This window comes from Hydrogenophaga sp. GW101-3F08 (assembly GCF_059424585.1).
In genome coordinates, this window is record NZ_JBWKZP010000004.1 from 333,983 (window position 1) to 389,051 (window position 55,069).

Genomic DNA, 55,069 nt, shown 5'->3' on the forward strand with positions numbered 1-55,069 from the left:
GCGATCCCGTGCCCGGGGTGCTGGTGCTCTCGGCGCACGACGACGCGGCCTACCCGCGCCGCGCCCTCAACGCCGGCGCGCTGGGTTTCCTGGGCAAGCGCAGCGCCCCCGAGGCCCTGCCCGAGGCGGTGCGCGCCGTGGCGCAGGGCCGGCGCTACCTGGACCCGCAGACCGCGCAGGCCCTGGCCCTGTCGCAGTTCGACGGCAGCACCAGCCCGTTCGACGCGCTGTCCGAGCGCGAGTTCGAGGTGTTCACCCGGCTCGCGCGCGGGCGCAGCGTCCAGGAGATCGCCCGGGCGCTGAGCCTCTCGCCCAGCACGGTGGGCACCCACCTGTACAACGTCAAGCAGAAGCTGGGGGCCGGCAACCAGGCCGAACTCACGTTGCTGGCGCTGCGCTGGGGCGTGATCGAGGCCTGAAAGGCCGAAGGCCGAGCGCCCGGCCGGCGCCAGCGCCGACGCCGCAGGCCCTCATGATTTTCTGGAGCCATTCCCATGAAAATCCCGAGGGGCGATTCGCGATCCCTCCGTGGCGCCTGGGCCCGGCGGTCTCCACAATGACCAGCAGGCGGGGTCGATGCCTCGCCGCTGTTTCCCTTCATCTCAACCTCAAGGAAATCACCATGCAATGGATTGATCCGGCTTTCTGCGACATCCGCCTGGGCTTCGAAGTCACGGCCTACGTTTACGTGCGTTGATCCGTCGGGGGCGGCGCAAGCCGCCCCCGGACACGAGGGGTACCCACCATGAACCACGCCGCCCGGCCCGATCCGCACAGAGACCCCCACGCTTCGCTGCCCCCCGAGGGGGCGTTCGCCGCCTTGGGGCGGCCCGGCGGCGACTCAGGCCGCCATGTCCTGCACCCGATGTACCTGTTTCGCTGGGAGCCCAGCCAGGCGGCCCACGTGCTGCTGTACCCGGAGGGCATCGTCAAGCTCAACGAGACCGCCGGCGAAATCCTCAAGCGCTGTGACGGCGTGCGAACAGACGCGCAACTGATCGCCGAGCTGCAGGCGCTGTATCCCGATGAACCGGCCCGCGTCGAAGCGGGCGTACTGACATTCCTGGAGGTGTTCCGTGCCAAAGGATGGATCCGTCGTCAGACTTGACGGCCAGGGCCTGCCGCTGTGGCTGGTGCTCGAACTGACCTACCGCTGCCCGTTGAAGTGCCCGTGGTGCAGCAACCCGGTGAACGCCGCGCCCGGGCACGGGCCGGAGCTGAGCACCGACGAATGGAAACGGGTGCTGCGCCAGGGCCGCGAACTCGGTGCGCTGCAGCTGGGCTTCACCGGCGGCGAGCCGATGCTGCGCGACGACCTGGAGGAACTGGTCGAAGAGGCCAACGGCCTGGGCTACTACACCAACCTGATCACCTCGGGCGTCGGGCTGAGCGAGGCGCGCCTGGTGGCGCTGAAACAGGCCGGTCTCAAGCAGATCCAGCTGTCGATCCAGTCGAGCGACCGCGAGCTGACCGACGCGCTGGTGGGGGCCAAGGTCTTCGACCTCAAGCTCAAGGTGGCGCGGATGATCAAGGCCCACGGCTTCCCGATGGTGCTCAACGTGCCGGTGTTCCGCCACAACGTCGACCAGACGGCGCAGGTCCTCGCGATGGCCGAGGACATCGGCGTGGACTACCTCGAGTTCGCCAACATCCAGTACTACAACTGGGCCCTGCTCAACCGCGACGAGCTGATGCCCACGCGCGAGCAGCTGGAGCGGGCCGAGCGCACGGTCAACGAGGCCCGGCAGCGGCTGGGCGACCGCATGACGATCTACTTCGTCATCCCCGATTACCACGAGTCGCGGCCCAAGGCCTGCATGAACGGCTGGGGATCGATCCACCTGACCATCGCCCCCGACGGCACCGCCATGCCCTGCCAGGAGGCGCGATCGATCGACGGCCTGAGCTTTCCGACGGTGCGCGAACACGGGCTGGACTGGCTCTGGAACGAATCGCCCACCTTCCGCCAGTTCCGCGGCCTGGACTGGATGCGCGAGCCCTGCAGCTCCTGCGACGAGCGGGAGACCGATTTCGGCGGCTGCCGCTGCCAGGCCTACCTGCTGACCGGCGACGCCTGCAACACCGACCCGGCCTGCGCCAAGTCCCCGCACCACGGGCTGATCACCCAGGCCGTGGCCCGCGCCACCGACCCGACCCGTGTGCGCATCCCGCTGATCATGCGCACAGCGCCGCAGGAGCCGTCGCGATGAGCTCCCCACCCCGGCGCCATCCCCTGGACTCGGCCCTGCTGACGGTGCTGCTGGGCGTGGCCCTGACCGCCGTGCTGGCGGCCCTACTGCGCCTGCTGGGCGGCGCCTGACGGAGCCTGGGCATGGACATCTTCCTGCTGGACCTGCTGCTGCGCTGGGCGCACTTCGCTGGCGCGCTGGTGTGGATCGGCCACAACTACGCCACCGCGATCACACGCCCGCGCTACCTGCCACTGGCGGCGTCCGACCTCGCCGACCCCGGCAGTCCGCGCCAGCGCGACCTGCTGGCGCGCGAGCACGGCACCTTTCGCTACGCCTCGCTGCTCACGCTGGGCACCGGGTTGGCCATGCTGGGGCTGCGCGGCACGCTGCCCGGCGCCCTGGGCCTGCAGGGCGGCCTGGCGCCCATCGGGGTGGGCCTGTGGCTGGGCGTGATCATGGTGTGCAACCTGTGGTTCGTGCTGTGGCCGAACCAGCAACGCGTGCTGGGCTTCGTGCCCGCCCCCATCGAGCAGCGCCTGCGCTGCTCGCGCATCACCTTCCTGTCGGCGCGCGTGAACACGATGCTGTCGGTCCCGCTGCTGTTCTTCATGGCCGCGGGGTCCCATGGCGGAGCCCTGCTGCCCTGACCCGGTGGCCGGACCATCGGCCGCTCCTGCGGATGGCCACCGCTTCTCGGCGGCGGCCGGCCCGCTGCCGCCCGAGGTGGTGGACGAGGTGGCCGAGGCCTGCCGGTCCTGGCGCGGCGGGGCCCCGGTGCTGAGCCTGCCGTTCACCTCGGAGGCGTTTCGCGAGCTGCAGCACGAGACCGAGGCCCGCCTGCGGCGGCTGCTGGGCATCCCGCCGGGCTACCGGGTGCTGTTCATGCAGGGCGGGGCCAGCGCGCAGTTCGCCCTGGTGCCGCTCAACCTGCTGTGCCCCGACGATGCCGCCGCCCACCTGGACACCGGGCACTGGTCGCGGCGGGCCGCGGCCGAGGCCGCCCGCCACGCCCGGGTCGTGAGCCTGCACCACGATGACCTGGACCCCAGCGCCCCACCCCGGGAAACCGTGCCGGTGGCCTACCTGCACCTCACCAGCAACGAGACCGCGGACGGCTGGCAGTGGCCCCGGCTGCCCGCCAGCCCCTGGCCGCTGGTGGTCGACATGAGCTCCGACCTGCTCACCCGCGAGATCGACTGGACCAACCTTGGCCTGCTCTACGCCAGCGCCCAGAAAGCGCTGGGGGTCCCGGGGCTGACGCTGGTGATCGTGCGCGACGACCTGTTGGGCCACGCCCGGCCCAGCGTCCCCAGCGTCATGAACTACACCGCCCTGGCCGCCGCCGACTCGCGCCTGAACACACCACCGGTGTTTGCCGTCTTCGTCGCCCACGCCATGCTGGGCTGGATCGAACGGCAGGGCGGCGTGTCGGCGATGGCCCACAGCGCCGCCCGGCGCAGCGAGGCGGTCTACCAGGCCCTGGACGCCAGCGGCGGTTTCTACCGGCCCCGGGTCGAGCCGGCCTGGCGCTCGCGCATCCACCCCTGCTTCGGCCTGGCCGAGCCGGCCCTGACGCCCCGCTTCCTCGAACAGGCGCGGGCCGCCGGCCTGTTCGATCTGCAGGGCCATCCGGACCTGGGGGGTCTGCGCGTGAGCCTGTACAACGGCACGCCCGAAGGGGCGGTGTGTGCCTTGATGTCGTTCCTGAGGGCGTTCCAGCGCAGCCATGGCTGAGCCCGCCACCGAGGTTGAAACGCCCCTGGCCCGCCGCACGCGCCTGGCACTGGCGCAGCTGCTCGACGCCGCCCGCGACGCGCCGCAGCGATACCCCTGGCCGGGCCCGGCGCTGCGCCGGATGGGCCTGGACTTTCCCGGCCCGGTCGGCCTGGCCGCGGGCTTCGACCCCCAGGGCGCGCTGCTCGGTGACGCCCACCGGCTGGGCCTCGGGCACGTGGAACTGGGCACCGTGGCCGGCCCCGCGCTGTGCGGCACCGGCCAGGGCCCCGCCCGACCGGGTCACCTCGGTCCACCGGCGCCCGCCGCGCCGCGCGCCGTCTGCGGCCTCAGCCTGGGCCGGCACCCGGCGACCCCCTGGGCCCGGGCCGAAGACGAGCTGCTCGCCGGCCTGCCGGCCCTTCCGCCCTGGGTGGACTACCTGACGCTCAACCCGGGCCGCGCGCCCCCGACGGCGGCGCGCTTCGCCCACCTGGTGGCCACCGTGGCCGCCGCGCTCGACACAACCCCCGCCCGGCCACGCCAGCCGATCGTCGTGAAGCTGCCCATGGCCTGGACCGAGGGCCCCTACGGCGCCCGTGTGGCCGCCGACTTCGTCACCCGCGGGGCGGCCGGGTTGCTGCTCAGCGCCGAGGGCGCAAGCGACGCCGGTGCCGCCCTCGAAGCGCTGCGCCGCGTGGCCCGCGCCGTGCCGCGCGAGACCTGCCTGATCAGCGTGGGCGGCATCCACAGCGCCCCGGAAGCCCTGGCCCGCCGGCACGCCGGCGCCGACCTGATCCAACTGCACCGGGGGCTGAGCGCCCTCGGCGTGGACCTGATCCGCACGATCAACCGCGCCCTGGCGGCGCCGCTCGACAGCCCAACACCCCGAAACGGTGCATGACCTGACCGGCGCGCACCGTTTCAGGGTTAGCCATGATGACAAGCGTCTTCGCATGGCCAAGTATCTGTATACACATTCTGTGTTCAATCATCCCCGGGGCCGCACGCGCTTGGCATTGTTTTTGCTCAATGCCCTGGATGCGGGCCGCCCGCGCCCGACGCCCTCGCCACGGAGACCCCCCATGAACAAGCGCCTCTTCCTCAAGACCACCGCCGCCCTGGCCGCCGCAGCCGCCTTTGGCAGTGCCCAGGCGCAGACGCCGATCAAGTTCCAGCTCGACTGGCGCTTTGAAGGCCCGGCCGCGCTGTTCCTGCAGCCCGTGGCCAAGGGGTATTTCAAGGCCGCCGGCCTGGACGTGAGCGTGGACTCGGGCAACGGCTCGGGCGGCACCGTCACCCGCGTGGCCTCGGGCACCTACGACATGGGCTTTGCCGACATGGCCGCGCTGATGGAGTTCCACGCCAACAACCCGGACGCGCCGAACAAACCCGTGGCCGTGATGATGGTCTACAACAACACGCCCGCCGCCGTGCTGGCGCTCAAGAAGAGCGGCATCACCAAGCCGGCCGACCTGAGCGGCAAGAAGCTCGGCGCCCCGGTGTTCGACGCCGGCCGCAAGGCCTTCCCGATCTTCCAGAAGGCCAACGGCGTGAGCAACGTCGCCTGGACCTCGATGGACCCGCCGCTGCGCGAGACCATGCTGGTGCGCGGCGACATCGACGCCATCACCGGTTTCTCGTTCACGTCGCTGCTCAACCTGGAAGCGCGTGGTGTGAAGGCCGCTGACGTGGTGATCCTGCCCTACGCCGACCACGGCGTGAAGGTCTACGGCAACGCCATCATCGCCAGCCCCAAGCTGATCAAGGAAAACCCGGCCGCCATCAAAGCCTTCCTGAGCGCCTTCACCAAGGGCGCCCGGGACGTCATGGCCAACCCAGCGGCCGGCATCGACACCGTGAAGGCGCGCGACGGCATCATCAACGTGGCGCTGGAAACGCGCCGCCTGCAGCTCGCGATCGACTCCGTGGTGGCCAGCCCCGACGCGCGCAAGGAAGGTTTTGGCCAGGTCAATGCCGGGCGGCTCTCGCTGATGGCGTCCCAGGTGTCCGACGCCTACGCCACCAAGACCCGCATCAACCCCGCCGCCATCTGGGACGGCTCCATGCTGCCCCCGGCCGCCGAGCTCAACGTGTTGCCGCCCGCCAAGAAATAACGCCCGCGAACAGCACCGGCGCGCGCCCGTCGCCTGCGGCGCGGGCGGGCGCCCTTTCGTGACCGCTGGCCTTTTTTCAAAACCACCCATGCCAGAAGCCACCCCCGCGCCCGCCGCCAGCGACAAGTCCTTCGTCGAATTCGACCAGGTCTGGCTGGCCTACAACGACGAACTGCTGGCCCAGAACGTCTTCGCGGTCGAAGACATCAACCTGCAGGTGAAGCAGGGCGAGTTCATCGCCATCGTCGGCCCCTCGGGCTGCGGCAAGTCCACCTTCATGAAGCTCACCACCGGGCTGAAGATGCCGAGCATGGGCCGGATCTGGATCGACGGCCAGCCCGTGACTGGCCCGCTCAAGATCTCGGGCATGGCCTTCCAGGCGCCTTCGCTGCTGCCCTGGCGCACCACGCTCGACAACGTGCTGCTGCCGCTGGAGATCGTCGAGCCGTATCGCAGCCAGTTCAAGGACCGGCGCAAGGAATACGAGGAGCGGGCGAAGAAGCTGCTGGCCAGCGTGGGCCTGGGCGGCATGGAGAAGAAGTTCCCGTGGGAGCTCTCGGGCGGCATGCAGCAGCGCGCCAGCATCTGCCGCGCCCTCATCCACGAGCCCAAGATGCTGCTGCTCGACGAGCCCTTCGGCGCGCTCGACGCCTTCACGCGCGAAGAGCTCTGGTGCACGCTGCGCGACCTGTGGGAAGCGCAGCGCTTCAACGTCATCCTGGTCACGCATGATCTGCGCGAGAGCGTGTTCCTGGCCGACACGGTGTATTGCATGAGCAAGAGCCCGGGGCGTTTCGTGGTGAAGCGCGACATCGAGATCCCGCGCACGCGCGACCTGGAGGTGACGTACACGCCGCAGTTCACGGACATCGTGCATGAACTGCGGGGGCATATTGGGGCCTTGCGGCGCCCTGTCAACCAATGAACGGTGCCACACCATGAACAAGAAACAGGTCGAACGCTGGTCGCCCTTTCTGCTGCTGATCGCCATCGTCGTGGTCTGGGAGGTGATCACCAGCGGTTTCGGTGTTTCGGAGTTCATCTTTCCCAGCCCCTCGCGCATCTGGGAGCAGACGCTGGAGCACAAGGCCACCATCCTCGGCCACGCCTGGCGCACCTACTGGGTGACGATGGCGGGCTTTGGCATCGCCATCGTGGTGGGCGTGCTGCTGGGCTTTCTCATCGGCAGCTCGCGCCTGGCCTATGCGTCGGTGTACCCGCTCATGACGGCGTTCAACGCCCTGCCCAAGGCAGCCTTCGTGCCCATCCTCGTGGTGTGGTTCGGCATCGGCGCCGGCCCGGCGATCCTGACCGCCTTCCTCATCAGCTTCTTCCCCATCATGGTCAACATCGCCACCGGCCTGGCCACGCTGGAGCCCGAGCTGGAAGACGTGTTGCGTGTGCTCGGCGCCAAGCGCTGGGACGTGCTCACCAAGGTCGGCCTGCCGCGCTCCATGCCTTACTTCTTCGGCTCGCTCAAGGTCGCGATCACACTGGCGTTTGTGGGCACCACGGTGTCGGAAATGACGGCCTCCAACGAGGGCATCGGCTACCTGCTGATCTCGGCCGGTTCGTCGATGCAGATGGGCCTGGCCTTCAGCGGCCTGCTGGTGGTGGGCGCCATGGCGATGGCGATGTACGAGCTGTTCAGCTTCATCGAGAAACACACCACCGGCTGGGCGCACAGGAGATGACCCCCCGCGCCGCCTGCGGCGTCACCCCCCAGGGGGCGACACTGGCGGCCCGGCTGAGCCGGTTCCGCGGTGTCCTGGGTGGGGCTGCCGCTCGCTCCCGCCCCCTACACTTCCTCCCATGCCCTGGCACGCCCACCTGAATCTCGACTACCGCCTGGCCGCCCAGCGCACGGTGCTGCGGCACGAACACGACGGCCCGCTGCGCATCTTCAAGAGCCTCTACCCCGAGGGCGATGCGGTCTGCCACAACGTGCTGATCCACCCGCCCGGTGGCCTGGTGGGGGGCGACGTGCTGGAGGTGGCGGTGCACGTGGGCAGTGGCGCCCATGGCCTGATCAGCACCCCGGGCGCGACCCGCTTCTACGCCTCCGACGGGCTGCCCGCCACGCAGCGGGTGGCGCTCACGCTGGACGCCGGCGCGCGGCTGGAATGGCTGCCGCTCGAAGCCCTGGCCTACCCCGGCTGCACGGCGCACAACACGCTGCGCGCCACGCTGACCGAGGGCGCCGAGCTGATGGCCTGGGACGTGACCGCGCTCGGCCTGCCCCTGGCCGGCCAGCCGTTCACCCAGGGCAGCTTCAGCCAGCGGCTGGAGATCCCCGGGCTGTGGCTGGAGCAGGCGCGCATCGACGCGGCCGACTCGCGCCTGCTGGACTCCCCGCTGGGGCTGGGCGGCCAGCGCTGCCTGGGCACGCTGCTGCTGGCCTGCGGCACGGCCTTCAGCCGGGAGCGCCGCGAACAGCTGCTGGAGGTGGCCCGCGCCGTGCTCGACGGCGGGGCCGACGGGGTGCTGGCCGGCGCCACCTGCCCCAACCCGCAGACGCTGGTGGTGCGCGCCGTGGCCCCGCTGGTGGAGCCCCTGATGGCCCGCCTGCAGCGGGTCTGGGCCGCGCTGCGCCCCGCCGCCTGGGGACTCGACGCCACCCCACCGCGCATCTGGCGGGTCTGATCCCGGGCCAGAAAAGCCCCCGCTTTGCGCCGCAGTTCCGGCGTTTGGCGCGCGCCAGGCTGTGCAGAATGAAAGATAAGCCCCCCTGCCCGTGCCCATTCCACCCACCCCAACACCATGCCCGTGACCTACAGCGATCTGCAAGACGCCCGCGCGCTGGTGGTGGACAGCAACCCGCTGTCGCGCTCCATCCTGGTGTCGCAGTTGCGCGAGTGCGGTGTGGGCACGGTGGTGCAGTGCCCCAGGCTGGCCGACGCGCGCCGCAAGCTGGAGATGGGCAGCTACGACGTGGTGATCTGCGACCAGTATTTCGAGCGCGAGGAAATCACCGGGCAGGACCTGCTCGACGACCTGCGGCGCAACCAGCTGCTGCCCTACTACACCGTGTTCGTGATGGTCACGTCCGAGTCGTCGTACAGCAAGGTGGCCGAAGCGGCCGAGTCGGCGCTGGACGCCTACATCCTCAAGCCCCACACCGCGGCCGGCCTGGTGGAGCGCATCCGCCAGGCGCGGGTGCGCAAACAGGCGCTCAAGGAGATATTCACCGCCATCGAGCGCGAGGCCTTCGAGCACGCCGCCGACCTGTGCCGCAAGCGCTTCGAGTCCCGCGGGCCGTACTGGCTGTACGCCGCGCGCATTGGCGCCGAGCTGATGCTGCGCAACGGCCACCTGAGCGAAGCGCAGAAGCTCTACGAGGCGGTGGTGGAGGCCAAGACCCTGCCCTGGGCCCGCCTGGGCGTGGCGCGGGCACAGCTCGAAGCGGGCTACCCGCAGCGCGCCACCACCACCCTGGAGGGCCTGATCGAGGCCGAGCCCGGCTACTCCGACGCCTACGACGTGATGGGGCGCGCGCAGTTCGAGCTGGGCAACTTCCAGAACGCGCTGGCCACCTTCCGGATGTCCACCCAGCTCACGCCCTCGTCGGTCAACCGGCTGCTCAAGCACGGCATGATGGCCTATTACGCCGGGGACCGCGAAGAGGGCGTGGAACTGCTCGACCGCGCCACCCGCCTCGGGCTGGACTCCAAGTTCTACGACCCGCAGGCGCTGCTGCTGCTGGCCTTTGAGCGGCTGGACAACAACGACCAGCGCGGCCTGATGCGCTGCGTGGAGCAGCTCGAACACCTGCGCGACCGCAGCCCGGACAACCCGCGCCCGCAGCGCCTGCTGGAGATGGCCCAGACCCTGGTGTCGATCCAGACCTACCAGACCGCCCGCGCGCTCGACGACGTGCGGCACTGGGCCAGGACCATTTCCCAGCCCGAGTTCGACTTCGAATCGGCCAGCAACCTGCTTGCCCTCATGACCCAGCTGGCCCGGCGCTCGATCCAGCTCTACGAGGTGGACGCGGCCGTGGACACGCTGGGTCTGCGCTTTTGCACCAGCAAGGCGCTGACCGAGCTGTTGGCCTGCGCGGCGGTCGGTCGCTCGGAGTTCGCCGACCGCGTCCGCGAAGCCCACGCGCAGATCCTCAAGCTCACCGAGGAAGCCATGACGCTGAGCCTCCAGGGCGACCCGCGGGGCGCGGTGGAGAAACTGCTGGCGGACGCCACCCGCACGCTCAATGCCAAGCTGATCGAATCGGCCCACCTGGTGCTGCAGCGCTACCAGGACAGCATCCCCGACCACGCGGCCCTGCTGGAGCGCGCGCAGGCCATGCGCGAGCGCTACCGCAGCAGCGACATCCACGCGGGCCTGGGGGAACAAAGCCACGTCGGGCGCGCGGCCGGTGGCGTGTCGCTGCCCGGCGGCTACAAGCCACCGAACCCCGATGGCCTGCTGGGGAAGGTGACCGCGGTATAGCGGCCATTGCGCCCCTGCGGCCCTGGCCTAAATCGCCACCAGCTGGCGCACGCCTTTGGCCTGCATCTCGCTGCCCGGGCCGCTGGCGATGACCTCGCCACGCTCCATCACCACATAGCGGTCGGCCAGCGCTTCGGCGAAGTCGTAGTACTGCTCCACCAGCACGATGGCCATGTTGCCGCGGTCGGCCAGCATGCGGATCACGCGGCCGATGTCCTTGATGATGTTGGGCTGGATGCCTTCGGTGGGTTCGTCCAGGATCAGCAGCTTCGGCCCGGCCGCGAGCGCGCGCGCGATGGCCAGCTGCTGCTGCTGCCCGCCCGAGAGGTCGCCACCGCGGCGGCCCAGCATCTGCTTCAACACCGGAAACAGCTCGAACAGCTCGGCCGGGATCGGCGTGCCGCCCTTCTTGGTCGCCAGCCCCATCTGCAGGTTTTCCTCGACCGTGAGGCGGCCAAAGATCTCGCGCCCCTGCGGCACGAATCCCATGCCCAGACGGGCGCGCTCGTAGGGCGTGGCCCTGGTGATCGCGACGCCATCGAGCGTGATGCTGCCGCTCTTGATGGGCACCAGCCCCATCAGCGATTTCAGCAGCGTGGTCTTGCCCACCCCGTTGCGGCCCAGCACCACCGTGACCTGGCCCAGCTCGGCCTGCAGGCTCACGTTGCGCAGGATGTGGCTGCCGCCGTAGTACTGGTTGACGTCTTTGACTTCGAGCAGGCTCATGGTGTTTCCCGTGTGCGGCTCAACGGCCCAAATAGACTTCGATCACGCGTTCATCGGCCTGCACCTCGTCGAGCGTGCCTTCGGCCAGCACAGCCCCATCGCACAGTACCGTGACCTTCTCCGAGATGGTGCGGATGAAGCCCATGTCGTGCTCCACCACCATCAGCGAATGTTGGCCCTTGAGCGTCAGGAACAGCTGCGCCGTGCGCTCGGTTTCTTCGTCGGTCATGCCGGCCACCGGTTCGTCCAGCAGCAAGAGCTTGGGGTCCTGCATCAGCAGCATGCCGATCTCCAGCCACTGCTTCTGGCCATGGCTGAGGTTGCCGGCCAAACGCGCCGCGCTGTCGGCGAGGTGGATGGTGGTCAGCACCTCGCCGAGACGGTCTTTCTCTTCGCCCGTGGGGCGAAACACCATGCTGTGGCGCACGCGCTTGTCGGTCGCCAGCGCGAGCTCCAGGTTCTCGTACACACTGAGCTGCTCGAACACCGTGGGCTTCTGGAACTTGCGGCCGATGCCCATGGCGGCGATCTCCGCCTCGCGGTAACGCAGCAGGTCGATGGTGCTGCCGAAGAACACCTGGCCTTTGTCGGGCCGGGTTTTGCCGGTGATGATGTCCATCATCGTGGTCTTGCCGGCGCCGTTGGGGCCGATGATGCAACGCAGCTCACCGGGCGCGATGTCCAGGCTCAGGCCATTGATGGCCTTGAAACCGTCGAAGCTCACGTGCACGTCTTCCAGGTACAGGATGCGGCCGTGCGTGGTGTCCACCGCGCCGGGCGTGTGGATGCGGCCGTAGACGGCGCTGCGGCCACCCGACTCGGTCTGACCCGGCACACTCGCGGTCTGCAGTTTTTCAAAGCGCTGCGCGCCTTCTTCCATCAGGTCGGGCGTCATGCTTTCGCTCCACGGAATTTCTTCACCAACCCCACCACGCCCTGCGGCATCCACAGCGTGACCGCAATGAACAGCGCGCCCAGGAAATACAGCCAGTACTCGGGGAAACTCACGGTGAGCCAGCTCTTGGCGCCGTTGACGATGAAGGCGCCGATGATGGGGCCGACCAGCGTGGCGCGGCCACCCACCGCGGCCCAGACCGCGATCTCGATGCTGGCGGCGGTGCTCATCTCGCCGGGGTTGATGATGCCGACCTGCGGCACGTACAGCGCGCCGGCCACGCCGCACATCACCGCCGAGATCGTCCAGATGGTGAGCTTGTAGGGCAGCGGGTTGTAGCCGCAGAACATGACGCGGCTCTCGGCGTCGCGCACGGCCTGCAGCACACGGCCGAACTTGCTGCCCACCAGCCAGCGCGCCCACAGGAAAAAGCCCAGCAGCGTGAGGCCCGTGATGACGAACAACGCCATGCGCATGCCCTGCGTCGCAATCGGAAGCCCCAGGATGCGCTTGAAATCGGTGAAGCCGTTGTTGCCGCCCAGCCCGGTCTCGTTGCGGAAGAACAGCAGCAGCGCGGCGAAGGTGAGCGCCTGCGTGATGATGGAGAAATACACGCCCTTGATGCGCGAGCGGAAAGCGAAGTAACCGAACACGAAGGCCACGAGGCCCGGCACCAGCACGATCAGCAGCAGCGTGGCGATGAAGCTGTCGGACAGCGCCCAGTGCCAGGGCAGTTCCTTCCAGTCCAGGAACACCATGAAGTCGGGCAGCTCGCTCTTGTAGTTGCCATCGGTGCCGATCTGGCGCATGAGGTACATGCCCATCACGTAGCCGCCGAGCGCGAAGAACAGGCCGTGACCCAGGCTGAGGATGCCGGTGTAGCCCCAGATCAGGTCCATGGCCAGCGCGCAGATGGCGTAACACATGATCTTGCCCAGCAAGCCCACCATGTAGTCGGAGAGGTGGAAAGCGCTGCCGGCCGGCACGAACAGGTTGAGCAGCGGCGCCACGGCGCAGACCACCAACAGGGCCACGATGAAAGCGCTCCAGCCGGTGCGGGTGAGCAAGGGGCCGGCTTGCGGCAGCGTCACAGATGCGGGAACGGGAGGTGTGGACATGTTGGTCATGCTTCAGCACTCCGGCCTTTCATGGCAAATATCCCTTGCGGCCGCTTCTGGATGAAGACGATGATGAAGACCAGCACCGCGATCTTGGCCAGCACGGCGCCGGCCCAGCCTTCGAGCAGCTTGTTGAGAACGCCCAGGCCCAGCGCGGCGTACACCGTGCCGGCGATCTGGCCCACGCCGCCGAGCACCACCACCATGAACGAGTCCACGATGTAGTTCTGGCCCAGGTCGGGGCCCACGTTGCCGATCTGGCTGAGCGCGCAGCCCGCCAGCCCGGCGATGCCCGAGCCCAGCGCGAACGCGTAGGTGTCGATGCGCGCGGTGTTCACGCCCATGCACGCGGCAATCGGCCGGTTCTGTGTGACGCCGCGCACGAACAGGCCCAGGCGGGTCTTGCCGATCAGCAGCGTCACGCCCACCAGCACCGCCACCGCGAAGCCGATGATGATGATGCGGTTCCAGGGCAGGCTGAGGTTGCCCATGAGGGTCACGCCGCCGCTCATCCAGCCCGGGTTTTCCACGCCCACGTTCTGCGCGCCAAACAGGCTGCGCACGCCCTGCATCAGCACCAGCGAAATGCCCCAGGTAGCGAGCAGCGTTTCCAGCGGCCGGCCATAGAGGAAACGAATCACGGTGCGCTCCATCGCCGCGCCCACCAGGGCCGAGGCGATGAAGGCCAGCGGCATGGCCACCAGCAGGTACCAGTCGAACCACTGGGGCAGCGCCTCGCGGAAGAACGACTGCACCAGCCAGGTGGCGTAGGCGCCGATCATGATCAGCTCGCCGTGGGCCATGTTGATCACGCCCATGAGGCCGTAGGTGATGGCCAGGCCCAGCGCGGCCAGCAGCAGGATGCTGCCCAGGCTGAGGCCGGTGAAAGCCTGGCCCAGCGCGCTGCTGATGGCCAGCGAGCGGTCCAGCGCGGCCAGCGAAGCCTTCAACGCGGCCTGGACCGGCGCGCGCTCTTCGGTTTCCAGCCGCTGCAGCAGCAGCGGGCGCACGATGGCCTGGCGCGCCTCGCCCAGCTTCTCGGCGGCGGCCAGGCGTTGGGCCTCGTCTTCACTGGCCAGCCGCACGGCGGCCCGCGCCAGCTCCAGCGTCTGGCGCGCCTGCGCATCCAGCTCGCCGGCCAGGGCCTTGTCGATCAGCGGCAGCTGCGACGCGTCGGGCTCGTCGAAGGCGTTGCGCTGCAGGCTCTGGGCCGCTTCGCGCTGGCGCTCGGGCGGCGCGCCAAACAGCTGCATGCCCGCCAGCGCCGTTTCCATGGCGCTGCGCAGGCGGTTGTTGACCATCACGTCTTCGGCCTCTTCGGGCACGCTGGCCAGGGCCTCGCCGGTCACGGCGTCCACCGCGCTCTCGCCCTGCACCATGAGCACCCGCTCGCCGACCACGCGCACGCGCTCGTCGGCCATGGCCTGGATCAGGGCCGCGGCCTTGTCATCGCTGCCGGACGCCAGGCGGTTCAGGGTGGTGATGCGGTCGTCCGTCTCACCCGCCACCAGCGCCAGCGCGTCGGCCGGCGTGAGCGCATGGGCGGCACCCATGCCAAGCCACAGCGCCAACCCCAGCCCCAGAAGCCGGAGCCAATGAAATTTCATGGAAGTTCCTCAACCAAATACCAGGCCACGCACGGTGCGCAAACAGATCCGCAAGGCCAACGCCAACCACGCCGAAACCCAGGGACACCGAGGGTCCGGCTCCGCCGGCCCCAGGTGTCGCCCCCCTCCCGCCGAAGGCGAGAGAGGGGGGAGCGCCGAAGGCGCGCGGGGGGTGCTTACTTCACCATCGGCATGTTCTTCTTGCCCTTGTTCTCGGCGATGTAGTCGCTCCACGGATCGGCGACCACCGGGCCCGGCGTCTTCCAGACCACGTTGAACTGGCCGTCGGCCTTCACCTCACCGATGAACACCGGCTTGTGCAGGTGGTGGTTTTCCTTGTCCATGGTGGACGTGAAGCCACCTGGTGCCTTGAAGGTCTGGCCGGCCATGGCGGCGATCACCTTGTCGGTGTCGGTGGACTTGGCCTTCTCGACCGCCTGCGCCCACATGTTGATGCCGATGTAGGTGGCTTCCATCGGGTCGTTGGTCAGCGGCTTGTCCTTGTGGCCGGCGATGCCCTTGGCCTTGGCGTAGGCGGCCCACTTCTTGGTGAACTCGGCGTTGGTCGGGTTCTTCACGCTCATGAAGTAGTTCCAGGCGGCCAGGTGGCCCACCAGCGGCTTGGTGTCCACGCCGCGCAGCTCTTCTTCACCCACCGAGAAGGCGACCACCGGCACGTCCTTGGCAGACAGGCCGGCGTTGCCCAGCTCCTTGTAGAACGGCACGTTGGAATCGCCGTTGATGGTGGAGACCACGGCCGTCTTCTTGCCAGCGGCCGCGAACTTCTTGATGTTGGCGATGATGGTCTGGTAGTCGGAGTGACCGAAGGGGGTGTACTCCTCCATGATGTCTTCTTCCTTCACGCCCTTGGCTTTCAGAAAGGCGCGCAGGATCTTGTTGGTCGTGCGCGGGTACACATAGTCGGTGCCCAGCAGCACCCAGCGCTTGGCCGAGCCGCCGTCTTTGCTCATCAGGTACTCCACGGCGGGGATGGCCTGCTGGTTGGGCGCGGCGCCGGTGTAGAACACGTTCTTGGACAGCTCTTCGCCTTCGTACTGCACCGGGTAGAACAGCAGGCTGTTCTTCTCTTCGAACACCGGCAGCACCGACTTGCGCGAGACCGAGGTCCAGCAGCCGAACACGGCGGCCACCTTGTCCTGGTCGATCAGCTGCTTGGCCTTTTCGGCGAACAGCGGCCAGTTGGAAGCGGGGTCGACCACCACGGGCTCCAGCTTCTTGCCCAGCACGCCGCCCTTGGCGTTGATCTCGTCGATCGTCATCAGGGCCACGTCTTTCAGCACGGTTTCCGAAATGGCCATCGTGCCCGACAGGCTGTGCAGCACACCGACCTTGATCGTGTCGGCCGCGTGGGCCGAGAGGCCGAAAGCGCCCAGGGCGGTGGCGACCGTCAGGGCTTTGAGGGTGAATCGACGTTGCATCATGGCGCTTCTCCAGGGGGTTCTAAAAACATCCGGTTGATGGGTGGACCTTGCCGCCGAACCGCCCTTGAAAGAGGGATTCACAGCGGACAGGGGGATGCTATGGAGAAGCCTGGAGGGCGTATGTACGCCGGGTGGCGTATGCGGGGGCCTGGGGCGGCTGGAAGGGGTCCGAGCGCCCTGCTCATCCTTGCAATTCTGGAAACTGGTTCCTGATTTGCAAGGTTCACGGCCGTCGTGAAAATGGGGTGGTCAGCCCCGCGGCTCCCCATGTCCGGGCACATTGCCCCTATTCCCCAGGCCGGCTGCTGGAGCCTTGGCTATCATGATTCGCCACACCAAACACAAGACAGCGGCATTGGTCATGAGCAAGAAAACCCCTTCAGCCACCTCGAAACAGAAAGAGATCTCCCTCGTCCGCTCGTCGGCGGCGGAGTACCTGACCTTCATCGCGGCCACGGCTGGCGGCAGCGCCAGTGTGGAGATGCGCTACGAGGACGAAAACCTCTGGCTCACGCAGAAGATGATGGCCACGCTGTACGACGTGTCGGTGCCGGCCATCAACCAGCACTTGAAGCGGGTGTTTGCCGACAACGAGCTGGATGAGGTGGCAGTTGTTAAGCCGTACTTAACAACTGCTGCTGACGGCAAGAACTACCAAGTCAAGCACTACAGCCTGCAGGCCATCATTGCCGTGGGCTTCAAGATCGAAAACGAACGGGCCGTGCAGTTCCGCAAGTGGGCCAACCAGATCGTCAAGGACTACACGATTCAAGGGTGGGTGATGGACGCCGAGCGCCTCAAGAGCGGCGGCAGCGTGCTGACCGAGGAATTCTTTGAGCGGCAGTTGGAAAAAATCCGGGAAATCCGGATCTCTGAACGCAAGTTCTACCAAAAGATCACCGACATCTACGCCACGGCGCTGGACTACGACGCTTCGGCCACGGCAACCCAGCGCTTCTTTGCTGCCGTGCAAAACAAGCTGCACTACGCCATTCACGGGCAGACAGCGGCGGAGGTGATCGTGGACCGCGCGGACCACAAAAAGGACAACATGGGCTTGACCCACTGGGAAGGCGCGCCCCAAGGCAAGAACGCTTGAGCGGTTTCCTGAAACTCTGGGACCGGGAGATCCTGCGGGACGCCGGCAAGGTGTCAGCGGAAATCGCCAAGGCCCACGCCGAAACGGAGTTCGAGAAGTACCGCATCGTGCAAGACCGGTTGTTTGAAAGCGACTTCGACCGCGTGATCAAGCAGATCGAAGCGGGCCACAAGCCGGATTGACTGCCCGCTGGCGCGGTACTTCGATCACCCCCCATGCTGCGGCTGCAGCAGCGGCACGCGGTTGATCGCCATCGCCGCCGCCGCGGTGCGGGTTTCCACGCCGAGCTTGGCGTAGATGCGCTCCAGGTGTTTCTTCACCGTGGCGGGGCTGGCGCCCAGGATGTCGCCGATGTCGCGGTTGATCTTGCCCTTGGCCACCCAGTACAGGACTTCGGCCTCGCGCGCGGTCAGGCCGAAGGCCTGGCCCATGGCTTCGAGCACGCTGGCGTCCGAGGTTTCCTGCATCACGATCAGCCAGTCGCCGCCCTCGCCCGGCGCTTCGATGCTCTCGGCACCGTCCTGATCGCCCACGCGCTGGTGCAGCCGGAAGGTGAGGCGGCGCGGGCCGTGGTCGAGCGTGAGGCGCGGCGGCTCGCACTGGGCCCGGGCGTCCTGCAGGTGGCGGCGCAGCCACTGCAGCACGGCGGGTGGTGTGTCGGGCGCGGTGGTGCCGCAGTAGCGCTGCAGCAGCTCGCGCGCCAGCGGGGTCTGCCACATCAGGCGGCCGTCGCTCTCGCGCACGGTGATGGTGGCGTAGCCGAAGGCGTCGAGCGCGTAGCGGGCCTGGCTGCGCTCCAGGGCGCCCTGGCGCGCGTGGCGCGCGGTGCGCAGGTGCACGCCCATGCGCGCCATGACCTCGCGCGGCTTGATGGGTTTGGTCACGTAGTCCACACCACCGGCGTCGAGCGCGGCCACCAGGTGCTCGGTTTCGGTGAGGCCGGTCATGAAGATGATGGGAATCTGCGCCGTGGCCGGGTCGGCCTTGAGGCGGCGCGCCACCTCGAAGCCGTCGATGCCGGGCATGACCGCGTCGAGCAGCACCACGTCGGGCAGAGCCTGGGTGGCGCGGCGGATGGCGGACTCGCCGTCGAGCGCCACCAGCACGGTGTAGCCGGCTTCGTCGAGCGCGTCGTGCAGCGGGGCGACGTTGTCGGGCACGTCGTCCACGATGAGCACGACCAGCGCGTCCAGCGACGGCAGGGGCGCGCTCAGCGGTTCGGGTGTCGGCAAGGAGGTGTTCATGGCGCGCCGGGCAGTATCGGGTGGTCGCTGTGCGGCTGCAGCAACCGCTGCTCGATGGCTTCAAAGCGGAACTCGCGCGCCAGGGTGCGCAGGCCCTGGGCGAAGTCGGCCTGCTCGGGGCGCAGGCCCACCCAGTCGTCGAGCCAGTTCACGATGCCTTTGTAGTAGCCCAGGCGCACCAGTTCGAGCAGCGGCGCCAGCTCGGCGGGGCTGGTGGCCCCTGCGCTGGCGCCACCAGCCGGCAGGGGCGCCGGGTCCACGGCAACGGGCGCGGGCTCGGCCGCAATCCAGGCCAGACCGAGCCGCTGGCCGAGCCAGGCGAGCAGGTCGTCGCGCCGCACGGGTTTGACAAAAAAGTCCTGCGGCTGGTGGCCGAGGTCGTTGTCCAGCCCTTTGTCGAAAGCGTTGGCCGAGACGATGGCCAGCGGCACGCCGGCCCAGCCGCGCGCGCGCAGGCGGCGCAGGGTCTCCCAGCCGTCGATGCCGGGCATGGCCAGGTCCATGAAGATGGCGTGGGGGGCGCCCGGTGCGCCGGGCTGCAGGTCGTCGAGCAGGCGCAGCGCGTCCAGGCCGCTGGTGGCCAGCATCACCTCGAAACCCAGTGGCGCCAGCCAGCGCTGCAGCAGCTCGCGGTCGGCCTCTTCGTTGTCCACCACCAGCAGCCGGCGGCGCTCGCCGGCGTAGCCGCTGCACAGGGGCGCGGTGGCCGGGCGCGGCAGCGCCACACCGTGCAGTTCGGGCAGGAACAGGCGCACGGTGAAAACCGAGCCCTGCCCCGGCGTGCTGCGCACCGTCATCTCGCCGCCCATGAGGTCGGTGAGCATCTTGGCGATGGTCAGGCCCAGGCCGGTGCCGGAGCTGCCGGCGCCGGAGGCGGCGGCCAGCGAAGCGTCGTTCTGCCCGCGCGCGAAGGGCTCGAACACGCGCTCCAGGTCGAGCGCGCTCATGCCGGGGCCGGTGTCGTGCACCTCGAACTGCGCCATCTCGCGGGCGTGCGTCACGCGCAGGCGCACCTCGCCCGCGTGGGTGAACTTCACCGCGTTGCCCAGCAGGTTGATGAGGATCTGGCGCAGGCGTTTTTCATCGGCGCGCACGGCGTCGGGCAGGCGGCTGCCACTGTCGAACACGAAGCGCAGGCCCTTGGCCGCGGCCTGCAGCTCGAACATGCTGGCCACCTCCTGCATGGCGCCGGCAAAGGCCATGGGCCGCACGTCCAGCGCGAGCTTGCCGGACTCGATGCGGGCGATGTCCAGCGTGCCTTCGATCAGCGAGAGCAGGTGTTCGCCCCCGCGGTGGATCACGCGGATGGCCTGCGCGCGGTGCGGCGCCATGCCGGTGTCTTCCTGCAGCAGTTGGGCGTAGCCGAGGATGCTGTTGAGCGGCGTGCGCAGCTCGTGGCTGATGGTGCTGATGTAGCGCGTCTTGGCCTGGTTGGCCTGGTCGGCGGCGCGCCGGGCCTGCTGCAGCGCTTCGTCGGTGCGGCGGTGCGAGTCGATCTCGTGCATGAGCAGCCGGGTCTGCCGGTTCGACTCTTCCTGCGCCACCTCGCGGCTCTTGTGCGCCAGCACCAGCCACCAGGCCACGGTGGCCGCGATCAGCAGCAGCACGGCGTAGACGCGCAGGAAGCCCGAGCGCAGCGCCGCGTCGACCAGGCCGGTGTCGGCCACGGCCTGCAGGCCCTCGCCCAGGCCCTCCACCTGCTGCCGGTAGAGCAGCCCCAGCACCGCGGCGAGCACGGGCGCGATCACCCCCATGATCAACAGGTAGTGCGCCAGGCCCGCTTCTAGGTAGGGCCAGACGCGGCGCGGCAACACGGTGCGCAAGGCCCCCTGCCATTGCACCGAGAGGCGTGCGTGGGGTTTGCACAGGTCACCGCAGCGCGCGTCCAGCGTGCAGCACAACGAGCAGATGGCGCCCTGATAGGCCGGGCAGTGGGCCATGTCGGGCGCTTCGTATTCGCGCTCGCAAATGACGCACTTGAGGACCCCCCCCGCGCCGCCTGCGGCGTCACCCCCCTCAAGGGGGGCAACACCTGCGGCCGGGCGAAGCCCGTTCCGCGGTGTTTCTGGGTGGGCTGCCCCTCGCGCATCGCAGCCCTCGCACGACTGCGCCCGGCAGGCTTCGCCTTGTCGGGCGATGTAATAGCGCCCCTGCGTCGCCCATGCAATCAGTGGCGAAGCGATCAGCGCCGTCACCATCGCGATCACCGCTGAAAAGGCCTGGGCCGACGCGCCCATCAGCCCCATGTGGGCCGCGATCGACAGCGCCGAGGCCAGGCCCATGGCGCCCACGCCCACGGGGTTGATGTCGTACAGGTGCGCGCGTTTGAACTCGATGCCCGGCGGGCTCCAGCCCAGCGGCTTGTTGATCACCAGGTCGGCGACGACGGCCATGATCCAGGCGATGGCGAGGTTGCTGTACAGGCCCAGCACCTCGCCCAGCGCCTGGAACACGTTCATCTCCATCAGCATGAAGGCGATCAAGGTGTTGAACACCACCCAGACCACGCGGCCCGGGTGGCTGTGGGTGAGGCGCGAGAAGAAGTTGCTCCAGGCCAGCGAGCCGGCGTAGGCGTTGGTGACGTTGATCTTGAGCTGCGACACCACCACGAACAGCGCCGTGGCCGCCACCGCCCAGCCGACCTTCGGGAACACGTATTCGTAGGCCGCCAGGTACATCTGGTTCGGGTCCACCGCGCGGTCGGGCGGCACCATGTGGCTGAGGGCCAGGTAGGCCAGCAGCGCGCCGCCCAGCATCTTCAAGACCCCCAGGATCACCCAGCCCGGCCCACCGGCCAGCACGCCGACCCACCAGCGCCAGGCCCGGCCTTTTTCGGGCGCCGGCATGAAGCGCAGGTAGTCGGCCTGTTCGCCCATCTGGGTGATGAGCGCGATGCCCACCGTGAGCGCCGCACCAAACAAGTGCCAGTCAAACACCGCGCCGGCGCCCGATTCCCCGCCGTAGTGCACCACATTGCTGAACGCACCGGGATCGAGCACCCAGACCGCCCCAAAAGGCACCAACATCATCACCAGCCAGAGCGGTTGGGTCCAGACCTGGAAGCGGCTGATGACCGAGACCCCGTAGGTCACGAGCGGGATCACCACCAGCGCGCAGATCAGGTAGCCCCAGGCGGGCGGAATGTCCAGCGCCAGCTCCAGCGCGTAGGCCATCACCGCCGCTTCGAGCGCGAAGAAGATGAAGGTGAACGAGGCGTAGATCAGCGAGGTGATGGTGGAGCCGATGTAGCCAAAGCCCGCGCCACGCGTGAGCAGGTCCATGTCCACCCCGTAGCGCGCGGCGTACACGCTGATGGGCAGGCCGGCCAGGAAGATGATCAGCCCGGTGACCAGGATGGCCAGCGCGGCGTTGATGAAGCCGTACTGCACCAGCAGCGTGGCGCCTACCGCTTCGAGGATCAGGAACGAGGCCGCGCCGAACGCGGTGTTGGCCACGCGCCATTCGCTCCACTTGCGAAAGCGCTGCGGCGTGTAGCGCAGCGCGTAGTCTTCCATGGTCTCGCTGCCGACCCAGCTGTTGTAGTCGCGGCGCACCTTGATGATGCGTTGCACCGGCTCGGGTCTGCCGGGCGTGGGATCGGTGGCGTTGTCGGGCGGGGCGTTCACTCTGGGCAAAGTGCAGCTTTCGTGCCATGCGCCATACGCCATGTGCCGGATACCCGGAACCGCCGGGCAAAGGCATACTGATCCACCGTCCCGGCACACACCTTGCTCCAGCCTCAATCATGGAACTGACTCCGCGTGAAAAAGACAAGCTGCTGCTCTTCACCGCCGCCTTGCTGGCCGAGCGGCGCAAGGCGCGTGGCCTGAAGCTCAACTACCCCGAAGCCGTGGCCCTGATCTCGGCCGCCGTGATGGAGGGTGCGCGCGACGGCAAGACCGTGGCCCAGCTCATGAGCGAAGGCCGCAACGTGCTCACGCGCGACGACGTGATGGAAGGCATCGCCGAGATGATCCCGGACATCCAGGTGGAGGCCACGTTTCCGGACGGTACGAAGCTCGTGACGGTGCACACGCCGATCACTTGATCCCCCCGCGCCGCGCTGCGCGCGTCACCCCCCAGGGGGCGATGCGAGTGGCCCGGCGGAGCCGGTTCCACCGCATCCTGGAACCAGACACTTCGCTCAACCGTTTCTTCTGGAGCAATCGAATGAAATCCCAAACACTGCTCGCCATTGCCTCCTTGTCCGCCCTGCCCGCCTTCGCCCACGACGGCCATGGTCTGTTTGGCAGCCACTGGCATGCCACCGATGCGCTGGGTTTTGTGGCGGTGGCCGGTCTGATCGCGCTGGCGGTCTGGCTGTCGAAGAAGTGAGGGCGTGGCCATGATCCCCGGCGAACTCTTCACCGACGCGGGCGAGCACGCCCTCAACCCCGGCCGCCGCACGCTCACGCTGGTGGTGCAGAACACGGCCGACCGGCCGGTGCAGGTGGGCTCGCACTACCACTTTGCCGAAACCAACGGCGCGCTGGACTTCGACCGCGCCGCCGCGAAAGGCATGCGGCTGAACATCGCTTCGGGCACGGCCGTGCGTTTCGAGCCCGGACAACAACGCACCGTGGAGCTGGTGGACTATGCGGGCGACCGCGTCGTCATCGGTTTCCGTGGCCTGGTGCAGGGCGCCGTCTAAGAAAAACAGAGAAAGAGCTGAGACCATGGCAACCATCCCCCGCAGCGCCTACGCCGACATGTTCGGCCCCACCGTGGGCGACCGTGTGCGACTGGCCGACACCGGCCTGATCGTGGAAGTGGAAAAAGACTTCACCCTGGCCGCCGGCGGCTACGGCGAAGAGGCCAAGTTCGGCGGCGGCAAGACCATCCGCGACGGCATGGCGCAGTCGCAAAGAACCCGGGCGCAGGGCGCGATGGACACGGTACTGACCAACGCGCTCATCATCGACCACTGGGGCATCGTCAAGGCCGACATCGGCCTCAAGGACGGCCGCATTGCCGCCATCGGCAAGTCCGGCAACCCCGACACCATGCCGGGCGTGGACATCGTCATCGGCCCGGGCACCGAGATCATCAGCTGCGAAGGCCACATCGTCACCGCCGGCGGTATCGACAGCCACATCCACTTCATCTGCCCGCAACAGGTGGACGAGGCCCTGGCCTCTGGCGTCACCACCATGCTCGGCGGCGGCACCGGGCCGGCTACCGGCACCTTCGCCACCACCTGCACACCCGGCCCCTGGCACATCGAGCGCATGCTGCAGGCGGCCGACGGCCTGTCCATGAACCTGGGCTTCCTGGGCAAGGGCAACGCCAGCCGGCCCGAGGCCCTGCACGAGCAGGTGGACGCGGGCGCCATCGGCCTGAAGCTGCACGAAGACTGGGGCACCACGCCCTCGGCCATCAGCAACTGCCTGGACGTGGCCGAAGCGGCCGACGTGCAGGTCGCGATCCACAGCGACACGCTCAACGAGTCGGGCTTTGTCGAGAACACCATCGCGGCCACCAAGGGCCGCACGCTCTGCGCCTTCCACACCGAGGGCGCGGGCGGCGGCCACGCGCCCGACATCATCCGCGTGGTGGGCGAGGCCAACTTCCTGCCCTCCAGCACCAACCCGACCATGCCCTACACCGTCAACACGCTCGACGAGCATGTGGACATGCTCATGGTCTGCCACCACCTGGACGCCGCCATCCCCGAAGACCTGGCCTTCGCCGAGAGCCGCATCCGCCGCGAGACCATCGCGGCCGAAGACATGCTGCACGACATGGGCGCCATCAGCATCATGAGCAGCGACAGCCAGGCCATGGGCCGCGTGGGCGAGGTGGTGATCCGCACCTGGCAGACGGCCGACAAGATGAAAAGCCAGCGCGGCACCCTGCCCGAAGACAGCAGCCGCAACGACAACTTCCGCGTCAAGCGCTACATCGCCAAATACACCATCAACCCGGCCATCGCCCACGGCATCGCGCACACCGTGGGTTCGCTCGAAGTGGGCAAGTGGGCCGACATCGTGGTCTGGAAACCGGCCTTCTTCGGCGTCAAGCCGGCGCTCGTGGTGCAGGGCGGCACGATCTCGCTGGCCGCCATGGGCGACCCCAACGCCTCCATCCCCACGCCGCAGCCGGTGCACTACCGGCCCATGTTTGGCAGCTTCGGTCGCTCGCTGGCGCGCGGCAGCCTCACTTTCATCTCGCAAGCGGGTCTGACCGCGGGCGTGGGCGAGCGCTACGGCCTGCAGAAAACCACCGTGGCCGTGCAGGGCTGCCGCAGCATCACCAAGGCGAACATGGTGCACAACCGCTACCTGCCGAAAATGGAGATCGACCCGCAGCGCTACACCGTGCGGGCCGACGGCGTGCTGCTGACTTGCGAGCCCGCCAGCAAACTTCCGATGGCGCAGCGATACTTCTTGTTCTGACCATCTCAACCTCTGTTATTCATGCTTCAAGCTTCCAAGCTCATCCCCCAGGCCCAGGGCCTCGCCCCTGCGTTGGTGCGCCGTGCCGCGCACATCGAACTGGACTGGGATGTGCGCCAGAAGAGCCGTTTTGACGCCACCGCGTCCGACGGCCGCAATGTGGGCGTTTTCCTGCCGCGCGGCACCGTGGTGCGCGGCGGCGATGTGCTGATCACCCAGGACGGCTCGCTCCTGCGCGTGGTGGCCGCGCCGCAAGCCGTGCTGCGCATCACCGCCTGCACCGACCACCACCACGGCCACACACACGACGGCGCCTTCGACCTCATGCGCGCCGCCTACCACCTGGGCAACCGCCACGTGCCCATCGAGCTGCAACCCGACCACCTCAAGATCGAGCCCGACCACGTGCTGGCCGACATGCTGCGCGCCATGCACCTCACGGTGGTGGAAACCCGCGAACCCTTCGAGCCCGAAGCTGGCGCCTATGGCGCGCACCCACCGGCTGGGGGGCACGACCACGGGCATGGCCACGATCACGGCCACGCCAAGGGCCATGCGCACGGCTGAACCGGCTGGCGCGGCGCAACCGTCGCGTTCCGCAGCCGGGCTGCTGCAGATCCTGTGGCTGGCCTCGCCCGCGCTGCCGGTGGGCGGCTTCTCCTACTCCGAAGGGCTGGAAGCCGCGGTGGACGCGGGCCAGGTGAGCGACGAAGCCAGTGCCACACGGTGGCTGCAAGACCAGCTGCACCTGGGCCTGGCGCGCGCCGACCTCGCCGTGGTGGCGCAGGCCATCCCCGCCTGGCGCCAGGGCGATCTGGAGCGCATCCACACGCTCAACGCCTGGGTGCTGCAGACCCGCGAAACCGCCGAATTCCGCCTGCAGACCGAGCAGATGGGCCGCTCGCTGCTCGAATGGGCGCGCAACCTCGGCGAGTTGGGCGCGGGCGTGTTTCAGCGCCTGCAATCGGCCCAACTGAACCCGGCCAGCTACCCCGTGGCCATGGCCTGCGCGGCCGCCAGCACAAACGCCGCGGTGCGCGACAGCCTGATCGGCTTCGCCTTCGGCTGGGCCGAGAACATGGTGCAGGCGGCCATCAAGTCGGTGCCACTGGGCCAGAGCGCGGGCCAGCGCATGCTCGCGCGGCTGGCGCTGGAGGTGCCCGCCGCGGTGGACCACGCCATGACGCTCACCGATGACACCCGCCAGGCCTTCACGCCGCTGCTGGCCATCCACTCGGCCCGCCACGAAACCCAATATTCCAGACTCTTCAGGTCCTGACTTTCCCCGCTCGGGCTGAAATCCGCGCATCCTGAGCCTGTCGAAGAATCGAAGCCCCCACCAAGGTACACCCATGACCGCCCTGCACCACATCCCGAACCGCACCAAGAAGCTCCCCCCACTGCGCGTGGGCATCGGCGGCCCGGTGGGCTCGGGCAAGACCACCCTGCTGGAAATGCTCTGCAAAGCCATGCGCGATCGCTACGACCTGATCGCCATCACCAACGACATCTACACCAAGGAAGACCAGCGCCTGCTCACGGTCAGCGGCGCGCTGCCCGCCGACCGCATCATGGGCGTCGAAACCGGCGGCTGCCCGCACACCGCCATCCGCGAAGACTGCTCCATCAACCTCGAAGCGATCGACCGCATGCTGGGCGAATACCCCAACGCCGACATCGTGTTCGTGGAGAGCGGCGGCGACAACCTGGCCGCGACCTTCAGCCCCGAGCTGAGCGACCTCACCATTTACGTGATCGACGTGGCCGCGGGCGAAAAAATCCCCCGCAAGGGCGGCCCCGGCATCACCAAGAGCGACCTCTTCGTCATCAACAAGACCGACCTCGCCCCCTACGTGGGCGCCGACCTGGAAGTGATGAAAGCCGACACCGCGCGCATGCGGCCCGACACCACGCGCCGCCCCTGGGTGATGACCAACCTCAAGACGCTGGACGGCGTGGCCGAGGTCGTGCGTTTCATCGAACAGCGCGGCATGCTGCTGGAACCCGCCGCGATGGCATGAGCGCAGCGCCGGGCCGCTCCCAAGCAAGCTCGCACCGCAGCCCGGAGGGCGAAGGTACTCCAGTGAGCGCGGCACGGAGGGAATCCAGCGAGCCCTTTTGCCCCTTCAGCACTCACATACAATCACCGGCTTGGAGAGCTGGCAGAGTGGTCGATTGCACCGGTCTTGAAAACCGGCAACCCGCAAGGGTTCCAGGGTTCGAATCCCTGGCTCTCCGCCAACACAGCAGAACCCGGCCCCGTGCCGGTTTTTTGCTTTCAGGGGCCCATGCTGCGGGCCGGAAACCGGTCAGTCCGCCAGAAACAGGCCCTGCAGATCGCTGAGGAAATCAAAACCGCGCTCGGTCGGCGCCACCACACCACCGGCCGACTCGATCAGCCCCTGCTGCACGGCGCGGTCCAGCGCGCCCTGGATGCTGGAGAGCGGCAGCCCGGTGCGGTCCATGAACTGCTGCAGCTCGAAACCGTGGCGCAGGCGCAGCGCGTTGAGCATGTACTCGAACGGCAGATCGCGCCGCGCCACCTCTTCCGCACTCACCACCGCATCGCCCGCGCGCGCTTTGTCCATGTACAGGCGTGGCTCGCGCGCGCGCACCTGGCGCACCACGCGGTGGGCGAAGCTGAGTTTGCTGTGTGCGCCCGCGCCAATGCCCAGGTAGTCGCCAAACTGCCAGTAGTTCAGGTTGTGCCAGCAGCGGTGGCCCGCGCGTGCGTAGGCCGATACCTCGTAACGCTCCAGCCCCTGCACCGCGGTGAGCTCGGTGATGCGGTCGAGCATGGCGTAGGCGTCGTCGTCCTGCGGCACCTGGGGCGGGAATTTGGCGAACACGGTGTTCGGTTCGATGGTCAGGTGGTAGATCGAGATGTGCGGTGGCTGGAACGACAGCGCGGTGCGGATGTCTTCCTCGCACTGCGCCAGCGTCTGCCCCGGCAGCGCGTACATGATGTCGAGGTTGAAGGTGTCGAAGGCCTGCGCCGCCTCTTCCACCGCGGCGATGGCCTGGGCGCGGTCGTGCACCCGGCCCAGCGCTTTCAGGTGCGCGTCGTTGAAGCTCTGCACCCCGATCGACAGGCGGGTCACGCCGGCCTGGCGGAACGCGCGGAAGCGGTCCTTCTCAAAGGTGCCCGGGTTGGCTTCGAGCGTGATTTCGGCGTCGGCATCCAGCCGCAGCAAGGCACGCACGTCACCCAGCAGGCGGTCGATGGCCTCGGGTGAAAACAGGCTGGGCGTGCCGCCGCCAATGAACACGCTGTGCACCGCGCGGCCCCAGATCAGCGGCAAGGCGGCTTCCAGATCGGCGCGCAGCGCGTCCAGGTAGGCCTGTTCGGGCAGGGCCTGGCCGGGTTGGCTGGTGGCGCTCCATTCGTGCGAGTTGAAGTCGCAGTAAGGACACTTCTTCAAGCACCAGGGCAGATGGATGTAGAGCGAGAGCGGCGGCAGGCCCTGCAGCTGCAGCGTGCCCGGGCGCATCCAGTGTTTGAGGCGGTCGGAGGCAGCGTTCATGGCAAGGACACCGCAAAACCGACATCACCGAGCGGCTGGTGTCGCCCCCTGGGGGGTGACGCCGAAGGAGGCACAGAGGGCTTCATGCCATCCACCGTTCGCGCATCAGTTCCAGCATCTGCTGCGCCGCTTTTCCGCGGTGGCTGTTGGCGTTCTTCTTTTCGTCGCTCAGCTGGGCGAAGGTACAGCCAAACTGCGGCAGATACATCACCGGATCGAAACCGAAACCGTTGTCACCGATGGGCTCGCGCGTGATCAGCCCCGGCGCACGGCCGCTGGCCACCAGCGGTTCGGGATCGTCGGCACTGCGCACCGCCACCAGGGTGCTGACCAGGGCAGCGCGGCGGTCATCCACCTGGGCCATCTGCTCCAGCAGGGCGCGCACGTTGTTGGCGTCACCCTTCTCGTAGCCGAACTGCGTGGCGTAGTAGGCGGTGTCCACGCCGGGCAAACCGCCAAACGCCTCCACGCACAGACCCGCATCATCGGCCAGTGCGGGCAGACCGCTCACGCGTGCGGCATGGCGCGCCTTGGCCAGGGCGTTTTCAATGAAGGTGCGGTGTGGCTCGGGCGCTTCCGGGATGCCCAGATCAGACTGGCGCACCAGTTCCACACCGAGCGGCGCAAACAGCGCCTGCAGCTCGGCGAGCTTGCCCTTGTTGTTGGACGCCAGAACGAGTCGCATGGTCACAGGCCGCAGCATGGGGGCTTCATGCTTCGAGGCTCTGCTTCTGCAGCGCCACCAGTTCGGCCACACCCTTTTCAGCCAGCGCCAGCAAGGCGTCCATTTCCTGGCGGCTGAAGGCCACGCCCTCGGCCGTGCCCTGCACTTCCACAAAGTGGCCAGAGCCGGTCATCACCACGTTCATGTCGGTGTCGCAGGCCGAATCTTCCACGTATTCCAGGTCCAGCAGCGGTATCCCCTGCAGGATGCCGACCGAGATGGCGGCCACATGGTCCTTGATCGGCGAGGCGGCGATCTTGCCTTCGGCCAGCAGTTGGGTCACCGCGTCGTGTGCCGCGATGAAGGCGCCGGTGATGCTCGCGGTGCGGGTGCCGCCATCGGCCTGCAACACATCGCAGTCCAGCGAAATGGTGCGTTCGCCCAGCGCCTTGAGATCAAACACCGCCCGCAACGAGCGGCCGATCAGGCGCTGGATTTCCTGCGTGCGCCCGCTCTGCTTGCCCTTGGCGGCCTCGCGGTCGCTGCGGGTGTGGGTGGCGCGTGGCAACATGCCGTATTCGGCCGTGACCCAGCCTTCGCCACTGCCGCGCTTGTGCGGTGGCACCTTTTCCTCCACCGAGGCGGTGCACAGCACCTTGGTGTCGCCAAACTCGATCAGCACCGAACCTTCGGCGTGGATGGTGAACCCCCGGGTGATGCGCACCGGGCGCAGGGCGTCGGCGGCCCGGTGGCCGGGTCGAATGAAATCTGTCATGGGAATCTCAAAAAAAAGGTGGTCGTATTGTTACGGAGGGGGCCGCCGGAGCGCCAAAGGATTCAACCCAGAACGCGGAGGAACCGGCTTCGCCGGGCCTCTCGCGTTGCCCCCTGGGGGGTGACGCCGCAGGCGGCGCGGGGGGTCAAGAGTTCTTTTCGGCGGTGCGCCGGATCGCCTCGTTGATTTCGGCGATCGATTTCTCGATCTCCTCGTCGTCCATGTCTTCAATGGTCGGATCGGCCACGCCCGACTGGATGGTGGAGGCGAACACGCCGTCCTCGATGTCTTCGGTGGACACGCGCGTGGTCTGGAATTCGTCGGGTGTTTCCCACTCCATGGCCAGCACGGTCACGTTGTCACAACGCGGCCCGCCACGCTTGAGCGCCAACTCCACGAGCTCGGGCACCGCCTGTTCCAGCGAGTTTTTCGAGAGCTCGGACACGATCTCCGCGTCTTTGACCGTGCCCCAGAGACCGTCGGAACACAGCAGCACCCGGTCCCCCTGCTGCAGTTGCAGCGCACCCGAAATGTCGTACACCGGCTTGGCCGGAGAGCCCAGGCAGGTGAAAAGAATGTTGCGGTTGATGTGCTCGGTGGCCTTGCCCAGGTGGGCCTGCTGTTCCATGTACGAGTGGTCGCGCGTGCGGGTGAGCAGCTCGCCGTCGCGCACGATGTACAGACGCGAGTCACCGCAGTGGATCCAGTTCATCTGGTTGCGCTCCAGCACCGCGGCCACCAGGGTGGTGCGCGGTGTGTCGAGCATGCCTTTTTCCGCTGCGTAGCGGATGATCTGGTGGTGCGCCGCCATCAGGGCGCTGGAGAGAAATTCCGGCACTTCGCGCACCGTCGGGTTGGCCGTCTTCTGAAAATAGGCCGAAAAGGTCTGCAGCGCCAACTGGGCCGCCATGGCCCCTTCGGGGTGCCCGCCCATGCCATCGGCCAGCACCAGCAAGCCGGACTCGCGCGTGTAGGCGTAGCCCATGCGGTCCTCGTTGCGCTCACGACCGCCCTGACGGCTGATCTGGTAAACCGAAAACTTCATCGGAACTTGGTCCCGGCGTCGGTCGACTTGCGTGGCGATTTCTTGCTGTCGGACACGATATTGTCGAACTGCAGCCGCATCTTCTCGGCCACGGTCAGCTTGGTGTAGCTGCGCTCGGTTTCACGGCTGAGTTCCTTCTGCAGCGCAAACACCGACTGGGGGCGGGAGAGCGGATCGAGCGACATGCACCATTCGACCACCTCGATCAGGTTGTCGGAGTAGACGCCGCGCAAACGGGACAGCGCCAGCGACAGGCGGTCTTTTTCGAGCCGTTGTGGCGCGTCGTTGGGCGGGTAGCCCTGCATGCTGGCGTAGATGCAGGCGCCAATGGCATAGATGTCGGTCCACGGCCCCATGCTGGAGTCGCGCCGGTACATCTCGGGCGCTGCAAAACCGGGCGTGTACATGGGCCGGATGAAATTGCCTTCCTTGCTCAACACCTCGCGAGCCGCACCAAAATCGATCAGCACCGAGCGGTTGTCATCGGTCACGAAAATATTGGCCGGCTTGATGTCCAGGTGCAGCATCTTGTGCTGGTGCACGATGCGCAGGCCACGCAGCACCTCGTCGTACAGCGAACGGATGGTGGACTCGCGAAACACCTTCTGCTTCTTGAGATCCCGCGCGGTGATGATGAATTCCTGCAGGGACGAGCCCTCCAGGTAGTTCATGACCATGTAGACGGTTTCGTTTTCGCGGAAGAAGTTGAGCACGCTGACCACCGAGGCGTGCGAGATCTGGGCCAATGCCCGACCTTCTTCAAAAAAGCTCTTGAGGCCCAGGCGGTACAACGACAGCTTCTCGGGCTGCACCTGGGGCAACAGCTCGCCAGGGCCGCGCGTGGCCAGCGAGGACGGCAGGTATTCCTTGACGGCCACTTGCTGGCCTTCGGTGTCCACAGCGAGGTACACCACACCGAATCCACCGGCCGCCAGCTTGCGAACAATACGGTAGCCACCGATCACGGTGTCCGGCGGCAGCGGGGCGGGTTTGACCTTTGACATAATTCGGATGGGTTCCGGAACGCCTCGTTTTGGACCACTCAACCTGATGGGACACAGTTCAATGGCAGTTTACAGCATGACCGGCTACGCCACGGCCCAGACTGGCGGGCCTGGAGGCGCAAACGCCGGCGAACCTGCCCGCGAGAGCACACCCGGCCTGGGCCTGGAAATCCGCTCGGTCAACAGCCGCTTTCTCGACCTCACTTTCAAACTCCCGGACGAGTTGCGCGGCACCGAACCCGCGCTGCGCGAACTGCTGGGCGCCAGGCTCAAGCGGGGCAAGGTCGAGGTGCGGGCCTGGATCGAAGGCAAGACGGACACCGGGCCACGCGCACCCTCGGTGCAGGAACTGCAGAAACTCGTGAGCCTGCAGGACAACGTGCGGGCCTGGCTGCCCACGGCCACCCCGCTGACGGTGGCCGAGGTTTTGCAGCTGACATCGCGCCAGGCCGCCGTTCCGGGGGAGCTGCACGAAACCTTGATCGCCCTGGGACACGAGGGCCTCGACGGTCTGGTGGCGGCGCGCGAGCGCGAAGGCCAGCGCCTGGCCAGCATGCTGCTGGACCGCCTGACACAACTGCGCCAGCTCGCCCAGGACGCCCAGCCCCTGATTCCCCAGCTGGTCGCCCAGCAGCGCCAACGCTTCATCGACCGCTGGAACGATGCCCTGGGTGCCGGCGCCGCATCGGGGACACTGGGCAATGCCGTCACCAACGACATGGCGCGCGACCGCGCCCTGACCGAAGCCACCGCCTTCGCGATCCGCATCGACGTGGCCGAGGAACTGACGCGGCTGGACTCGCACCTCAGCGAAATCGAGCGCCTGCTGACCAAGGGCAACGACATCGGCAAGCGGCTGGACTTCCTGATCCAGGAACTGCACCGCGAAGCCAATACCATGGGTTCCAAGTCATCGAGCCTGGAACTCACGCGCATCTCGGTCGACATGAAGGTGCTCATTGAACAGATGCGCGAGCAAGTGCAAAACATCGAGTAAGCATGGAATACCCTGGAAACCTGTTTGTCGTCGCGGCCCCCAGCGGGGCCGGCAAGTCCAGCCTGGTCAAGGCGCTGATGGAGCTGGACTCGCGTGTCGTGCCCTCCATCTCGCACACCACCCGTCCGCCCAGAGGCCAGGAACTGCACGGCCGCGAGTACTACTTCGTGGCCAAGGAAACCTTCGACCAGATGGTCATTCAGGGGGCGTTCCTGGAATGGGCCATGGTGCACGGAAACCGGTATGGCACGTCCAAACAAGCCATCGAGCAACGCATGGCCCAGGGGGCGGACGTGGTGCTGGAGATCGACTTCCAGGGCGCCATCCAGGTCAAACGCATCTTCCCGAACGCTGTGCTGATCTTTATCCTGCCCCCCAGTTGGGAAGAATTGCGCTCGCGGCTGGAGCGGCGCGCGGAAGACAGCGCCGAGGTGATCGAAGTCCGGCTGCAGAACGCCGCCCACGAAATGATGCACGCCAAAGAATTCGACTTCGTTATAATCAACGAGTTGTTCGAGCGGGCCCTGTTTGACCTCAAGGCCATCGTCCATGCCCAGCGGCTCAAGTTCGCCGCCCAGCGTATCGCCCGCAGCGATACCTTCCAGGCGCTCAACATCCACTGATTCACCGCACACCACCGAGGCCCGCACATGGCACGCATCACCGTCGAAGATTGTCTGGAAAAGATCCCCAACCGCTTTCAACTCGTGCTGGCCGCCACCTACCGCGCGCGCATGCTGAGCCAGGGCCACGCGCCCAAGATCGAAAGCAAGAACAAGCCCGGCGTGACCGCGTTGCGCGAAATCGCCGATGGCAAGATCGGTCTGGAAATGCTCAAGAAGGTCCCGCTCTGATCCGTCAGGTGCCCGAAAAAAAGCCCGCTGACTGCGGGCTTTTTTTCGTCTGAACCCACCTCAGGCGGCGCCGATGTTCGGCACCAGCGCCCCGGCGTCCTGACCGGCCCGGTGCGCGGCCGTGAAGGCCAGCATGCGGTCGATGGGCAGTCGGGCGCGCGGAATCAGCGCCGGGTCCACGTGGATCTGATTCAGGCCCTTTTCCAGCACCTGCGCCACGCCGGCCAGGCCGTTCATGGCCATCCAGGGGCAGTGCGCGCAGCTCTTACAGGTGGCGCTGTTGCCAGCGGTCGGGGCCTCAATGAACACCTTGCCCGGGTTCTGCTGGCGCAGCATGTGCATCATGCCGTTGTCGGTGGCCACGATGAACTCGTTCGCGTCCAGCTCGCGCGCGGCCTTCAGGATGGCCGAGGTCGAACCCACCGCATCCGCGAGCGCCACCACGTCGGCCGGACTTTCCGGGTGCACCAGCACCTTGGCTCTGGGGTGCTCCTTTTTCAGTGCTTCGAGCTCAAAGGCCTTGAACTCGTCGTGCACGATGCACGAGCCGTTCCACATCAGCATGTCGGCGCCGGTTTCGCGCTGGATGTAGCCGCCCAGGTGCTTGTCGGGCGCCCACAGGATCTTGTGGCCCTTGTCCTTGAGCGCCTTCACGATGTCCAGCGCGCAGCTGGACGTGACGAGCCAGTCGGATCGCGCCTTCACCGCGGCACTGGTGTTGGCGTAGACCACCACGGTACGGTCCGGGTGCTGGTCGCAGAAGGCGCTGAAGTCGTCGATCGGGCAACCCAGGTCCAGCGAGCAGTTGGCGTCCAGATCGGGCATGAGCACGGTTTTTTCCGGGCTCAGGATCTTGGCGGTCTCGCCCATGAAGCGCACACCCGAGACCACCAGCGTCTGCGCCACATGATCACGGCCAAAGCGCGCCATTTCCAGCGAGTCGCTCACGATGCCGCCGGTTTCCACCGCCAGGTCCTGCAGGTCGGGGTGCACGTAGTAGTGCGACACCATGACCGCGTTGCGCTCCTTGAGCAGGCGGCGGATCTTGTCTTTCAACTCGGCGCGCTGCTTAGGACCGGGCTCCACGGGAACCCGCGCCCAGGCGTGTTTGGTCGGGCAGGCCGGCTGTTCGTACTCGACGTCGATGACCACGGGATTGCTCATGTCAGTTGCTCCATCCGCATGGAGAAATCAATCGCCTTGACATCTTTCGTCAGGGCACCGATAGAGATGCGGTCCACCCCGGTTTCTGCAAGGGCACGCACCGTCTGCAGATTCACGCCGCCCGATATTTCCAGGATGGCACGGCCCGCGTTGCGGCGCACGGCCTCCTGCAGGGTGGGGATGTCCATGTTGTCGAGCAGCACCATCGTGGCGCCACAGGCCAGTGCCTCGTCCAGTTGCGCCAGGGTCTCGACCTCGATCTCGACAAAACGCGCCTGGGGTGCCGTTTCCTGCACCCGCTTCAACACGGCCGCCACGCCACCTGCGGCAGCGATGTGGTTTTCCTTGATCAGCACCGCGTCGTAGAGGCCAATGCGGTGGTTCACGCCTCCGCCCGTCTTCACCGCGTATTTCTGCGCGAGACGCAGCCCCGGGATGGTCTTTCGCGTGTCCACGATGGCCGCGCGCGTGCCCTGGACGGCATCGACGAACACCGCGGTCTTGGTCGCCACCGCCGAGAGCAGCTGCAGGAAGTTGAGCGCGGTGCGCTCGGCGGTGAGCAGGGCCTGGGCATTGCCCTCGATCTCCAGCACCACCTGGTCGGCCACGCAGCGCTGGCCCTCGGCCACGCGCCAGGTCAGGCGGGCCTGGGGATCGCAGGCAAGCACGGCCGCCTCCACCCAGGGTGCGCCACAGATCACGGCCGGCTCGCGCGCGAGGATGCGCGCGCGCGCGCCGCGTGCGTGGTCCACCAGGGCCGCGGTGAGGTCGCCCTTGCCCACGTCTTCGGCCAGCGCGCGAGCCACGTCGGCGCGGGCCAGTTCGACCAGATCATCGGCCGTGAATTCAGAGAGGTGTTTCATGGGTCGCAAGCATAACGGGATCGCATATAGTGCCTCCCATCGAAAGCCCACGCAAAGGGGACCCTCATGAGTTCAGTGAAATCCGCCGCCCCGACCAGCGGCACACCCTACGGCACCCTACCGTCGGCCTCGCCCATGCCCCAGCGCAAACCGGTGAGCCTGCCGCGCCTGCAGGAGATGCGCGAGCGCGGCGAAAAGATCACCATGCTCACCGCCTACGACGCCACCTTCGCCGCCGTGGCCGACGCCGCGGGTGTGGAGTGCATCCTGGTGGGCGATTCGCTGGGCATGGTCTGCCAGGGGTTGTCCAGCACGGTCGGCGTCACGCTGGAGACCATGCGCTACCACACCGAAAGCGTGGTGCGTGGCCTGCAGCGTGTGCAGGCCACGGCCTGGGTGATCGGCGACCTGCCCTTCGGCAGCTACCACGAGTCGAAAGAACAGGCCCTGCGCAGCGCCGCGGTGTTGATGCACGCCGGCGCCCACATGGTCAAGCTCGAAGGCGGTGGCTGGACCGCCGACACGGTGCGTTTCCTGGTCGAGCGCGGCATCCCCGTCTGCGCCCACCTGGGCCTCACGCCGCAGACCGTGCACGCACTCGGTGGCTATCGCGTGCAAGGGCGGGGCGACGCCGCCGCGCTACAGCTCAAGCGCCACGCGCTGGAACTGCAGGACGCGGGCGCGGCCATGCTGGTGCTGGAGATGGTGCCCGCGGCCCTGTCGCTCGAAATCACCCACCAGCTCAAGACCTGCCACACCATCGGCATAGGCGCCGGCAAAGGCACCGCGGGCCAGGTGCTGGTGATGCACGACATGCTGGGCATCAACCTGGGCAAAAACCCCAAATTCGTGCGCAATTTCATGGAAGGCCAGGCCAGCGTGCGCGATGCCATGGCCACCTATGTGGCGGCGGTGAAAGACGGCAGCTTCCCCGACGACGCACTGCACGCCTGGTGAACTTGACCCACCCCCGCCGCGCTGCGCGCGGCCCCCTCAAGGGGGCAACACCAGCCGTCTGGCAAAGCCAGCCCGGCGGTGTTCCCCGGTAACTCCCCCTCGGACACACCCATGCAACTCGTCCACACCATCGAAGACCTGCGCGCTGCGCTGCGGCCATACAACTCGCCGGCTTTCGTGCCCACCATGGGCAATCTGCACGAGGGTCATCTGGACCTGGTGCGCACGGCGAAACCCCTGGGCGACGTCACGGTGTCCAGCATCTTCGTCAACCGGCTGCAGTTCGCGCCACACGAAGATTTCGACACCTACCCCCGCACGCTGCAGGCCGACTGCGCACGGCTGGAGCAGGCCGGTTGCGACATCGTGTTCGCGCCGTCGGAGAAGGAGCTGTACCCCGAGCCGCAGGGCTTCAAGGTGCACCCCCCCGCCGAACTCGCCGACATCCTGGAAGGGCACTTCCGGCCCGGGTTCTTCATCGGTGTCTGCACCGTGGTGATGAAGCTGTTCCAGTGCGTGTTTTCCGAGGCCAAAGGCCCACGCCACGCGCTTTTTGGCAAGAAGGACTACCAGCAGCAGATGGTGATCCGGCGCATGGTTCAGCAGTTCGCGCTGCCCATCACCATCGTGGGCGGTGAAACCCAGCGCGCCCCCGACGGCCTGGCGCTGAGTTCGCGCAACGGCTATCTGGACGAGAGCGAGCGTGCCGAGGCGGTGCAGCTGTCGCTCGCACTGCGGGGTCTGGCGCGCGACGCTTTGGCCGCTGCGGCGAGTCTGCCCAACCACCAGTCCGCGCTGGAAGAGAAGGCCATGAGGGCATTGGCGGGGCGGGGCTGGCAACCCGACTACCTGACGGTGCGTCGCCGACAAGACCTGCAGACGCCCACTGCGGCAGACGCGACCACCCCCGGAGCCCTCGTGGTGCTGGGCGCTGCGCGCCTGGGCAACACCCGATTGATCGACAACTTCGAGATTTAGACCCACCCCCGCGCCGAACTTCGCCTGTCACACCTTCAAGAAGGCCGCTCGCATCGCCTCTTGGGGGGGGACGCGCCCTTAGGCGCGGCGCGTGGGAGGGGTGGCCTCATCCTTCGGGTCGCGCCCCATCAGGGCGGCCACAGCCTGTGCTGGCTGCAACTGACCATCCAGCAAGGCCACCACGCCGGATGAAATCGGCATGTCCACGCCCAGCAGGCGCGCGCGCTGCACCACGGTGCGGGCACTGTAGACGCCTTCAGCCACATGGCCGAGTGAGTCCACCGCCTGCCGCAGGCTCAGGCCGCGCGCCAGCAACTGGCCCACCTTGCGGTTGCGCGACAGGTCCCCGGTGGCGGTGAGCACCAGATCGCCCAGGCCCGAGAGGCCCATGAAGGTTTCAGCCCGGGCCCCGAGCGCCAGCCCCAGACGTGTCATTTCCGCCAGACCCCGCGTGATGAGCGCGGCCCGCGCGTTGAGGCCGAGATCGAGCCCATCGCACAAGCCGGTGGCGATGGCCAGAACGTTTTTCACCGCGCCACCCACCTCCACCCCCACGATGTCGTCGTTCGCATACACCCGCAGCGTGGGGCCGTGGAAGGCGCTCACCAGCGCCTCGCGCACGCTCGCGTGCTCGCTGGCCGCCACCAGCGCGGTGGGCTGGCCGCGCGCCACTTCCAGCGCGAAACTGGGGCCACTGAGCACGCCGGCACTGAGACCAGGGGCCACACGGGCACGGATTTCGTGGCCGAGCAGACCCGTGGAGGTGTCGCCGTCCTGCGGCGCTTCAAACCCCTTGCAGAGCCAGGCCACCGGCGCGGTACAGCCGGCCAGGCGCTCCAGCATGCCGCGCAAGCCGGCCATGGGCGTGCCCACGACCACCAAGTCGGCATCGACCAACCAGGGCTGATGCAGGTCCATCGCGCCACCGGCCAGTTCCAGACCAGATGGCAGTGCGACGCCCGGCAGGTAACGCCGGTTTTCCCGCTCGGCCCGCATGCTGGCCACCTGTTGTTCGTCGCGCGCCCAAAGGGTGACCCGGTGCTGGCCCGTCGACTGGCCTGCCGCATTGATGGCCAGCGCCGTCCCCCAGGCGCCGGCGCCCAAGACCACGATGTTCATGACACGCGCGCCGGTTGCAAAGCAGACTTACTGCGTGACGATGCGCGGTGCGTCTTCCGCGGCCTGGGCCTGCTGCTGCTCGTACATGGCCTGGAAGTTGATTTCGGCCAGGTGCACGGGCGGGAAACCGGCGCGCTGGATCAGGTCGGCCACGTTGCTGCGCAGGTAGGGGTAGACGATCTGCGGGCAGGCAATGCCCATGATCGGGCCCATCTGGTCCTGCGGCAGGTTGCGGATCTCGAAAATACCGGCCTGCTTGGCTTCGACCAGGAACACCGTCTTGTCCTTGATCTTGGTCTGCACCGTGGCCGTGACACAGACCTCGTAGACACCGTCGGCCACCGGGTTGGCTTCCACACCCAGCTGGATATCCACCGATGGCTGCTCCTGCTCCAGCAGGATGGCCGGCGAATTGGGTTGCTCCAGCGACGCTTCCTTGAGGTAAACGCGCTGAATCTGGAATACGGGTTCTTGGTTATCGGCCATGTTGCTCTCTCGGGTAATCTGGAAAAAACGAAACCCGCCGGGGACAAGCGTTCCCACAGCGGGCACCGGGGGCGATTATGTCAGCCCGCCATGTCAGGCCTTTGCGCCCATTCAACCGCCCAGCGGGGCATTTCGCCGGAGCTATCGATCTCAAGCCTGCAGCAGCGGCATCAGTCCACCCTGGCCATCAAGCGCGTGCAAGTCGTCACAGCCCCCCACATGCGTCTGCCCGATGAAGATCTGCGGCACGCTGGTGCGGCCCGTGAGTTCCCGCATGTGGGCCCGCAACTCGGGCTGTCCATCCACGAACACCTCTTCCAGATCGGTCACGCCGCGCTTTTCCAGCAGGGCCTTGGCCCGGCTGCAGTAGGGGCAATAAGCGCTGGTGTACATCTTGACCGTGGCCATGCGAATTCCTGTCAATGGGGGTGAAAAAGAAGTGTCCGGAGAACGATCAGGCCTTCTCGACCGGCAGGTTGGCCGAGCGCCACGCGCCCATGCCGCCCGCGAGCGAATGGGCGTTTTCGTAGCCCAGCTTCTTGGCCATCGCCACGGCCCGGTTCGAACGCATGCCCGAGGCACAGACCAGCACCACCGGCGTGGCCTTGTTCTTGACCAGGCCCGGCAGCTTGGCTTCCAGTTCGGACAGCGGCACGTTTTTCGCCCCCACCACATGGCCGGAGGCGAATTCGTCGGCGCCACACACGTCCACCACCACCGCTTTGTCCCGGTTCATCAGCTGGACCACCTGCGTCGCACTCAGCGACCCGGCCCGCCCGCCTCCCGTGACCGCGGGCCACACCAGCATGGCACCGGCAGCAAACGCCACCGCAATCAAAATCCAGTTTTCAATAAAAAAACTCACAGGAACACCTTTCAGTTAAGCCTGGGATTTTAGAATGTCCGGCTGAGCTCCGCAGACAGCCCCGCTGTGGGGTGCGCCACCCGGCTTTGCGCCATTCACTGTTTTTCACCGCCCATGCACAAACTTGTCCTGATTCGTCACGGCGAATCCACCTGGAATCTCGAAAACCGCTTCACCGGCTGGACCGACGTTGATCTGACTCCCCTCGGGCTGGAACAGGCGAAGAACGCGGGCCGGCTGCTGCGGGCCGAAGGCTACGACTTCGATCTGGCCTACACCAGCGTGCTCAAGCGCGCCACGCGCACGCTGTGGCACGTGCTCGACGAGATGGACCGCACCTGGTTGCCCGTGGCCCACAGCTGGCGCCTCAACGAGCGCCACTACGGTGCCCTGCAGGGCCTGAACAAGGCGGACATGGCGAAACAGTACGGCGACGAACAGGTGCTGATCTGGCGCCGCAGCTACGACACCCCGCCGCCAGCCCTGGAAGCGAGCGACCCCCGCTGCGAGCGCAGCGACCGCCGCTACGAGAAGCTCAAACCCGAGGAAGTGCCGCTGACCGAGTGCCTCAAGGACACCGTGGCGCGTGTCATGCCGTTCTGGAACGAAGCCATGGCCCCGGCCATCCGCTCGGGCAAACGGGTGGTGGTCGCCGCGCACGGCAACAGCATTCGCGCCCTGGTGAAATACCTCGACGGCATCAGCGACGCCGACATCGTGGGCCTGAACATCCCCAACGGCATCCCGCTCGTCTACGAGCTTGACGCCGAACTCAAGCCGCTCAAGAGCTACTACCTGGGCGACGCCGAAGCGGCGGCCAAGGCAGCGGCGGCCGTGGCGGCCCAGGGCAAGGCCTGACCCGCCCGCCGGGCGGCGGGAAACCACGGCACCCAAGGAGATGGAACCGAAATCCCCGACCGTGCTCCAAGGTGTATATTGGTTCGCCAGCGGGCCAAATCGTGTCTCGCTGGCTATTTTTTAGGGTGTTTCGATGGGTAAACAAATGAGTCACAAGCTGAAAATCGTGGGCTGGGTGGCCATTGGCGCGGTGGCCGGGGCCTTGACCACGGTGCAGTTGCAGGCTGTGGCGCGTGGAACCCTCGCACCCCTGCCACTGGAAGAGCTTCAACAGCTCGCGGCCGTGTTTGGCATGGTCAAGAGCGACTATGTGGAGCCGGTGGACGAGAAAAAACTCATTTCCGAAGCCATTTCGGGCATGGTGGCCAGCCTGGACCCTCACTCCCAGTATTTCGACAAGAAGTCCTTCAAGGATTTCCGCGAAGGCACCAGCGGGCGCTTTGTCGGTGTGGGCATCGAAATCACCATGGAAGACGGCCTGGTCAAGGTGGTCTCGCCCATTGAAGACTCACCGGCTTTCCGCGCCGGCCTCAAGACCGGCGACCTGATCACCAAGATCGATGACACCATGGTCAAAGGCCTGGCCATCAACGACGCTGTCAAGCTCATGCGCGGCGAGCCTCGCACCAAGGTGCTGCTGACCATCTTCCGCAAGGACGAAAACCGCAGCTTCCCGGTCACGATCACGCGCGAGGAAATCAAGACCCAGAGCGTCAAGTCCAAAATGATCGAACCCGGCTATGCCTGGGTCCGCGTGTCGCAGTTCCAGGAACGCACCATCGAGGACTTCGCGCGCAAGGTCGAAGAGATCTACAAGGCCGACCCCAAGCTCAAGGGCCTGGTGCTCGACCTGCGCAACGATCCGGGCGGTCTGCTCGACGCTGCGGTGGCGCTCTCGGCCGCCTTCCTGCCCGAGGGCGCGACCGTGGTGTCCACCAATGGCCAGCTCGAAGACAGCAAGTTCATCTACAAGGCCGCGCCACAGCACTACCTGCGCCGCGGCGGCGCCGACCCCATCAAACACCTGACCGAAGCCACCAAGGGCGCGCTGCGCACGGTGCCGCTGGTGGTGCTGGTCAACGAGGGTTCGGCCTCGGCCAGTGAGATCGTGGCCGGCGCCCTGCAGGACCACAAGCGTGCCACCCTCCTGGGTAGCCAGACCTTCGGCAAGGGCTCGGTGCAGACCGTGCGTCCGCTCGGCCCCGACACAGGACTCAAGCTCACCACCGCGCGCTACTACACCCCCTCTGGCAACTCGATCCAGGCCAAGGGCATCGTGCCCGACGTGATGGTGGACGAAACGCTGGAAGGCAACCTGTTCGCCGCCCTGCGCACCCGCGAAGCCGATCTGCAAAAGCACCTGGGCAATGGCAAGGACCCGAGCACGGAAGTGCAACCCATGACCGACGCACGCCGCGCCGAGGAACAGCAGCGCGAAGAGGCTCGTGAGCAGGCCCGCAAACGGCTGGAAGAGGAGTCCAAGAAGAACCCCGGCCAGCGCCTCGTGCCCGAGTTCGGCAGCGACAAGGACTTCCAGTTGCAACAGGCCATGAACCAGCTCAAGGGCCGTCCGGTGATGGTCAGCAAGACCCTGACCGTGCGCACCGAAGAGAAGAAAGAAAACTGAGTCCACGGCGGCCCGGCGCCGCCGCCATCGACCTTGAACGACGCACAGCTCCTGCGCTATTCGCGCCACATTCTGCTCAACGAACTGGGTGTCGAGGGCCAGGAGCGGTTGTTGGCGTCTCACGCGCTGGTGATCGGCGCGGGAGGGCTGGGCTCACCGGTGGCGCTCTACCTGGGCAGTGCGGGCGTTGGGCGCATCACGGTGGTGGACCACGACGTGGTGGACGAAACCAACCTGCAGCGCCAGATCGCGCACAACCTCGCGCGCGTGGGCAGCCCCAAGGCCGCCTCGGTGCGCGAGGCCGTCGCGGCCATCAACCCCGATGTGATCGTCACGCCCATGATCCAGCGCGCCGATGCGGCGCTGCTCGATGCGCTGGTGCCCGATGCCGACGTGGTGATCGACTGCACCGACAACTTCGCCACACGCCACACCATCAACCGGGCCTGCGTTCGGCATCACAAGCCGCTGGTGTCGGGCGCTGCCATCCGCATGGACGGCCAGCTCAGCGTGTTTGATCAGCGCACGCCGGGCAACCCCTGCTACGCCTGCGTGTTCCCCGAAACCTCGGACGTGGAAGAAACCCGTTGCGCCACCATGGGGGTGTTCGCGCCGCTGGTGGGCATCGTGGGCACCATGCAGGCGGCCGAAGCGCTCAAGCTGCTTACCGGCCTGGGCTCGCGCCTGACGGGACAGCTGCTCATGATCGACGGGCGCGACATGGCGTTCAACCAGATCGCCCTGCCTCAGAACCCGCTGTGCGCCGTGTGCGGCCACCCGCACCGCTGACGCCACCCCGACCCGAATCAAGGCAGCGGGCACGGTCCGTGACGCTGGCGGAAGTCGCGCGGCAACTCGGCCGGCGCATCGCTCTGAAAAATGCCCATGCGCTGTTTGCGCGCCCACGCTTCCTGCTGGGCATATGGCCCCAGGCTGCGCCTCCAGCGGTGCGACCAGGCGTGGCCCTGGAGCACCAGCCGGGCCGCCACATCCGTGCCCGAGTGGGTCAGCCGCACCAGGGCACGGCCATAGGTGTCGTGGTGGCGCTCATGCACAGTGACCACCTGCTCCAGCACACGCGCCGCCAGCGCGTCGCGCGACGCCATGCCCCCGTCCTGGCAGATTTCCGGTGCATCGATACCGTCCAGCCGCAGCTTGCGGTAACGGCCGCCCGCGAGCGGCTTCACCCACAGCGTGTCGCCGTCGGACACGCGCGTCACGCGGGCTTCGTACACCGTGGGCAAAGTCGGAGTCTCCACACCAGCGACCCCCTCTGCGTTGGCGACGGTGTGCGCCATCAGCAGCGCGAGCAGCCATGGCCCGGAGCCCAAGCGGGCTGTCAACAGAACCCGAGCGGGTCCGATCAGGGAAAAATGCATGCCCCGAGTCTGCCACCATCCGTGTCGGGAACCGGGACCACCCGGCTTGGCGGGTGGTGGTTCAGACCGCCATGTAGCGCCCTGGCCGGTGGTTGATGGCCAGGGTCATGTTGAGCACCACCGCGCCCACCACCGACCAGACGATCTGCGTCCAGTCCACCACGGCAAACGCGGCCAGCACGATCGTGCAGTCCATCGCCATCTGCACATGACCGGCGCGCCAGCCAAAGCGCTCCTGCAGGAAGAGCACCAGCACGTTGAAGCCGCCCAGGCTGGCACGGTGGCGAAACAGCATCAGCATGCCCGCGCCGGTGAGCAGCCCGCCCGCCACCGCGGCGAAAGCGGTGTTGAGCTCGCCGATGGACAGCCAGGCCGGAACCCATTGCGCGAAGACCGAAAGCAGTGCCACAGCGGCAAAGGTCTTGAGCGTGAACAGCGGCCCCATGCGCTTCCAGGCCAGACCATAAAACGGCAGGTTGATCAAAAAGAACACCAGGCTGAAGTTCCAGCCGGTGGCGTAGTGCAACAGGAAAGCGAGCCCGGCGGTGCCACCGGTGAGCAGACCGGCCTGGCGGAACAGCACCACGCCCAGCGCCACGAACAGCGTGCCCGTCAGCAACGCCTGCACGTCCTCGTGCGGCTGGTGGCGTGTTGACGGCGCAGCACCCGCCACGGGGGTGGCGCCAGAGCGAAAGCGGGACAACAAGGACGACACGGACATGGGATGGACGGACGGATGAATGGCTGACCCACAGGAAGGGGCCCAGCGGCGCAGTGTCGCCGATGGATCGGCCGGCAACATTGACGCAGGTCAGTCCCACGGCATGCAGGCAGTCCCCGCCGTCATGAGGTGCGCCCACCGCCACATGGGGGGAACCCATCGGACGCGCCGCCAGTGCCGCTGGCGGACAGGGACCCGGGGGCTCAGACGTCGTCGGCCAGGCTGCGCTGCAGGCGGTGGCCCAGGGCCTTGTAATCCGCCGGATGCAGGCGCTTGAGGCGCAGCAGACTGGCCTCCACGTCCCGGGCCAGGGCGGCCGCGTCTTGGGTCTTGACCTGTTCGATGTCGGCCTGGATCTGTTTGAGCCGCTGCAGGGCCTCGCGCGCCGCCTTCGTCCGCGGCGGCGTCTGCTCGGCCTGCTCCACCAGCACCTCGGCGATCAAGCCCAACTGACGGCCGTAGCTCGCCACCTCGAAAGCCTGGCGCTCGATCCGCGCGTCACCCGCCGAGGGATCGATACCGTCAAAGAACCAGCGCGTGTCCGGTTCGATGCGCTGCGCCACGCTGCCGCTGAACGGAAAGTGCAGCTGTGGCGCGAACAGAAACAACCATGGAAACATAAGCACCTCCCTGAATCGGAACCACAGCTTACGCCGACCGCCGGCCACAGGGAAGGCTTGTGGAGGGGCTGGTCAACCCCGCCGTCACCGCTTGCCCAGGCCCCTCCGGCCTGCGCGGATGGACGGGTTCAGGCCGTGACGATCCAGCCTTCGAGGGGATCGAAGTCGGGCAGACCCCAGCGCGGGTGTCCGGTCTGGTGCTGGCGCAGTGCCCAGGCCGCCTGCGCCATGCACAGCACGGCATCGAGGCTGTCGCCACTGGCATCGTCGGCCAGGGCGTCGCGCTGCCCGTGCGTGAGCTTCAGGCGCAGGCCTGCGGCTTGCAGCAGCGACGCCTGGCCGTTTTCCAGGGCATTGATGAGGGTGCGGCGGGCAATCAACCGGGCGGGCGTCTGGCGGGCCCTGTCGTCGCTCTTGTACGACGCGGTGCCCAGCACGCTGCGCGCCAGCAAGCCGGGGTAGGCCTCCAGCGCGATGCGTGCCGGGTCGCCTTCGCACAGGCCCGGCAGGCTCACGCCGGCCTTGATCAGCCTGGGCACGCCCGCGTGCAGCATGAACGCCACTGGCGGGTTGACCCACTTCATGCTGGGACTGGAGCCGGCCGGGCCGTCGGTGGCGCGGTGGGCAAATTTTCCACCCACCGGTCGCGCGTCGCAAAAGGCGGCAAAGGCCTCACGAACCTCTGCGCGGCTCAGGCCGGCATAGTGCGCCATGCAGGCGCGCCAGTCGGTGGGCCAGCCGAGTGTGGTCACCAGCTCGCGCGACAGCCCAAAAGGCAGGTCGAATCCACCCACCCAGACCCCGGGCGCGGCCAGGCGCTCGCTCCAGGCCTCCAGCGTTTCGAACCGCTCGAGCGCTTGCAGCAGCAGGCGGCCCCGGTCCACACGGCCCACCGCCAGTGTGATGGGCTTGCGCCGTGACGGGGCGCTGGTGAAGTCGCAGCCCAGCAGCAAGGGGTCGGTGGGTTCAGGCATGAGGGGGCTTGCGACGGGGGTCACGGTTTCATCCCAGCGCCAAGGCCGTCACACCGGCGGCAATGCACAACGCGCCCAGCACACGGGCCACGCGGTCGCCTTCGCCCAGCAAATGGCCTCCGATCAGGGCGGCGAACAGCATGGACACTTCGCGCGCCGGCGCCACGTGTGACAACGGCGCTTCGCGCATGGCGTACAACACCAGCACGTAGGCCACCGGGCTGATCACCGCCACCAGCATGGCGTAGCGCCATTGCCGGTGCCACAGTTGGGCCGCGGTAGGAAGGTCACGCAGCACGGCAGGTGCGAGCAGCGCCACGCGCACGAAGTTGCCCATGTAGTCCACCAGGATAGGCGACATCAGCAGAAACTTGACCGCATAGCCATCGACCACCGTGTACGACGCAATGAAGGCGCCGGTGAGCAGGCCGTAGCGCATGCCCTTGAGCACCCGCTGGCGCGCTTGCGGGTCTTGCGCCGCGCGCAGCAAGCCAGGCCCACCGGCGATCAGGAACACACCGCCCACCACGCCCGCGATGCCCGCCATCCCCAGTGCCGACACGCGTTCGCCCAGCAGCGCGATGGCCACCAGCGATGACAGCAGCGGCCCCGAGCCGCGCGCAACCGGGTACACCACCGTGAGATCGGCCTTGCGGTAGCCGCGCAGCAAGATGACGTAGTAGAAGACATGCAGCACACCGCTGGCGACCACCAGCGCCCACTCGGCGCGCCCCCAGATTGGCACCACGTCGCGCCCCAGCCACCAGCCCAGTGGTGCCCAGAACAGCATCATGATGAAAGCGGTGAAGAAGGCGAAGCGCGCATCGCCTGCGGCTTTCTTGGCCACGATGTTCCAGCCGGCGTGGATCAGGCCAGCGAGCACGATGAGAGCAAAGGCGTTAAGCGACATGGCATGCACAAAAGGCTGCAAACCCTGCCGGGCAATGGCAAGACTCAAGCAACGTTATCGCCTCAAAGGCCGATCAGAGTTCACTGGTAAAAGGAGCGGGACCCGCTAAAACGAAGGCCACATCCCTCTCCGGAGCGCTGTGCCTCATTCCAGAGATACCGTGGAACCGGCTCCGCCGGGCCACTGGTATCGCCCCCTTGAAGGGGGTCGCGCGCAGCGCGGCGGGGGTGAGCTCAGGCCCTTCCGATGATGCTGGCGGTGGCCATCAGCTCTTCGAGCAGGGCCAGCGAGACCTTGCCCGAGACGCTGTAGGGATCGAATTCCGGGCGTTCGGAGTACTTGAGCACGATGGAGGTGTTGAGCTTGGAGAGGTTGACCTGTCCCATGGTCCAGCCACCAAAGCGCCGCTCGCTGATTTCCTCGAAATGCAGCAGCACCACGTCGGTGTGGCGCGGGTCGGCCACGATGTGGTTGTAGAGCGTGTTGACGGCGTTGCGTCCGCCTTCGATGGCCTGCAGGAACACGCCACCGCCGTAACACAGCACCCCGGTGATGCCGTTGTGCATGTTGTGGGCACGCGAAACGTCCAGGATGGACTCGATCGCCTTGGAGCAGTCCTTGTCGATCGCTCGGCTGACGTAAAGCAGGCGTACCAGCATGGTGTCTTTCAGGAGTTTCGAGGAATGAGCGAGAGGAATTCGCGGCGCAGGTTCGGGTCTTTCAGGAACACGCCGCGCATGACCGAGTTGATCATCTTGCTGTCCATGTCCTTCACACCGCGCCAGGCCATGCAGTAGTGGCTGGCTTCCATCACGATGGCCAGGCCGTCGGGCTGGGTCTTTTCCTGGATCAGGTCGGCCAGTTGCACCACGGCCTCTTCCTGGATCTGCGGGCGGCCCATGATCCATTCGGCCAGGCGCGCGTACTTGGACAGGCCGATCACGTTGGTGTGTTCGTTGGGCATCACGCCGATCCAGATCTTGCCGATGACCGGACAGAAGTGGTGGCTGCAGGCGCTGCGCACGGTGATCGGGCCGACGATCATCAGCTCGTTGAGGTGCTCGGCGTTGGGGAATTCGGTGACGCTGGGCCCGTGCACATAGCGGCCGTTGAACACCTCTTTCAGGTACATCTTGGCCACCCGGCGCGCGGTGTCGCCGGTGTTGTGGTCGCTCTCGGTGTCGATCACCATGCTGTCGAGCACGCCCTGCATCTTGACGGTGACCTCGTCGAGCAGTTGCTCCAGCTCGCCGGGCTGGATGAACTCGGCGATGTTGTCGTTGGAATGGAAACGGCGGCGAGCGGCCTGGACGCGCTCGCGGATCTTGACGGAGACGGGCACACCCTGGTCATCGTCTGGGGGGGCGGCGGTGGTCATGGGGATTTCGGTTTTCATGAGCATGGGGCATGCTATCACCAGGCCTGAAACCGGCGAATACCAGGCGGTCAGCAGGGGCCTTTGGGTCTTGGTTTCAGTAGCGGTGCCCGGTGATGAACAGCAGCGCGCGCATCACGCCAAACGCCAGCCGGTCAAGCACGCGCTGGCGCCACGGGCGCTGCCCGAGCGCGCGGGCGCTGAGTGTCTGGCCGCTGCGCTGCAACAGGGCCTCCAGGTGTTCGTGCAACTGCGAGGCGAAACGCCGGTCGGTGGTCATGACGTTGGCCTCGCGCGCGAGCAGCAGGGACAGCGGGTCCAGGTTGGTCGAGCCCACCGTGGCCCAGCGCCGGTCCACCACCGCCACTTTCGCGTGCAGCGCGCTGGGTGCGTATTCGTGGATCTCGATGCCGGCGCTCAGCAGCCGCTGGTACACCGGGCGCGCCGCGTGGTACTGCAGAAAGTGCTCGTAGCGCCCCTGCAGCAACAGCCGCACCCGCACCCCGCGCGCGGCCGCCATCGTGAGCGCGCGGCGCAGCTTGCGCCCGGGGATGAAATAGGCGTTGACGATCACGACATCCTGCCGCGCCTCGCCGATGGCCTTGAGGTAGGCGCGCTCGATGTCGTGCCGGTGGCTGACGTTGTCGCGCAGCAGCAGACAGGCCCGGGCGTCGTCCACCCCGAAGTGGAATGCCCCCTCCCCCGCTCCGGTCAGCGGCTCGCCATGGCCAGAGGCCGATCCGCTGTGCGCCTCGAACCGCTGCAGCAGACGCGAAAAGTCGCCCACGGGCAGGGTTTCCCGCAGCGCGTCCCAGGCCGCCATGAACTCCCGCTGGCGCGCCTTGCGCACCGCCTGCAGCCGCCACCAGAGCTGTTCCATGGTCTCCACCATGTCAGCCACCAGCGGGCCGGCCACCCGCAGCGAATAGTCCAGCCGTGGCGCGGTCAGCCGCCCCAGGGCCACGTCGTCCTGGTCGTCGATGATGTTGATGCCGCCACAGAACCCGACCGTGCCGTCCACCACGCAGAGCTTGCGGTGCAATCGCCGCCAACTGCTCGGGATCAGCAGGCCCAGCCGCCCCAGCGGGGCGTACACGCGCCAGCGCACCCCGGCGGCATCAAAGCGGCGCCGCCATTCGGGTGGGACTTGCGGCGTGCCCACGCCATCCACCACCAGGCGCACCAGCACGCCGCGCCGCGCGGCACGCTCCAGCGCCTGCGCCACGCTCAGCGCCGAGCCGGCGAATTCGAAGATGTAGGTTTCCAGATGCACCACCCGGCGCGCGGCGTCCATGGCCTCCACCAGTGCCGGGAACAGGGTCTCACCCCCCTCCAGCAGCAGCAACTGATGCCCGCCCTGCATGGCGCCCAAGCCCGGTCCACACGCCTTGGGTGGGGTCGGGTCGCTGCGGCGCGCGGTGGTCACAGCTCCAGCTCGGCGATCAACGGCAGGTGGTCCGACATGCGCGCCCAGGCGCGGCCGTGCGGCACCTGGGCCGAGACCGGTCGCAGGCCGCGCACGTACACGCGATCCATGTGCAGCAACGGCAGGCGTGAGGGGTAGGTGGGCAGGCGGATGCCGTCAAAGGTGTGCAGGTCCAGCTCGGCCATGGGCCGGTGCAGCTGCACGCCCCAGTCGTTGAAGTCCCCCGCAACGATCAGCGGCGCGCCGGCGGGCACCTCACGCGCCACGTACTGGCCCAGGCGCTGGACCTGGCGTTCCCGGCTGGCGTGGATCAGGCCGAGATGCACCACCACCACGTGCACGTCCTTGCCGTCCACCAGCAGCTGCACGTGCAGCAGCCCGCGCTGCTCGAACCGGTGGTCCGACACGTCGGAATGCCAGCTCTCGATCACCGGCCAGCGCGACAGCAGGGCGTTGCCGTGCTCGCCGTGACGCGTGATGGCGTTGGTGCGGTAGACCGCCTCGTAACCGTCGGGGGTCAGGTAGTTGGCCTGGTCCAGATCGGGCCAGCGGGTGAAGTGTTTTTCCAGCTTGCGGTTGTGGCGGCGCACCTCCTGCAGGCAGACGATGTCGGCGTCGAACTGCTCCACCGCATGAAACAGGTTGTGGATCTCCAGCCGGCGCGCGGGCCCCAGGCCCTGCACGCCCTTGTGGATGTTGTAGGTGGCCACACGCAGGATGCTCATGCGCGCAATGATCGCATGTTGGCGCGGCCCGGTGTGCGGGCCCGGTGGCTCAGAACCCGCTTTCCCGGATCACGACCGACGCCACCTGGCGCAGGGTGCCCATCAGGATCGAGTCGGCCCGGCCCTCGATGCGCACCCGCACCGTGGCCGCCTGGTCCGTCACCAGCGGCTCGTCCAGCACCACCCGCACGCGAAACAGGGCGTCGCGCGCCACCGGCACCGGTGCCTGCCCGGTGGCGGCGGGCTCCTGGACGGTGGCGATCGGCCCGCCGTTGCGGGCGTCGAGCATGGGGCTGGGCAGGACCGTGGTCCTGGACACGTCGATCGCGGCGATATGCCCCCCGGTCCAGGCCGCGGGGTTGGACAGCAGGCGCGCCCGCACGGCCTGGCCGACCTCGATCCGCGCCAGATCGGCCTCGGGGATGTAGGCATCGATGACCCACTGCTGGTGGTCCACGATCATCGCCAGCGGCTGGCGCGACTTGACCCAGACCCCGGGAGCCAGCGCATGGTCCAGATCGCGCAGCTCGCCGTCGAACGGCGCGCGCAGCGTCAGCCGCTCCAGCTCGTCCTCGCTGAGTTTTTCCTCGGCTTCGAAATAGGCCTTCTGCGAGGTCAGCAACTGGCGCTGCGATTCGCCGTCGGGCACCCCCATCAGGCCGACAATCTGGCTTTCGCGGGCCTGCGCCAGCGCACGCGATCTGTCTTGGGCGATGCCCAGCGCCGAGGAGTCCAGCACGAACATGACGTCCCCCGCCTTGAACCGGCGCTGCTCGGGCACGGAGACGATCTGGGCGGCGAACGGCGAGTGGATGAGTTGCTGGTTGTCGGCATGGACCCAGCCAAAGCCCATCACGCGGCTGTTGAACGGAAACACCAGGATGGCCAGCAGCATCGCGCCCAGCACCCACAGGCGGCGGCGCCGGGGGCGGGTGATCTCGGCCCGGCGCTCCCGCCAGACCGCCAGCTCCTTCATCACTGGCCGGCCGATGAACCAGTGCAACTCCAGCGCCATGAGCATGAGGCCCAGCAGCTTGAAGAAGAACACATAAACCAGCACCGCGATGCCAACGAACACCGTCAGCCGATAGACCCAGGTGATCAGCGCGAAGGCGATCAGCAGGCGCCGCTTGCCCAGCGGAAAACTCTCGGGCCATTCGTCCTGCAGACCCAGCAGGGCGCGGCGCAGCCAGACCCGGGCCAGCGCGCTCGAACGCTCGTGCAGGTTGGGCAGGTCCAGGAGGTCGCTGGCGATGAAATAGCCGTCAAAGCGCATGAACGGGCTGGCGTTGACCGCCAGCGTCATCACCCAGCTGGTGGTGGCCAGGAAAAACAGGCCGTTGCGAAACGAACCGTCGGGCGCCAGCGCCCAGGCCAGGGTGGCCAGGCCGGCCAGCGCGAGTTCCACCGCGATGCCCGCGCTGGCGATCACCAGCCGCTGGCGCGCATCCTTCAGGCGCCAGCTCTCGCCGGTGTCGGTGTAGAGCATGGGAAACATGACCAGAAACGCCACCCCCATGTGGGCCACGCGCACGCCGTAGCGGGTGGCGGCAAAAGCGTGCCCCAGCTCGTGCACGGTCTTGGCGAACACCAGCGCCAGCACATAGCCCAGCAAGCCGGTCCAGGTCAGGTTGTCCACCAGGGTGTGGGTGAAAACATCCCACTGGCGGGACACCAGATACACCCCCAGCACGGTGATGGCGCCAAACAGCGCCGCCAGCACCGACAGGTTGAGCCGGGCCAGCAGCGGCTGGATCGAGGCCAGCCAGGCCTGCGGGCGCACCAGCGGCAGGCGGAAAAACAGGTAGTTGTGCACCAGCCATTCCAGCGGCGAGCGCTGCAGTTTCTCGCTGCGGTCCAGCACGCGGGCCACGTCGGTCGGCTTGTCCAGGCGCAGCAACTGGTTGTCCGACAAAAAGCCCATCAGGTGGCGCACGTCCTGCAGCGTGACGTTCAGCGGCGTCTGGGCGTTGACGGTGCGCACCAGGCTGGCCGCGTCGTGGTCCGCCCAGTGCAGCAGAAGCTCGAAATCAATCCAGCCGATGCGGTAGAAGCGGTTGTTCACCGGGTCCTGGATCACCCAGGCCGGGGTGCCGTCCTCGTTGGGTGCCGCGGGAAACAGGACCAGCTCGTCGCGGATGCGGGGCAACTCCACCGGCTTGGCACCACCGACCTTCACCTGCCCGTGCAGGCTGGGCGCGGGCATGGCGCCGGCGTTCACAGGCCGGTCCATTCCCGCACGCTGGCGATGGGGCGGCGGAACAGGTAATAACCGAGCAGCACCCAGTCGCCCGAGATGCGCGCGGTGCCCCGCAGGCCGATGCGGGGCAGCTCGGTGCCGGGTTCAAACCCGGCACGCAGGCGGTAGGAGGCCACGCCGTCGGGGCTCACCGAGGCCTGGTAGCTGGCCTCGATCAGGCGCCCCGCGCGCGGACTCAGCGGCTCGGTGTGCAGGAACAGGCGCACCGGCGCGTCGGTTTCAAGGTTGATCGCATCGGACACGGCCAGCCAGACCAGGATGCCGCCGTCCTCGGGCCGCGCCAGCTGCATCACGCGCTCACCCGTCTGCACCGGCCGCCCCAGCCAGTCGTTGGTGTCGGCGAAGATGGCCACGCCATCGCGGTCCGCCCGCACCTCGACGCGCTGGGCCTGGGTGTCCACGGCGGCCAGTTCGGCCTCTTTCTCCCGCACCCGGCCGAGCGCAACGGCCACGTCGGCCTTGCTCTTGGCGTCGTCGAACGCGCGCTGCTGGGCGATGTGCGCATCGGCCTGGGCGATCTCCAGGCCCTTGAGCGCCACCTGGCGCCGGTTGGCCAGCGCCGAGTCGTCCAACGAAAACAACAGATCGCCCGCCTTCACCCGGGCGTTGGGCGCCACGGCGAAAGAGCCGACCACGCCGTCTTGTGGCGCCGCGACCGCGATCGCGTTCAACGCGATCACCTCGGCCGGCGCCAGCACCGACAGCCGCACCGGAATCAGCATGCTCAACGCCAGCGCACCCAGCACCAGCCAGCGGTTGCGGCCTTTGAACCCCTGCCGGAGCTGGCTCCAGGTCGGGCGCGAGGTCTGGCTCAGGGCGGCAAAACAGTAGCCGTAGGTGCTGTGCAGACGCTGCGCGAGTTCCACCGAGGCATCGTCCCAGGGCTGCTCGCGGGCATAGAGCACCACCCCGCGGGCCTTCCCCTGTGGGTCTGGCAGCGGCACCAGCAGCAGGTGTTCGGGCAGCCACTCGGCCCAGCTCTCGGCGTCTTCGCTGGCGGCGTCCGCGAGATCCAGGCGGTGAATGGCGCCATCCGAGGGAAAGCGCCTGGCGAACCGCCCGAGCCAGACCGCGAACGGCGATTCGCTGGCCACGCTAACCAGCCCGGAAGCCGCGCTCAGCCGTGGCCGCTCGCCGTCGTATTCAAACAGGGCCGCCTGCCGGTATGGCGTCAACGCATGGGTTTCGTTGACGATGGTGAAGCGCAGGGCGGCGAGGGTCTGCGCTTGCAGCACGCGGGCTTCGATCTGCAGCAGAACGCCCAGATCCGATACCTCAGACATGGGCCGGGCTCACCGCATGCCGGTGAACTTCGCCACACCGCTCATGCCGGGCAGCAAATCGGGGTGTGTCTTCAACATCGTGGCCTCCAGCTCGATGGTCTGGCTCACCGGGTCGACCCGGCTGTTGATCCGCTGCACGCGCGCGGGGTAGGTGTTGCCGGTTTCATCGATGGTCACGTCGAACGTGTGGCCCATTTTCAGGGTGGCCATCCAGCTCGACGGCACGTTGAGCTTGAGCAGCAGCAGCCCGCTGCGCACCAGTTCCAGCAGGGGTTGGCCCGCGGTGACCGTCATGTGACTGCGCACATGCAGCTTGGCGGTCTGGCCGGCCCAGGGCGCACGGATCGAGCACTGGGAGATCTGGAACTGGTACAGGTCGATCTGCGCCTTGGCCTTGGCCACGGCGCTGGCCGCCAGGGCCACCTCGACATCGCTGGCCTGCTCCAGGCCCTGCATGCGCAGCTTGGCTTCGTACTGGTCGTTCGCGGCCGCCAGATCGGCGTTGGCCATGGCCTGGCGCGCGCGCGGCTCTTCACAGTCCAGGGCGATCAGCACCGCACCCTGCCTGAACGCCATGCCCAGACCGGTGTTGAGCTGCACGATGCGCCCCGGCACCGGGCTG

At 67.4% G+C, this 55,069-nt stretch carries 59 protein-coding genes and 1 tRNA gene (2 of these 60 cut by a window edge); 30 read left to right on the forward strand and 30 right to left on the reverse strand.

Going from position 1 to position 55,069, the window contains the following annotated elements; translation table 11 throughout:
- The 12 genes from AC07YZ_RS13695 to AC07YZ_RS13750 form a co-directional block, all read left to right on the forward strand.
- A protein-coding gene (locus AC07YZ_RS13695) for a response regulator (RefSeq protein ID WP_494795144.1) crosses the window boundary here: on the forward strand, positions 1–419 show its 3' portion. Its footprint begins 214 nt before the window's first position; the window shows 419 of its 633 coding nt (coding positions 215–633); its start codon lies off the left edge, out of view; its stop codon occupies positions 417–419.
- A 203-nt stretch (positions 420–622) separates the two neighbouring features.
- Positions 623–697: a pyrroloquinoline quinone precursor peptide PqqA gene (gene pqqA, locus AC07YZ_RS13700; protein ID WP_084236088.1), complete on the forward strand. Its 75-nt coding sequence runs from the start codon at positions 623–625 to the stop codon at positions 695–697.
- A gap of 168 nt (positions 698–865) precedes the next feature.
- Positions 866–1,108, forward strand: coding sequence for a pyrroloquinoline quinone biosynthesis peptide chaperone PqqD (gene pqqD / locus AC07YZ_RS13705; RefSeq protein WP_226494680.1), 243 nt, complete (start codon positions 866–868; stop codon positions 1,106–1,108).
- Positions 1,077–2,210 (forward strand): pyrroloquinoline quinone biosynthesis protein PqqE, encoded by a 1,134-nt coding sequence (gene pqqE / locus AC07YZ_RS13710; protein WP_494795145.1) that lies wholly within the window; start codon positions 1,077–1,079, stop codon positions 2,208–2,210. Before pqqD ends, pqqE begins: the two co-directional genes overlap by 32 nt.
- A gap of 122 nt (positions 2,211–2,332) precedes the next feature.
- Positions 2,333–2,839 (forward strand): hypothetical protein, encoded by a 507-nt coding sequence (locus AC07YZ_RS13715; protein ID WP_494795146.1) that lies wholly within the window; start codon positions 2,333–2,335, stop codon positions 2,837–2,839.
- Entirely contained in the window at positions 2,817–3,926 is a 1,110-nt protein-coding gene (gene serC / locus AC07YZ_RS13720; protein ID WP_494795147.1) for a 3-phosphoserine/phosphohydroxythreonine transaminase, read from the forward strand. Before AC07YZ_RS13715 ends, serC begins: the two co-directional genes overlap by 23 nt.
- Positions 3,919–4,809 (forward strand): dihydroorotate dehydrogenase, encoded by an 891-nt coding sequence (locus tag AC07YZ_RS13725; protein ID WP_494795148.1) that lies wholly within the window; start codon positions 3,919–3,921, stop codon positions 4,807–4,809. The genes serC and AC07YZ_RS13725 overlap by 8 nt, the downstream gene beginning before the upstream one ends.
- A gap of 181 nt (positions 4,810–4,990) precedes the next feature.
- Positions 4,991–6,022 (forward strand): ABC transporter substrate-binding protein, encoded by a 1,032-nt coding sequence (locus tag AC07YZ_RS13730; RefSeq protein WP_226491910.1) that lies wholly within the window; start codon positions 4,991–4,993, stop codon positions 6,020–6,022.
- 88 nt (positions 6,023–6,110) lie between these two features.
- Complete coding sequence (locus tag AC07YZ_RS13735) at positions 6,111–6,947, forward strand: ABC transporter ATP-binding protein (RefSeq protein ID WP_494795149.1); 837 nt, start codon at positions 6,111–6,113, stop codon at positions 6,945–6,947.
- A gap of 13 nt (positions 6,948–6,960) precedes the next feature.
- Positions 6,961–7,716, forward strand: coding sequence for an ABC transporter permease (locus AC07YZ_RS13740; protein ID WP_226491908.1), 756 nt, complete (start codon positions 6,961–6,963; stop codon positions 7,714–7,716).
- A gap of 118 nt (positions 7,717–7,834) precedes the next feature.
- Positions 7,835–8,665: an urease accessory protein UreD gene (locus AC07YZ_RS13745; RefSeq protein WP_494795150.1), complete on the forward strand. Its 831-nt coding sequence runs from the start codon at positions 7,835–7,837 to the stop codon at positions 8,663–8,665.
- A gap of 117 nt (positions 8,666–8,782) precedes the next feature.
- Positions 8,783–10,468 (forward strand): response regulator, encoded by a 1,686-nt coding sequence (locus tag AC07YZ_RS13750; RefSeq protein ID WP_494795151.1) that lies wholly within the window; start codon positions 8,783–8,785, stop codon positions 10,466–10,468.
- Between the two features lie 27 nt (positions 10,469–10,495).
- Here the strand turns inward: AC07YZ_RS13750 and urtE are convergent, their stop codons facing one another.
- The 5 genes from urtE to urtA all read right to left on the reverse strand — a co-directional run bounded on the left by urtE (position 10,496) and on the right by urtA (position 16,253).
- Entirely contained in the window at positions 10,496–11,188 is a 693-nt protein-coding gene (urtE, locus tag AC07YZ_RS13755; protein ID WP_494795178.1) for an urea ABC transporter ATP-binding subunit UrtE, read from the reverse strand.
- A 25-nt stretch (positions 11,189–11,213) separates the two neighbouring features.
- On the reverse strand, positions 11,214–12,089 hold the full coding sequence (gene urtD / locus AC07YZ_RS13760) for an urea ABC transporter ATP-binding protein UrtD (RefSeq protein WP_226491905.1): 876 nt from the start codon (positions 12,087–12,089) through the stop codon (positions 11,214–11,216).
- Complete coding sequence (gene urtC, locus AC07YZ_RS13765; RefSeq protein WP_494795152.1) at positions 12,086–13,216, reverse strand: urea ABC transporter permease subunit UrtC; 1,131 nt, start codon at positions 13,214–13,216, stop codon at positions 12,086–12,088. The genes urtD and urtC overlap by 4 nt, the downstream gene beginning before the upstream one ends.
- Positions 13,213–14,814 (reverse strand): urea ABC transporter permease subunit UrtB, encoded by a 1,602-nt coding sequence (gene urtB, locus AC07YZ_RS13770; protein WP_494795153.1) that lies wholly within the window; start codon positions 14,812–14,814, stop codon positions 13,213–13,215. The genes urtC and urtB overlap by 4 nt, the downstream gene beginning before the upstream one ends.
- Before the next feature lie 176 nt (positions 14,815–14,990).
- Positions 14,991–16,253 (reverse strand): urea ABC transporter substrate-binding protein, encoded by a 1,263-nt coding sequence (gene urtA / locus AC07YZ_RS13775; protein WP_226494677.1) that lies wholly within the window; start codon positions 16,251–16,253, stop codon positions 14,991–14,993.
- A 364-nt stretch (positions 16,254–16,617) separates the two neighbouring features.
- Between urtA and rhuM the strand changes: the two genes are divergently transcribed.
- Together rhuM and AC07YZ_RS13785 are read left to right on the forward strand one after the other, a co-directional pair.
- Positions 16,618–17,355, forward strand: coding sequence for a RhuM family protein (rhuM, locus tag AC07YZ_RS13780; RefSeq protein ID WP_226491903.1), 738 nt, complete (start codon positions 16,618–16,620; stop codon positions 17,353–17,355).
- Positions 17,352–17,537 (forward strand): hypothetical protein, encoded by a 186-nt coding sequence (locus AC07YZ_RS13785; protein WP_226491902.1) that lies wholly within the window; start codon positions 17,352–17,354, stop codon positions 17,535–17,537. Before rhuM ends, AC07YZ_RS13785 begins: the two co-directional genes overlap by 4 nt.
- Before the next feature lie 24 nt (positions 17,538–17,561).
- Here the strand turns inward: AC07YZ_RS13785 and AC07YZ_RS13790 are convergent, their stop codons facing one another.
- A complete protein-coding gene (locus tag AC07YZ_RS13790) occupies positions 17,562–18,599 on the reverse strand; it encodes a response regulator (protein WP_494795154.1) in 1,038 nt (345 codons plus the stop codon).
- Positions 18,596–22,267, reverse strand: a complete 3,672-nt coding sequence (locus AC07YZ_RS13795; RefSeq protein ID WP_494795155.1) for a hybrid sensor histidine kinase/response regulator — start codon at positions 22,265–22,267, stop codon at positions 18,596–18,598. Before AC07YZ_RS13795 ends, AC07YZ_RS13790 begins: the two co-directional genes overlap by 4 nt.
- Positions 22,268–22,344: 77 nt before the next feature.
- Here AC07YZ_RS13795 and AC07YZ_RS13800 point away from each other — a divergent pair, with 77 nt between their 5' ends.
- From AC07YZ_RS13800 to AC07YZ_RS13835, 8 genes are all read left to right on the forward strand, one after another.
- On the forward strand, positions 22,345–22,647 hold the full coding sequence (locus AC07YZ_RS13800; RefSeq protein WP_494795156.1) for an urease subunit gamma: 303 nt from the start codon (positions 22,345–22,347) through the stop codon (positions 22,645–22,647).
- Positions 22,648–22,769: 122 nt separating this feature from the next.
- Complete coding sequence (locus tag AC07YZ_RS13805; RefSeq protein ID WP_226491899.1) at positions 22,770–22,934, forward strand: hypothetical protein; 165 nt, start codon at positions 22,770–22,772, stop codon at positions 22,932–22,934.
- 10 nt (positions 22,935–22,944) lie between these two features.
- The gene (locus AC07YZ_RS13810; protein WP_494795179.1) at positions 22,945–23,250 is read left to right on the forward strand and encodes an urease subunit beta; all 306 of its coding nucleotides are present in this window, start codon (positions 22,945–22,947) and stop codon (positions 23,248–23,250) included.
- Between the two features lie 25 nt (positions 23,251–23,275).
- A complete protein-coding gene (ureC, locus tag AC07YZ_RS13815) occupies positions 23,276–24,994 on the forward strand; it encodes an urease subunit alpha (RefSeq protein WP_494795157.1) in 1,719 nt (572 codons plus the stop codon).
- A 21-nt stretch (positions 24,995–25,015) separates the two neighbouring features.
- Entirely contained in the window at positions 25,016–25,561 is a 546-nt protein-coding gene (gene ureE / locus AC07YZ_RS13820; protein WP_226491897.1) for an urease accessory protein UreE, read from the forward strand.
- Positions 25,548–26,273 carry an urease accessory protein UreF gene (locus AC07YZ_RS13825; protein WP_494795180.1) on the forward strand — a complete coding sequence of 242 codons (726 nt, stop codon included), beginning with the start codon at positions 25,548–25,550 and terminating at the stop codon, positions 26,271–26,273. The genes ureE and AC07YZ_RS13825 overlap by 14 nt, the downstream gene beginning before the upstream one ends.
- Positions 26,274–26,346: 73 nt before the next feature.
- Entirely contained in the window at positions 26,347–27,015 is a 669-nt protein-coding gene (gene ureG / locus AC07YZ_RS13830) for an urease accessory protein UreG (protein WP_494795158.1), read from the forward strand.
- Between the two features lie 132 nt (positions 27,016–27,147).
- A tRNA-Ser gene (locus AC07YZ_RS13835) sits at positions 27,148–27,235 on the forward strand.
- A 68-nt stretch (positions 27,236–27,303) separates the two neighbouring features.
- Here the strand turns inward: AC07YZ_RS13835 and hemW are convergent.
- The 5 genes from hemW to AC07YZ_RS13860 form a co-directional block, all read right to left on the reverse strand.
- Positions 27,304–28,518, reverse strand: coding sequence for a radical SAM family heme chaperone HemW (hemW, locus tag AC07YZ_RS13840; protein WP_226491895.1), 1,215 nt, complete (start codon positions 28,516–28,518; stop codon positions 27,304–27,306).
- A gap of 82 nt (positions 28,519–28,600) precedes the next feature.
- The gene (gene rdgB, locus AC07YZ_RS13845; protein ID WP_494795159.1) at positions 28,601–29,203 is read right to left on the reverse strand and encodes an RdgB/HAM1 family non-canonical purine NTP pyrophosphatase; all 603 of its coding nucleotides are present in this window, start codon (positions 29,201–29,203) and stop codon (positions 28,601–28,603) included.
- Positions 29,204–29,228: 25 nt separating this feature from the next.
- A complete protein-coding gene (gene rph / locus AC07YZ_RS13850; protein WP_494795160.1) occupies positions 29,229–29,957 on the reverse strand; it encodes a ribonuclease PH in 729 nt (242 codons plus the stop codon).
- A 145-nt stretch (positions 29,958–30,102) separates the two neighbouring features.
- Positions 30,103–31,002, reverse strand: coding sequence for a PP2C family protein-serine/threonine phosphatase (locus AC07YZ_RS13855; protein WP_226491892.1), 900 nt, complete (start codon positions 31,000–31,002; stop codon positions 30,103–30,105).
- On the reverse strand, positions 30,999–32,006 hold the full coding sequence (locus tag AC07YZ_RS13860) for a serine/threonine protein kinase (protein ID WP_226491891.1): 1,008 nt from the start codon (positions 32,004–32,006) through the stop codon (positions 30,999–31,001). Before AC07YZ_RS13860 ends, AC07YZ_RS13855 begins: the two co-directional genes overlap by 4 nt.
- A gap of 61 nt (positions 32,007–32,067) precedes the next feature.
- Between AC07YZ_RS13860 and AC07YZ_RS13865 the strand changes: the two genes are divergently transcribed.
- From AC07YZ_RS13865 to rpoZ, 3 genes are read left to right on the forward strand one after another with little or no spacing between them, the layout of a single operon-like run.
- Complete coding sequence (locus AC07YZ_RS13865; RefSeq protein WP_494795161.1) at positions 32,068–33,003, forward strand: YicC/YloC family endoribonuclease; 936 nt, start codon at positions 32,068–32,070, stop codon at positions 33,001–33,003.
- Between the two features lie 2 nt (positions 33,004–33,005).
- Positions 33,006–33,626, forward strand: coding sequence for a guanylate kinase (gmk, locus tag AC07YZ_RS13870; RefSeq protein ID WP_226491889.1), 621 nt, complete (start codon positions 33,006–33,008; stop codon positions 33,624–33,626).
- 27 nt (positions 33,627–33,653) lie between these two features.
- Entirely contained in the window at positions 33,654–33,857 is a 204-nt protein-coding gene (gene rpoZ / locus AC07YZ_RS13875; protein ID WP_068171949.1) for a DNA-directed RNA polymerase subunit omega, read from the forward strand.
- A gap of 60 nt (positions 33,858–33,917) precedes the next feature.
- On the opposite strand, the gene nadA is transcribed toward rpoZ, so the two are convergent.
- Both nadA and nadC read right to left on the reverse strand, forming a co-directional pair.
- On the reverse strand, positions 33,918–35,021 hold the full coding sequence (gene nadA / locus AC07YZ_RS13880; RefSeq protein ID WP_494795162.1) for a quinolinate synthase NadA: 1,104 nt from the start codon (positions 35,019–35,021) through the stop codon (positions 33,918–33,920).
- Positions 35,018–35,884, reverse strand: a complete 867-nt coding sequence (gene nadC, locus AC07YZ_RS13885; protein WP_494795163.1) for a carboxylating nicotinate-nucleotide diphosphorylase — start codon at positions 35,882–35,884, stop codon at positions 35,018–35,020. Before nadC ends, nadA begins: the two co-directional genes overlap by 4 nt.
- Before the next feature lie 66 nt (positions 35,885–35,950).
- Between nadC and panB the strand changes: the two genes are divergently transcribed.
- On the forward strand, positions 35,951–36,841 hold the full coding sequence (gene panB / locus AC07YZ_RS13890; RefSeq protein ID WP_494795164.1) for a 3-methyl-2-oxobutanoate hydroxymethyltransferase: 891 nt from the start codon (positions 35,951–35,953) through the stop codon (positions 36,839–36,841).
- 111 nt (positions 36,842–36,952) lie between these two features.
- Positions 36,953–37,819 carry a pantoate--beta-alanine ligase gene (gene panC, locus AC07YZ_RS13895; protein WP_494795165.1) on the forward strand — a complete coding sequence of 289 codons (867 nt, stop codon included), beginning with the start codon at positions 36,953–36,955 and terminating at the stop codon, positions 37,817–37,819.
- A gap of 78 nt (positions 37,820–37,897) precedes the next feature.
- Here the strand turns inward: panC and AC07YZ_RS13900 are convergent, their stop codons facing one another.
- The 4 genes from AC07YZ_RS13900 to AC07YZ_RS13915 all read right to left on the reverse strand — a co-directional run bounded on the left by AC07YZ_RS13900 (position 37,898) and on the right by AC07YZ_RS13915 (position 40,289).
- Positions 37,898–38,938, reverse strand: a complete 1,041-nt coding sequence (locus tag AC07YZ_RS13900) for an NAD(P)H-dependent glycerol-3-phosphate dehydrogenase (RefSeq protein WP_226491884.1) — start codon at positions 38,936–38,938, stop codon at positions 37,898–37,900.
- 27 nt (positions 38,939–38,965) lie between these two features.
- Complete coding sequence (secB, locus tag AC07YZ_RS13905; RefSeq protein ID WP_226491883.1) at positions 38,966–39,424, reverse strand: protein-export chaperone SecB; 459 nt, start codon at positions 39,422–39,424, stop codon at positions 38,966–38,968.
- A 150-nt stretch (positions 39,425–39,574) separates the two neighbouring features.
- Positions 39,575–39,832 (reverse strand): glutaredoxin 3, encoded by a 258-nt coding sequence (gene grxC, locus AC07YZ_RS13910; RefSeq protein ID WP_226491882.1) that lies wholly within the window; start codon positions 39,830–39,832, stop codon positions 39,575–39,577.
- A 46-nt stretch (positions 39,833–39,878) separates the two neighbouring features.
- On the reverse strand, positions 39,879–40,289 hold the full coding sequence (locus AC07YZ_RS13915; RefSeq protein ID WP_226491881.1) for a rhodanese-like domain-containing protein: 411 nt from the start codon (positions 40,287–40,289) through the stop codon (positions 39,879–39,881).
- 114 nt (positions 40,290–40,403) lie between these two features.
- Here AC07YZ_RS13915 and gpmA point away from each other — a divergent pair, with 114 nt between their 5' ends.
- The 3 genes from gpmA to AC07YZ_RS13930 all read left to right on the forward strand — a co-directional run bounded on the left by gpmA (position 40,404) and on the right by AC07YZ_RS13930 (position 43,563).
- Positions 40,404–41,147: a 2,3-diphosphoglycerate-dependent phosphoglycerate mutase gene (gpmA, locus tag AC07YZ_RS13920; protein ID WP_226491880.1), complete on the forward strand. Its 744-nt coding sequence runs from the start codon at positions 40,404–40,406 to the stop codon at positions 41,145–41,147.
- Positions 41,148–41,292: 145 nt separating this feature from the next.
- The gene (locus tag AC07YZ_RS13925; protein WP_226491879.1) at positions 41,293–42,774 is read left to right on the forward strand and encodes a S41 family peptidase; all 1,482 of its coding nucleotides are present in this window, start codon (positions 41,293–41,295) and stop codon (positions 42,772–42,774) included.
- Positions 42,775–42,807: 33 nt separating this feature from the next.
- Positions 42,808–43,563, forward strand: a complete 756-nt coding sequence (locus tag AC07YZ_RS13930) for a HesA/MoeB/ThiF family protein (protein WP_226491878.1) — start codon at positions 42,808–42,810, stop codon at positions 43,561–43,563.
- Between the two features lie 17 nt (positions 43,564–43,580).
- Here the strand turns inward: AC07YZ_RS13930 and AC07YZ_RS13935 are convergent, their stop codons facing one another.
- The 12 genes from AC07YZ_RS13935 to AC07YZ_RS13990 all read right to left on the reverse strand — a co-directional run.
- The gene (locus AC07YZ_RS13935; RefSeq protein ID WP_494795166.1) at positions 43,581–44,105 is read right to left on the reverse strand and encodes a thermonuclease family protein; all 525 of its coding nucleotides are present in this window, start codon (positions 44,103–44,105) and stop codon (positions 43,581–43,583) included.
- A 109-nt stretch (positions 44,106–44,214) separates the two neighbouring features.
- On the reverse strand, positions 44,215–44,874 hold the full coding sequence (locus AC07YZ_RS13940; RefSeq protein ID WP_226491876.1) for a YitT family protein: 660 nt from the start codon (positions 44,872–44,874) through the stop codon (positions 44,215–44,217).
- A gap of 203 nt (positions 44,875–45,077) precedes the next feature.
- Positions 45,078–45,494, reverse strand: a complete 417-nt coding sequence (locus AC07YZ_RS13945) for a hypothetical protein (RefSeq protein ID WP_494795167.1) — start codon at positions 45,492–45,494, stop codon at positions 45,078–45,080.
- A 128-nt stretch (positions 45,495–45,622) separates the two neighbouring features.
- Positions 45,623–46,468 carry a DUF429 domain-containing protein gene (locus AC07YZ_RS13950; RefSeq protein ID WP_226491874.1) on the reverse strand — a complete coding sequence of 282 codons (846 nt, stop codon included), beginning with the start codon at positions 46,466–46,468 and terminating at the stop codon, positions 45,623–45,625.
- Between the two features lie 28 nt (positions 46,469–46,496).
- The gene (locus AC07YZ_RS13955; RefSeq protein ID WP_494795168.1) at positions 46,497–47,378 is read right to left on the reverse strand and encodes an EamA family transporter; all 882 of its coding nucleotides are present in this window, start codon (positions 47,376–47,378) and stop codon (positions 46,497–46,499) included.
- A gap of 233 nt (positions 47,379–47,611) precedes the next feature.
- Positions 47,612–48,037, reverse strand: coding sequence for a BLUF domain-containing protein (locus AC07YZ_RS13960; protein WP_068171909.1), 426 nt, complete (start codon positions 48,035–48,037; stop codon positions 47,612–47,614).
- 8 nt (positions 48,038–48,045) lie between these two features.
- Positions 48,046–48,780 (reverse strand): GTP cyclohydrolase I, encoded by a 735-nt coding sequence (gene folE / locus AC07YZ_RS13965; protein WP_226491872.1) that lies wholly within the window; start codon positions 48,778–48,780, stop codon positions 48,046–48,048.
- Positions 48,781–48,850: 70 nt separating this feature from the next.
- Positions 48,851–50,116: a cardiolipin synthase ClsB gene (clsB, locus tag AC07YZ_RS13970; protein ID WP_494795181.1), complete on the reverse strand. Its 1,266-nt coding sequence runs from the start codon at positions 50,114–50,116 to the stop codon at positions 48,851–48,853.
- A gap of 59 nt (positions 50,117–50,175) precedes the next feature.
- Positions 50,176–50,904 (reverse strand): endonuclease/exonuclease/phosphatase family protein, encoded by a 729-nt coding sequence (locus AC07YZ_RS13975; RefSeq protein WP_226491871.1) that lies wholly within the window; start codon positions 50,902–50,904, stop codon positions 50,176–50,178.
- Between the two features lie 49 nt (positions 50,905–50,953).
- Positions 50,954–53,125: a site-2 protease family protein gene (locus tag AC07YZ_RS13980; protein WP_494795169.1), complete on the reverse strand. Its 2,172-nt coding sequence runs from the start codon at positions 53,123–53,125 to the stop codon at positions 50,954–50,956.
- Positions 53,122–54,447, reverse strand: coding sequence for an efflux RND transporter periplasmic adaptor subunit (locus tag AC07YZ_RS13985; RefSeq protein ID WP_494795170.1), 1,326 nt, complete (start codon positions 54,445–54,447; stop codon positions 53,122–53,124). The genes AC07YZ_RS13980 and AC07YZ_RS13985 overlap by 4 nt, the downstream gene beginning before the upstream one ends.
- A 9-nt stretch (positions 54,448–54,456) precedes the next feature.
- Positions 54,457–55,069, reverse strand: the 3' portion of a protein-coding gene (locus AC07YZ_RS13990; RefSeq protein ID WP_226491868.1) for an efflux RND transporter periplasmic adaptor subunit. Its footprint extends 203 nt past the window's final position; 613 of the gene's 816 nt are visible here — the last part of the coding sequence; the start codon falls outside the window, past its right edge; its stop codon occupies positions 54,457–54,459.

Bases quoted from the DNA above. Each gene is read 5' to 3' on its own strand.
- pqqD (WP_226494680.1), top strand. From the start codon at position 866: ATGTACCTGTTTCGCTGGGAGCCCAGCCAGGCGGCCCACGTGCTGCTG.
- AC07YZ_RS13715 (WP_494795146.1), top strand. From the start codon at position 2,333: ATGGACATCTTCCTGCTGGACCTGCTGCTGCGCTGGGCGCACTTCGCT.
- serC (WP_494795147.1), top strand. From the start codon at position 2,817: ATGGCGGAGCCCTGCTGCCCTGACCCGGTGGCCGGACCATCGGCCGCT.
- AC07YZ_RS13725 (WP_494795148.1), top strand. From the start codon at position 3,919: ATGGCTGAGCCCGCCACCGAGGTTGAAACGCCCCTGGCCCGCCGCACG.
- AC07YZ_RS13730 (WP_226491910.1), top strand. From the start codon at position 4,991: ATGAACAAGCGCCTCTTCCTCAAGACCACCGCCGCCCTGGCCGCCGCA.
- AC07YZ_RS13735 (WP_494795149.1), top strand. From the start codon at position 6,111: ATGCCAGAAGCCACCCCCGCGCCCGCCGCCAGCGACAAGTCCTTCGTC.
- AC07YZ_RS13740 (WP_226491908.1), top strand. From the start codon at position 6,961: ATGAACAAGAAACAGGTCGAACGCTGGTCGCCCTTTCTGCTGCTGATC.
- AC07YZ_RS13745 (WP_494795150.1), top strand. From the start codon at position 7,835: ATGCCCTGGCACGCCCACCTGAATCTCGACTACCGCCTGGCCGCCCAG.
- AC07YZ_RS13750 (WP_494795151.1), top strand. From the start codon at position 8,783: ATGCCCGTGACCTACAGCGATCTGCAAGACGCCCGCGCGCTGGTGGTG.
- urtD (WP_226491905.1), bottom strand. From the start codon at position 12,089: ATGACGCCCGACCTGATGGAAGAAGGCGCGCAGCGCTTTGAAAAACTG.
- urtC (WP_494795152.1), bottom strand. From the start codon at position 13,216: ATGACCAACATGTCCACACCTCCCGTTCCCGCATCTGTGACGCTGCCG.
- urtB (WP_494795153.1), bottom strand. From the start codon at position 14,814: ATGAAATTTCATTGGCTCCGGCTTCTGGGGCTGGGGTTGGCGCTGTGG.
- urtA (WP_226494677.1), bottom strand. From the start codon at position 16,253: ATGCAACGTCGATTCACCCTCAAAGCCCTGACGGTCGCCACCGCCCTG.
- rhuM (WP_226491903.1), top strand. From the start codon at position 16,618: ATGAGCAAGAAAACCCCTTCAGCCACCTCGAAACAGAAAGAGATCTCC.
- AC07YZ_RS13790 (WP_494795154.1), bottom strand. From the start codon at position 18,599: ATGAACACCTCCTTGCCGACACCCGAACCGCTGAGCGCGCCCCTGCCG.
- AC07YZ_RS13795 (WP_494795155.1), bottom strand. From the start codon at position 22,267: ATGGCGTATGGCGCATGGCACGAAAGCTGCACTTTGCCCAGAGTGAAC.
- AC07YZ_RS13800 (WP_494795156.1), top strand. From the start codon at position 22,345: ATGGAACTGACTCCGCGTGAAAAAGACAAGCTGCTGCTCTTCACCGCC.
- AC07YZ_RS13805 (WP_226491899.1), top strand. From the start codon at position 22,770: ATGAAATCCCAAACACTGCTCGCCATTGCCTCCTTGTCCGCCCTGCCC.
- AC07YZ_RS13810 (WP_494795179.1), top strand. From the start codon at position 22,945: ATGATCCCCGGCGAACTCTTCACCGACGCGGGCGAGCACGCCCTCAAC.
- ureC (WP_494795157.1), top strand. From the start codon at position 23,276: ATGGCAACCATCCCCCGCAGCGCCTACGCCGACATGTTCGGCCCCACC.
- ureE (WP_226491897.1), top strand. From the start codon at position 25,016: ATGCTTCAAGCTTCCAAGCTCATCCCCCAGGCCCAGGGCCTCGCCCCT.
- AC07YZ_RS13825 (WP_494795180.1), top strand. From the start codon at position 25,548: ATGCGCACGGCTGAACCGGCTGGCGCGGCGCAACCGTCGCGTTCCGCA.
- ureG (WP_494795158.1), top strand. From the start codon at position 26,347: ATGACCGCCCTGCACCACATCCCGAACCGCACCAAGAAGCTCCCCCCA.
- hemW (WP_226491895.1), bottom strand. From the start codon at position 28,518: ATGAACGCTGCCTCCGACCGCCTCAAACACTGGATGCGCCCGGGCACG.
- rdgB (WP_494795159.1), bottom strand. From the start codon at position 29,203: ATGCGACTCGTTCTGGCGTCCAACAACAAGGGCAAGCTCGCCGAGCTG.
- rph (WP_494795160.1), bottom strand. From the start codon at position 29,957: ATGACAGATTTCATTCGACCCGGCCACCGGGCCGCCGACGCCCTGCGC.
- AC07YZ_RS13855 (WP_226491892.1), bottom strand. From the start codon at position 31,002: ATGAAGTTTTCGGTTTACCAGATCAGCCGTCAGGGCGGTCGTGAGCGC.
- AC07YZ_RS13860 (WP_226491891.1), bottom strand. From the start codon at position 32,006: ATGTCAAAGGTCAAACCCGCCCCGCTGCCGCCGGACACCGTGATCGGT.
- AC07YZ_RS13865 (WP_494795161.1), top strand. From the start codon at position 32,068: ATGGCAGTTTACAGCATGACCGGCTACGCCACGGCCCAGACTGGCGGG.
- gmk (WP_226491889.1), top strand. From the start codon at position 33,006: ATGGAATACCCTGGAAACCTGTTTGTCGTCGCGGCCCCCAGCGGGGCC.
- rpoZ (WP_068171949.1), top strand. From the start codon at position 33,654: ATGGCACGCATCACCGTCGAAGATTGTCTGGAAAAGATCCCCAACCGC.
- nadA (WP_494795162.1), bottom strand. From the start codon at position 35,021: ATGAGCAATCCCGTGGTCATCGACGTCGAGTACGAACAGCCGGCCTGC.
- nadC (WP_494795163.1), bottom strand. From the start codon at position 35,884: ATGAAACACCTCTCTGAATTCACGGCCGATGATCTGGTCGAACTGGCC.
- panB (WP_494795164.1), top strand. From the start codon at position 35,951: ATGAGTTCAGTGAAATCCGCCGCCCCGACCAGCGGCACACCCTACGGC.
- panC (WP_494795165.1), top strand. From the start codon at position 36,953: ATGCAACTCGTCCACACCATCGAAGACCTGCGCGCTGCGCTGCGGCCA.
- AC07YZ_RS13900 (WP_226491884.1), bottom strand. From the start codon at position 38,938: ATGAACATCGTGGTCTTGGGCGCCGGCGCCTGGGGGACGGCGCTGGCC.
- secB (WP_226491883.1), bottom strand. From the start codon at position 39,424: ATGGCCGATAACCAAGAACCCGTATTCCAGATTCAGCGCGTTTACCTC.
- grxC (WP_226491882.1), bottom strand. From the start codon at position 39,832: ATGGCCACGGTCAAGATGTACACCAGCGCTTATTGCCCCTACTGCAGC.
- gpmA (WP_226491880.1), top strand. From the start codon at position 40,404: ATGCACAAACTTGTCCTGATTCGTCACGGCGAATCCACCTGGAATCTC.
- AC07YZ_RS13925 (WP_226491879.1), top strand. From the start codon at position 41,293: ATGAGTCACAAGCTGAAAATCGTGGGCTGGGTGGCCATTGGCGCGGTG.
- AC07YZ_RS13940 (WP_226491876.1), bottom strand. From the start codon at position 44,874: ATGTCCGTGTCGTCCTTGTTGTCCCGCTTTCGCTCTGGCGCCACCCCC.
- AC07YZ_RS13945 (WP_494795167.1), bottom strand. From the start codon at position 45,494: ATGTTTCCATGGTTGTTTCTGTTCGCGCCACAGCTGCACTTTCCGTTC.
- AC07YZ_RS13950 (WP_226491874.1), bottom strand. From the start codon at position 46,468: ATGCCTGAACCCACCGACCCCTTGCTGCTGGGCTGCGACTTCACCAGC.
- AC07YZ_RS13955 (WP_494795168.1), bottom strand. From the start codon at position 47,378: ATGTCGCTTAACGCCTTTGCTCTCATCGTGCTCGCTGGCCTGATCCAC.
- AC07YZ_RS13960 (WP_068171909.1), bottom strand. From the start codon at position 48,037: ATGCTGGTACGCCTGCTTTACGTCAGCCGAGCGATCGACAAGGACTGC.
- folE (WP_226491872.1), bottom strand. From the start codon at position 48,780: ATGCTCATGAAAACCGAAATCCCCATGACCACCGCCGCCCCCCCAGAC.
- clsB (WP_494795181.1), bottom strand. From the start codon at position 50,116: ATGCAGGGCGGGCATCAGTTGCTGCTGCTGGAGGGGGGTGAGACCCTG.
- AC07YZ_RS13975 (WP_226491871.1), bottom strand. From the start codon at position 50,904: ATGAGCATCCTGCGTGTGGCCACCTACAACATCCACAAGGGCGTGCAG.
- AC07YZ_RS13985 (WP_494795170.1), bottom strand. From the start codon at position 54,447: ATGTCTGAGGTATCGGATCTGGGCGTTCTGCTGCAGATCGAAGCCCGC.